Below are 57,671 nucleotides of genomic sequence, written 5' to 3'. Positions count from 1 at the left end.
CGCCTGCCAGCAGCGTCGCGCCTTCGTAAATTTGATAAAACGGATTGGGTACGGCGACTTTCGCTGGGCGGGTGCGATCCAGTGCTGCCTGTACAAAGGCAAAAATGGCTTCCCGAGTACCGTTTACTGGAACGACATGCTGCTCGCTGTCGAGCTCGCGCAGCTGAAAGCGTTGTGCTGCCCAGGTGGCGATTGTTTGGCGCAGCGCAGGCAGGCCGTTGGTCGCCGGGTAGCGGGCCATTTCCAGTTGGTGTGCCACCAGCGCTTCAAGCGCTGCAGGAAAGGGCGCGTGCTGGGGCTCGCCAATGGTCAGCGGAATATGCGCCAAGTCAGCCGGGGGCGTTAATTCGGCTTTCAGCGCGGCCAGCTTTTCGAACGGGTAGGGATGCAGGGCGTCGAGGTCGGCGTTCATGAGGTGTCCGTTGATGGCTGGCGGCGTAAACCGTCGATTATAGGCAAGCACCGGTGCAGGCTCAAACCCCCAGCACCTCAATCAGACGTTCGCGCAGCTGCTGCTGGCGCTCGGGGTCGGTCAGTGGTTCGCCTGCCTTGGTGGTGATGAAAAAGACGTCTTCTACCCGCTCGCCAAGGGTGGCGATTTTGGCCGCGGAAAGCGAGATATCCTGCTCCATAAAGATACGCCCGACCCGGGCCAGCAGGCCGGGGCGGTCGGGGGCGGTGAGTTCCAGCAGGGTGCGCTCATTGGCCGGGTCCTGCTCAATCAGCACTTCGGTGGAGACCTTGAAGTGTTTGAGCTGACGTGGCGTATGGCGCGTGACGATATTGGGATAATCGTCCGGGTCATCGAGCTCCTCGACCAGGTGCTGGCGCATCTCTTCAATATGCGCTGGATCCCGGATTGGCTGACCGTGGCTGTCGAGAACGATAAACGTATTCAGCGTCCAATCGTTATGGGAGGTGGCGATCCGCGCATCGTGGATCGACAGCCCCAACTGCTCCATGGCAGCGGCGGTGGCGGCGAAAAGGTCATCCACCGAGCGGGTGTGGATAAATACCTTGGTGCCGCCTTCGGCCATATCGGCAGTAGGCGCGCTGATCAGTACCAGCGGCAGCGGCGACTGGTTGTGATTGAGAATGCCCTGGGTCTGCCAAACGATTTCGCTGGGCGCGTACTGCAGAAAGTAGTCTTCCCCCAGCGATTCCCAAAGATGATCAATTTGCTCACGATTAACGCCGATGGTTTGTAGCAGCGAGCGCGCTTCCGTGCGCGTTTCTCGCACCCAGTCGTCGCGGTCGGGCGGATTGTTCAGGCCGCGGCGAAGGGCGCGCTTGGTCTCGGCATAAAGTTGGCGCAGCAGCGACGCCCGCCAGCCGTTCCACAGCGTCGGGTTGGTGGCGTTGATGTCGGCAACGGTGAGCACGTACAGGTAGTCCAGGCGCGTTTCGTTACGCACGATCAAGGCAAAATCACGAATCACGTCGGGGTCGCTGATATCGCGTTTTTGCGCGGTCATCGACATTAACAGGTGGTGCTCCACCAGCCAGCTAACCAAGTTGGTATCGTGCAACGAGACGTTATGACGCTGGCAGAACTGCTCAACGTCCCTGGCGCCAATCTCCGAGTGATCGCCGCCGCGACCCTTGCCGATGTCGTGAAACAGACCGGCAATCCACAGTAGATCCAGCTTGGGCAGTTGATGCATGAGGGCTGCAGCTACCGGGAAGTCGTCTTTGGCCTCCGGTTTGCGAAAGCCGTGCAGAAACTTAAGCAGCCGAAGGGTGTGGGCGTCGACGGTGTAAATATGAAACAGGTCGTGCTGCATGAGCCCCACGGCGCGGCCAAACTCGGGCAGGTATTTGCCCAGAATGCCGTAGCGGTTCATGCGGCGTAGCTGGCGCGGTACGTTGCCGGGGGCGCGCATAATGGCCATAAATAGCCGCTGGTGGCGCGGGTCTTCCCGGTAGTGGTCGTCGATCTGGTGGCGATGATCGCGAATTAGTCGGATGGTGTCGGCGCGAACCCCTTCGATTTCGGGGTGCTTGGCCATCAGCAGAAACAGCTCCAGCATCGCCGCTGGCCGTTCGCGGAATAGGTTGCGCGAACGTACTTGGATATAGCCGCCCTTGGTCTCGAAGCGCTCGTTCAACTTGACCGTTTCCAGCGCCTCTCTGCCGCGCAGGATCACTTCGTCGAAATGTTGCAGCAGCATATCGTTGAGGCCCGCCAGCGCGGTGACATGGCGGTAGTAGCGCTTCATAAACTGCTCGACCGCCAGGCGCTCTGGCGTATCGCGGAAGCCAAACATCTCGGCGATAGTGCGCTGGTGGTCAAACAGCAGGCGGTCTTCGGCCCGGTCGGTGAGCATGTGCAGGGCGTAGCGCACCTGCCACAAGAACGCTTGCCCCTGGCTTAAAATGCGCAGCTCGGCGTCGTTCATAAAGCCGTTGGCGACAATGTCGGTGTACTGCTCGGTGCCGAAGTGGCGCTTGGCCACCCAGCCGATCATCTGGATATCGCGTAGCCCGCCGGGGGAGCTTTTGAGATTGGGCTCTAAGTGATACTCGGAGTTGTTGTAGCGGTAGTGACGGGATATCTGCTCCTGCCACTTGGCTTCAAAGAAGCGGTCGGCGGGCCAAATATGCTCAGCGCTGAGGCGTTCGCGCATCGCTTCGCGCAGGCTTTCGGGCCCGGCGATCAAACGCGATTCGAGCAGGTTGGTAATTACCGTGACATCCGCTTCGGCTTCACGCTCGCAGTCGCTGAGCGAGCGCACGCTATGGCCAATCTCAAGGCCAATATCCCATAAAAAGGTGATAAAGGCGGTCAGCGGTTCGCGGTAGGCGGTGTCGTCGTCCTGCTCCAGCAGCAGCAGCAGGTCGATGTCGGAATGGGGGTGCAACTCGCCACGGCCATAGCCACCCACCGCCACCAGGGCAATGCCCTCATCGGGCCACTCATGCTGGGCCCAGGCAATGGCCAGCAGTTGATCCAGGTACCAGGCGCGGCCACGCACCAGGTCGCGAATGTCGGCACCGGCACGAAACTGCTCGTCCAGGCGCGCCTGTAGCTCGCGCAGGGCGGCTTTAAAGGGCGCGACCGGGGAGCGCGAACCGGCAAGCTCGGTGCGAAAAAGATCCAGGTCGTAAAGCGTGGTGTCCGGCTCAAACCGGTGGTGGTGTAAAAGCATCAGTTGGTTAGAAAACTGAAGTCTTCATCACCGCGCGCAGTCAGCACTTCAACACCGCCCTCGGTGACCAGCAGCGTATGTTCCCACTGGGCGGAAAGGCTGCGGTCTTTGGTCACGGCAGTCCAGCCATCGCGCAGCACTTTGGTTTTATAGCCGCCGACGTTAATCATCGGCTCGATGGTAAAGCACATCCCGGCGGCGAGTGTGATGTCAGCATCCGGTGCATAGCCGTCATAGTGCAAGAACTGCGGCTCTTCGTGAAACTCGGCGCCGATGCCATGACCGCAGAAGTCGCGTACCACAGAGTAGCCGTGCTCTTCGGCGTGTTTTTGAATCACCCTAGCCAGTTCAGATAGGCGCACGCCGGGCTTGACCAGCTCAATGCTTTTATACAGGCACTCCTGGGTGATGCGGCACAGCCGTTCGCCCTGGATCGTTTCACCTACCACGAACATCACGCTGGAATCACCGTGGTAGCCATCTTGGGTCTTAACGGTGATATCCAAATTCATGATATCGCCTTTCTTGAGCTTCTTGCCGTCGTCGGGGATGCCATGGCACACCACATGGTTGAGCGAGGTGCAGGTCGCTTTGGGGAAACCATGGTAGTTCAACGGGGCCGGGGTCGAGCCCAGCTCGTTAACAATATAGTCGTGACAAAGACGGTCGATCTCCCCCGTACTAATGCCCGCCTGGATGTGCGGGGTAATCATTTCAATCACGCTAGCCGCTTGGCGCCCGGCTTCGCGCATATGTTCGATTTCAGAAGGCGTCTTGATAGGAACGTTCATGAATGCTCGATATGAATGCAGAGTGGAAAATTGAATGGCGCAATTTAAGACCGTCAAACGGGGTGCGACTTCATCTTGGCAATGATCTATGGTATAAAGCCGCGCGCTTTCCTGCAATCGTGATTCCGAGCTTCTTTGTTGGCTGGGTAGCACGCTGAAGGGCGAGGCGATGAATCTGTAGTGTGCCACTAAGGGGCGTACTACTTAACGACCAAGCCTTAAAAACACACATGCACCGGCACATGGTCCCGGGTGCCGCTGGCAGCGTCTAACGTCGTCAACGGTCGGATCCATGGGGTGCGTGGAGGCCTAACCCGAGTTTTAGGAGTTTTACCATGTCTCACGTTAATATGCGTGACCTGCTTAAAGCAGGCGCTCACTTCGGCCACCAGACCAAGTACTGGAACCCGAAGATGAGCAAATTTATCTTCGGTGCGCGTAACAAGATTCACATCATCAACCTTGAGCACACCCTTCCGGCGCTGAACGAAGCGATCGATGTGGTCGAGAAGATGGCGGCATCCAACAACAAAATATTGTTTGTTGGCACCAAGCGCAGCGCTAGCAAGGTAATTAAAGAAGAAGCGAACCGTGCCGGTCAGCATTTCGTCAACCACCGCTGGTTGGGCGGCATGTTGACTAACTTCAAGACCATCCGTCAGTCCATTAAGCGTCTGCGTGATCTTGAAACCATGCGCGAAGACGGTACGTTCGAGAAGCTGACCAAGAAAGAAGTCTTGATGGCGACTCGTGAGCAGGACAAGCTTGAGCGTTCTATCGGCGGTATCAAGAACATGGGCGGCCTACCGGACGCACTGTTCGTGATCGACGTTGACCATGAGCGCATCGCGATCAACGAAGCCAACAAGCTGGGTATCCCGGTTATCGGCGTGGTGGATACTAACTCCAACCCCGATGGCGTTGACTACGTAATCCCCGGCAACGATGACTCTATCCGCGCCATCCAGATCTACGTAAAAGCGATTGCGGATGCCTGTGGCCGTGCCAAAGCAGGTAACGCTGAAGAGTTCGTTGAAGTGACCGAAGAGGCCGCTGCAGCTGAAGACAACACTGCCGCCGAGTAATCGCAGCAGTGGGTGCGGTGAGCAGGTGTGCCGCATCATGATAAAAGAGAGGGGGCTATGCCCCCTTTTTCCCGCTACAGGCTTTCCGCTGTAGGTTTTTGTACTGCAGGTGAAGCGTTTAGGCGGGACGAATTTGCCGGCTGCTCAATGCCGGCCCCGCAATGCAGAGAGACATAGGGCAGCGTGATACATGATGGTCATTTATCATGCCTATACTCTGTGTTGCGTTTAACTCTCATAGAACCATTTCAGAGGTGAATTCTCATGGCAGCTATCAGCGCCTCTCAGGTCAAGGAACTTCGCGAACGTACCGGTCTCGGCATGATGGAGTGTAAAAAAGCACTCACCGAAACCGACGGTGATATCGAAGTTGCGATTGAAAACCTGCGTAAAAGCTCCGGCCTAAAAGCGGCGAAGAAAGCCGATCGTATCGCCGCAGAAGGTGTAGTAGTAACGCGCGTAGCGGAAGACGGCAGCTACGGCGTAATGGTTGAAATCAACTCCGAGACCGACTTTGTGGCTCGTGATGACAACTTCATCGCCTTTGCCGACAAAATCGCCGGTGCTTTCTTCACCGCGAAAAGCGAAGACGTTGCCGCCGTGATGGCGGGCGAGCTTGAGACTGCTCGCGAGCAGCTCGTTCAGAAAATCGGTGAAAACATCGGTGTGCGTCGCGCCATCGTCGTTAACGCTGCTGACGGCGGTCTAGTCGGCGAATACGTTCACGGTGGCCGCATTGGCGTTCTTACCGTGTTGACCGGCGGCACTTCGCAAGTTGCAAAAGACGTTGCGATGCACGTGGCGGCGATCAACCCTGCGGTTGCGCATCCTGCCGATATGCCCCAAGAGCAGTTGGATCAGGAAAAAGCGATTATTCTGGCACAGCCGGATATGGCCGGTAAGCCAGAGCAAATCGCTGAGAAAATGGTGCAAGGCCGCTTGAAAAAATATTTGGCAGAAAACAGCCTGACCGAGCAGCCGTTTGTGAAAGACCCGAACCAGACCGTTGCTGAGTTCGTCAAAGCAGCGGGCGGCGAAGTGGTTGGCTTTACGCGCTTTGAAGTTGGCGAAGGCATCGAGAAAGAAGAAGTCGACTTTGCTAAAGAAGTTATGGAACAGGCTGGCCGTCGCTGAGGTCAGAGGTTTCAGAAAGAAGATGGCGTGCGCGCGAGCGCACGCCTTCGCGTATCCGGCCCCTGTATAAATAATGCTGTATCCGGCCCCTGTATAAATAATGCTAGTATAATCGGCCCCGATGTAGCGGGTTTATACACTGGTTTTATACCAAGGGGCTGCCCCGCCTGCCTGTTTACAGGTTTGCCTCAGGAGAGATGCCATGTCGAGTGATGTTCAAGAGCCTACCCCCCATGTAGCACCCAGCAAAGCCGCGGGTACCAAGTCAAAATACAAACGTATTTTGCTCAAGCTTTCTGGCGAAGCGTTAATGGGGGAGCACGATTTTGGTATTGATCCTAAGGTACTTGACCGCATGGCGCTGGAAATCGGCCAGCTTGTCGGTATTGGGGTGCAGGTAGGTATCGTGATCGGTGGTGGTAACTTGTTCCGCGGTGCGGCACTCAACGAGGCTGGTATGGACCGTGTCACCGGTGACCATATGGGCATGCTGGCCACCGTAATGAATGCGCTGGCGATGCGTGATGCGTTAGAGCGCTCCAATATTCGCTCGCGAGTGATGTCGGCTATCCCGATGAGCGGCGTGGTAGAACATTATGACCGGCGTACCGCCATTCGTTACTTAACCTCAGGAGACGTCGTGCTGTTCTCTGCGGGCACAGGTAACCCCTTCTTCACCACTGATTCTGCCGCCTGTTTACGCGGTATTGAAGTGGACGCCGACGTGGTGATTAAAGCGACCAAAGTCGATGGCGTCTACAATAAAGACCCGGTAAAACATCCGGATGCGGTGAAGTACGAGCAGCTCTCTTACGACGACGCCCTGGATCAAAAACTGGGCGTTATGGATTTGACCGCTATCTGCCTGGTACGTGACCATAATATGCCGGTGCGGGTATTTGATATGAATAAGCCTGGTGCCCTGCTGAATATGGTCGTAGGGGGCAAGGAAGGCACGCTGATATACAGAGGGTAATGACGTGATCAACGATATTAAGAAAGATGCCGATTCGCGCATGCAAAAAAGCGTTGAGGCGCTGAACAGTAATTTTAATAAAATTCGCACCGGCCGTGCTCACCCGAGCATTCTGGATGCAGTGACGGTGGATTATTACGGCAGCCAGGTGCCGCTGAGCCAAGTGGCGTCGGTCAACGTTGAAGATGCTCGCACGCTAACGATTGCACCTTGGGAGCAAGGCATGGTGCAAAAGATCGAAAAGGCCATTATGACCTCTGATCTGGGGCTTAATCCCGCCAGTGCAGGTAACGTGATCCGTGTGCCGATGCCGATGCTTACCGAAGAGACCCGCAAAGGTTACATCAAGCAGGCGCGTAGCGAAGCTGAAAACGCCCGCGTGGCCGTGCGTAACGTCCGTCGCGATGCTAACGGCGATTTCAAGTCATTATTAAAAGATAAAGACATTACCGAAGACGATCAGCGTGAAGGCGAAGATGCGATTCAAAAGCTGACCGATAAGTACATCGCTGAGATTGATAAAGCGCTGACTGCAAAAGAGCAGGATCTCATGCAGGTATAACCCTGTGCTTTATTCGGCCGCGGGCAGCTTAGGCTGCCCGTTTTGCCACACTCTGGCTGGTTTTTTTATGATTGATCTTTGGTGCAAGAATCCATGACGTCTCCGCAGCTTCCTGAACAACAGCCGGACGACGCCTGTGCGCCTTCTCTGGCCGGGGAAGCCCCGCCGTCTCATGTTGCCATTATTATGGATGGCAATAACCGCTGGGCGCGCGCGCGTGGGCTTTCAGGGGTGCGCGGACACCGGGCCGGAGTGGAAACTGTGCGTGCGGTGATTCAGCGGGCCGCCGAGCGCGAGGTGCAAACTCTCAGCCTGTTCGCCTTCTCCAGCGAAAACTGGAAACGTCCGGCCGCAGAGGTCAATGCGCTGATGGAGCTGTTTTTGATGGCGCTCAAGCGTGAAGTCAAAAAGCTCAATGAGCGTAATGTCCGCCTTTCGATCATCGGCGAGCAGCGCGGTTTTTCCCATGCCATCCAAAAACATATTCAGCGCGCTGAAGCGTTAACGGCGGACAACACGGGCATGCACTTGGTGATTGCCGCCAACTATGGCGGCCAGTGGGATATCGCACGGGCGGCACGCAGCTTAGCCGAGCAAGTAGCAGCGGGGGAGTTGGCCCCTGATGCCATCGATGAAGCCTGCTTCGATCAAGCGATGGGGATTGATAGCGTGCCTCCGGTAGATCTGTGTATACGTACCAGCGGTGAGCAGCGGTTATCCAACTTTATGCTTTGGCAGCTGGCCTATGCCGAACTGCACTTTTCCCCGCTGCTATGGCCCGATTTTGGTGCGGAAGCCTTTGACGCGGCATTAAACGACTTTTGTCAGCGCCGTCGACGCTTTGGCATGACGGACGAACAAATAGAGGCGCAGGGTGCTTAAACAGCGGATTATCACCGCAGCCTGGCTAGCACCCCTGGTGTTGGTTGGCCTGTTTGGTCTAGACGGCAGCGCTTTTGCGCTATTTACGGCGCTGATGGTGCTGCTTGCCACCTGGGAGTGGGCTAATCTGGCGGGTGTTATCCGCACGGTGCGGCGTGCCCAGCTAGTGGCCGTGATGGCAGCACTGATGCTAGCGATGTGGCTGACCGGTGCCGCCACAGCGATATGGCCGCTTTGGCTGGCCGCCGCTGGCTGGCTGGTGAATCTCTACTGGGTAACCCGCTACCCTGCTGCCGGGGAGCAATGGCAGGCTACCGCCCGACGCTTAGCGATGGGCCTGTGGGTGCTGTTGCCCTGCTGGGTGGGGTTTAACGTTCTGCGTGATATTGGTATGGCTTGGCTGCTGTTTGTGCTGTTGCTGGTGTGGTGCGCGGATATTGGCGCCTACTTTGTAGGGCGTAACTGGGGTAAACGCAAATTGGCCCCCCACGTGAGCCCTGGTAAATCATGGGAGGGCGTGTTCGGTGGCTTAGCGGCGACCGCGATCCTGGCCATCCTCTTCGCGCTGTGGCTGCAGTTGGGCCTAGTTGGCGGCATTACTCTGATGCTTATCACCGCCGTGGTCACCTTGGCTTCTGTGCTAGGAGATCTGCTGGAGAGCATGCTCAAGCGCTACCGTAATATCAAAGACTCAAGCCAACTGCTGCCTGGCCACGGTGGTGTGATGGATCGCATTGATAGTCTTACCGCGGCGATCCCGCTATTTGCGCTTTTCTATGTGGAAGTCCTTGTTGGGGTATTTGCCAAGGTGCCGCCGGTATGAGCCAATCATCGCTACAACGCGTGACAGTGCTGGGGTCGACAGGCTCTGTCGGCACTAGCACGCTGGATGTGATTGGTCGCCATCCTGATCGCTATAGCGTCCATGCCCTGACCGCGCACACCTCGAAAGAGGCCCTGTTGGCGCAGTGCCTAGCGCACCGGCCTGCGGTCGCCGTGCTCAATGATGAAGCCGATGCCGCTTGGCTACGTCAAGCGCTTGAGCGTGCTGGCCAGGCAACCGAAGTGAGCGCAGGCCCCCAGGCGCTGTGTGAGGTTGCCCGGGACGCGAGTGTCGACTGCGTGATGGCGGCCATTGTCGGCGCAGCGGGCTTGCTGCCTGCGCTAGCGGCTGCTGAAGCGGGTAAGCGCGTGCTGCTGGCCAATAAAGAAGCGCTGGTGATGAGCGGCGCACTGTTTATGGAGGCCATTTCCCGCTCGGGGGCGACACTGCTGCCGATTGATTCCGAACATAATGCCATTTACCAGTGTCTACCTGCGGAGCATCGCGGCGGACTGGCCAGACACGGCGTCCGTCAGCTGCTGCTAACGGCCTCGGGAGGGCCGTTTCGAACCTGGAGTCAGGCTGATATTAACAATGTCACCCCCGAGCAGGCCTGTGCTCACCCGAACTGGTCAATGGGGCGTAAAATCTCGGTGGATAGCGCCACGCTGATGAATAAAGGGCTAGAGCTTATCGAGGCCTGCTGGCTATTTGATGCCACGCCCGAACAGATCCAGGTAGTGGTGCACCCGCAAAGCGTGATTCACTCCATGGCGGCGTATCATGATGGCTCGGTGATTGCACAGTTAGGTAATCCCGATATGCGCACCCCCATTGCCTACGGGCTAGCATGGCCAGAGCGCATTGACGCCGGCGTCGAAACACTGGATCTTTTTCAGGTAGCCCGGCTCGATTTTGAAGCGCCCGATGAAGTCCGCTTTCCCTGCTTGGGACTTGCTCGTCAAGCGATGCAGCAAGGCGGTATGGCGCCGGTTGTGCTCAACGCGGCCAATGAAGTCGCGGTAGACGCCTTTTTGCAGCGTCGACTCGGCTTTACCGCGATTGGGCAGCTGGTGGCCGACGTCCTATCGGGCCCCTATCAGGGCCGGGTCGACAGCCTTGACAGCGTATTGGCAACCGATCAATGGGCGCGGCAGCAGGCGTTTAAACTGATAACAAGGTGGTCCGCTTAAGCATTCGCTGAGCTGGTCGTTAGTGCGGGGCGTTAAGGAGAGAATGTGGGCCTAATACAGAATATTTTAGCGGTCATTGTGGTGCTGGGCCTGTTAGTAACCTTTCACGAGTTTGGCCACTTTTGGGTGGCAAGACGGTGTGGGGTGAAAGTGCTGCGTTTTTCGGTAGGGTTTGGCAAGCCGCTATGGTCACGGGTTGACCGCCAAGGCACCGAGTATGCGATAGCCGCGATTCCGCTGGGTGGCTATGTCAAAATGCTTGATGAGCGCGAGGCACCGGTACCGGAAGATCAGCTCGACCAGGCGTTTAACCGCAAGACCGTGTGGCAGCGCATTGCGATTGTGGCGGCAGGCCCCATCGCCAATTTTTTGCTGGCCATTGTGGCCTACTGGGCGCTGTTTGTGGCGGGCACTACGGTGGTGTCGCCGATGGTGGGCAGCGTTGCGCCTGACTCGCCAGCCGCCGAGGCCGGGCTCGCTAATGGCGATGAAATTGTCGCCATCCAGGGCGATGAGATGCGTTCTTGGGAAGATGTTAACCTCAAGTTGGTGTCGATGATTGGTTTTAGCGGTGAGTTGGATATTGACGCCCGTCCCGAAGGTGCGAGCAACTCCCGGCGTTTTGGCTTATCGGTCACTGATTATTTGGTTCGCCAAGACCCGCCGCAGCCGTTGCAAACGCTGGGTATTACCCCTTGGCAGCCAGAATTTCCGGCTGTCTTGAGTCAGGTCGTCAGTGGCGAGGCCGCCGAACAAGCGGGCCTCAAACCGGGCGATAGGATGGTGGCGATTAATGGCGAGCCGGTGGATGATTGGATGCACTTCGTTAACATGGTGCGCAGTAGTCCAGGTGAAACGCTGCGGCTCACTTATGAGCGAAATGGCGAGCAGTCGAGTGTTGACTTAACCCCAGGGCGCAACCGCTTGGAAAACGGGGGGGAAATTGGTTATATCGGCGCCGGTGCCGAACCAGTTGAGTGGCCGGCAGCGTTTCAGCGTGAAATCCGTTACGGGCCTATTGAAGCGGTAGGTCAGGCTGTTTCGCGCACTGGAGCGATGACGCTCTTGACCTTAGATGCCATACGCAAAATGTTTGTGGGGCTGATCTCGCCTTCCAATTTGTCCGGGCCAATCACCATTGCGCAAATCTCTGGTGACTCGGCCCGAGCAGGGGTAGAAGCGTTCGTTGGCTTTCTAGCGTATCTTTCTATCAGCCTTGGGGTACTAAACTTATTGCCCATCCCTGTGCTCGATGGTGGTCACTTGCTTTATTATTTTATGGAGGTCGTGCGTGGACGGCCAGTATCTGAAAAGACTCAAGCCGTAGGATTGCGCATCGGGCTTGCCATGGTCGGCACCCTGATGTTGATGGCCCTCTATTTTGATCTGATGCGCCTGTGGTAATGACGCGTGTAGCGCGCAGGATGCCTTGTCATCTGCCTGCACAAATGTATATGGTGCCTTTCTGGAATGATCGGCAGACCAACGCGAGCGAATTGACTGCATGAAAATCAAGACCCTTGGAATGGCGGTACTCTTGCTGGCAGGCGCCAGCGGCGCCCAAGCACAATCCTTTGATGTTTCAGACATTCGAGTGGAGGGACTGCAGCGGGTATCCGCCGCCTCGGTCTTCAATGCATTTCCGGTGAGTGCCAACGAGCGCGTCAGCGAACAACAGTTGGCCGACGCTGCCCGTGAATTATTTGCCACAGGGCTATTTGACGATGTCTCGTTAGCGCGCGAAGGCGATGTGCTGGTTATTCAGGTCGTCGAACGGCCAACCATTGCGCGGCTACAGATCAGTGGCAACGATCAGATATCCGAAGAGGACCTGCGCAACGGCTTGCGTGAGTCGGGGCTCTCTGAAGGCCAGGTACTAGAGCTCTCCACGTTGGAAGAAATTCAGCGCGAGCTGGAAGGTGTTTATCAGTCGCAAGGCCGTTACAGCGCCAGCATCGATACCGAAGTTGAAGAGATTGATGAGGGCCGCGTTCAGGTCAATATCAATATCAACGAAGGTGAAGTGGCCAAGATTCGACAGATTAACATTGTCGGCAACGAAGCCTTTGATGATGAAACGCTCCGCGAAGTGTTCGAGCTAAATGACCGGCCAGGGCGTATTTTCGGCTGGTTCTCTAGCGACGAATACTCCCGTGAAGCGCTTTCAGGTGATATTGAGCGACTGCGCTCATTCTACTTGGATCGCGGCTACGTCAACTTTGATGTGACCTCGACTCAGGTATCGATCGGTCCGGAAAAATCCGAGATCTTTATTACCCTCAACATCGATGAAGGTACTCAGTATCGGGTTGGCAATATTCGGTTTGCGGGTGATTTACAGATCAGCGAAAACGAAGCGCGCCAACTGCTCACTGTCAAGGAAGGTGAGATTTTCTCCCGCGGCGATGTGAATGCCTCTACCGAAGCGCTGCGTCAGCGTTTAGGTGCCGAGGGCTTCGCCTTTGCTGACATTCAGGGCGTACCTGAAATGGCAGATGACGGTGAAACGGTCGATCTGGTGATTGCCGTCAATCCTGGTGAGCGCGCCTACGTGCGACGTATCGAGTTCTACGGTAATACGACAACTCAGGATGAAGTGCTGCGCCGTGAAATGATTCAGCTAGAGGGCGCACCCGCCTCAACTGAAGCCATTACGCAATCGCGCCAGCGTCTTGAACGCCTCGGCTTCTTTAGCCAAGTAGAGGTAGATACCCAACCGGTACCTGGCGAGCCGGATTTACTCGACGTTACTTATAACGTCGAAGAGCAGCCCTCCGGCTCGGTCTCTGCAAGCGTAGGTTTCTCCCAGAGTGCCGGGGTTATTTACGGTGTTGGGCTATCGCAGAATAACTTCCTGGGTACGGGTAACCGTGTCAATGTGGGCGCGCAGCGCAGCGATACGTTTACCAGCGTGAACTTTGGCTTTACCGACCCCTACTGGACGCTGGATGGCATTTCCCGCGGCTATAACCTGTTCTACCGCGAAACCGACTACGCCGATTCAGATATTTCGACGTTCTCAACCGATGCTTACGGCGCCGGTATTAATTTCGGCTACCCCATTAGCGAGCTGTCGCGGCTTAACTTTGGTGCCAGCGTTGAAGATCTAACGGTGAAAACCTACTTTGACACGGCCTCTGAAATTCGTCGTTATGTGCAAGATCAGGGGGAAGATGCGCAAAGCCTGAAGTTAACGGCCAGTTGGACGCGTAATAACCTTAATCGGGGTATTATGCCGACCGATGGCAGCTATCAGCGCCTGTCGCTGGAAACCGGCGCGCCGGGCAGTGATTCGGAGTACTACAAGCTGCGTGCGCGGGCTCAACAGCTATTCCCGATTAACGATGACGAGTCCTGGGCATTCAAGTTTACCGGCAACGTTGGCTATGCCGATACCCTGGGTGGCAACGATCCCTTCCCCTTCTATGAAAACTTCTACGCCGGTGGTCTTGGCTCGGTGCGTGGCTTTACGTCGAATACGCTGGGGCAGCGCACCACGCCAGCTACCGAAGGTGGCCGTGACCGCACCCTGGGCGGTAACGTGTCCATAGAAGGCAGTGCCGAGATCATTTTCCCGCTGCCGTTTGTTGAAGATCAGCGCGCGCTGCAGACATCGCTATTCTTGGATGGCGGTAATACTTTCTTGAGCTCTTGCTACGATGTGCTCGCGGAAGATGCTGGCCGCCAGCAGTGTAACTCTGGCGTTGATCTAGGCGATTTGCGCTACAGCGCCGGTATCGGCCTCTCGTGGCTGACGCCAGTGGGGCCGCTGACCTTTAGTATTGCTGAACCCTTGAATGATGAGAGCGGTGACGATACTCAGTTCTTCCAGTTCTCGTTAGGACAAACGTTCTAAGCGACCGTTGTTCTAAATCGCAACCGTGCTAATTTTGCTAGATCGCGTGCCATGGCGGTGTGCGCTAGCGTGACCTAAGGAGATAATATAATGCGTAGGCTAACAGCGATGGTATGCCTGTTGGGCGCGATGATTTTGCCCGCTCACGCTGCAGAAGTAGCGGTGTTGGACTGGCGAGCAGCACTGATGAACACCCAGTCCGCACAAGCGTCTATGAGCAGCCTGGAAGGGCAGATTGGCAATCAGCAGCGTGAAGCGCAGAACCTGGGTAATGAGCTCCAGCAGTTACAGCAGCGTTTGCAGAACGAAGGCGAAACCATGGCCCAGTCTCAGCGTGAGTCGCTAATTAGCGAGCTACAAGAGAAGGGCAGCCGTTTTGAGCAGCTCCGTCAGGAAGTGATGCAGGCGCAACAGCGCTCTGAGCAGCAGTTTTTACAAGGCGCTGAACCGAAGCTGCAGCAAGCCGTTGAACAGGTGTTAGAACGTCGCGGTATTGATGTGTTGGTTGAACCCCAGGGCGTACTGCACTCAGGGGTGGATCTGCCTAATGTGACCGACGAAGTCACGCAGATTTTTGATACCTTGAACTAAACTTAATTGAAGAATGGCGTGGCCTGGCCACACCAATGCTTCCCTGGGTTCCCATGACGCACGCTTCTCATCACCTTACCCTCGCAGACATTGCGCGCCAATTGGGTATTGCCGTTAGTGGCAATGCCCAACAGCCGATACGTGGCTTGGCAACGCTAAAAGAAGCGCAGCCGGATCAAGTGGCTTTTCTGGCCAACCGCGCCTATCTCAAAGATTTGGCGACGACCCAGGCAGCAGCGGTGTTGCTGCACCCTGAACATGGCAAACACTGCCCGGTAGCGCGTTTGGAAATCGAGAACCCTTACCTGGGCTATGCCAGGCTATCGCAGCTGTTTGACCCGCTGCCTGCCCGCGATGTCGTTGGTATTCATCCCACGGCGGTTGTGGCGGAAGGTGCTCAGCTAGGCGCCGATGTCTGTATTCAAGCGCACGCCGTGATTGAAGCGGGCGTAGTGCTGGGTGATCGGGTAGTGATTGGGGCAGGCAGCGTGGTGGGGGCCGACAGCATTATCGGTGAAGCAACGCGTCTGCATGCCAATGTCACTGTGTGTCACGGTGTGGTGGTAGGCAAACGAGTCATCCTGCAAAGCGGCTGTGTGATTGGCGGTGACGGCTTTGGTTTTGCTCACGACGGTGCCGGCTGGCATAAAATCGCCCAGTTGGGAGGCGTTGTCTTGGGCGATGATGTTGAGGTGGGCAGTTGCTCAAGCATTGATCGTGGTGCGCTGGGTGATACGGTGATTGGTGATGACGTCAAAATCGATAGTCAGGTACAAATTGCCCATAACGTCATCATTGGCGATCACAGCGCGATAGCAGGCTGTGTGGGGATTGCTGGCTCTACCAAGGTAGGCAAGCACTGTATGTTAGGTGGCGGCGTGGGTTTATCCGGCCACCTGACCATCTGCGATGGCGTTCAGGTGACGGGTATGAGTTTAGTCACTAACTCAATCCATGAGCCGGGGGTCTACTCATCAGGTACCGGTGCCATGGCTAACGCCCAGTGGCGGAAAAATGCGGTGCGTTTTAAACAGCTTGATGATATCGCTAAGCGCTTGGCGAGATTGGAAAAAAAGCAGCGCAATTAGTGAGTGCTGAATGAATTTTACCTGCTGCCGGTTTGAGGCTAGATAGTCGCGGGGTATAATCCACAGCCTTTTAGCCAGCGGAGTGCTGGTCTTTGCCTGACTCATTTCAAGAGTTCCAGGTGCTTTGTTATTTTAGAGGTCGCTACGATGGTTATGGATATCAATGAGATTCGTGAGTACTTGCCCCACCGCTACCCGTTTTTGCTGGTGGATCGAGTAACGCAATTAACCATCGGCGAATCTATCGTTGCATATAAGAATGTCAGCATTAATGAGCCGTTTTTTAACGGCCATTTCCCGCACCACCCGATTATGCCCGGCGTGCTGGTGATTGAAGCCCTGGCCCAGGTATGCGGCATTCTCGGTTTTAAAACGGTCAATAAGCTACCTGCCGATGGTTATGTTTACTATTTGGTAGGCACTGACAAAGTACGCTTTAAGCGCCCGGTAATGCCGGGTGACAAGCTCACTTTAGAGGCCGATGTGATTAAAGGTAAACGGGGTATCTGGAAATTTGCATGCCGCGCTTCGGTTGACGGCGAGCTGGCCTGCGAAGCGGAAATTATTTGTGCCGAGAGGAAGGTGGCTTGATACATCCTACTGCCCTGGTCGACCCAACGGCGCGCCTTGCCGACGACGTTGAGGTAGGCCCTTTTAGCATTATTGGCCCCGATGTCACGATCGGCGCGGGTTCAGTGATTGGCCCCCATGTGGTGGTTAAAGGCCCCACCACGCTGGGTGAGCGCACGCGTATCTTTCAGTTTGCCTCGGTAGGTGAAGACTGCCAGGACAAAAAATACGCAGGCGAGCCTACACGGCTAGTCATGGGCGACGATAACGTCATCCGCGAAGGCGCCACGATTCACCGTGGCACCGTCCAGGATCGTAGCGAAACCACCATTGGTTCGCGCAACCTTTTGATGGCCTACGTGCATGTCGGCCATGACTGTGTGATTGGTAACGACTGCATCTTGGCCAATCAGGTCACCCTGGCTGGCCACGTCACCGTCGGCGACCATGCTATTTTGGGTGGTTTGGCGGCGGTGCATCAGTTCTGCCATTTTGGTGATCACGCCATGGCCGGTGGGGGCTCGATTATTACCAAAGACACCCCCGCCTATATCATGATTAATGGCAACCCGGCGGAAGCGCGTGGCCTTAACCTGGTGGGTTTAAAGCGCCGAGGCTTTAGCCGCGATGCAATCAGTGCCTTAACCGCTGCCTATAAAATGGTCTACCGCCAAGGGCTAACCACCGAGCAGGCACTGGTCGAAATGCGTAGCCGTTTTGATCTGCCTGAAATCGAGCATTTTGCCGCCTCTATTGAGCGTTCGACCCGCGGCATTACCCGCTAACCCATGCTGATCTGTCTATGACCCTGCAACGCGTCTACCTCGTGGCCGGAGAGCTATCCGGCGATATTCTTGGCGCTGGGCTGATGCGCGAGCTTAAAGCACGCCATCCCGACGTCGAGTTCCGTGGCATCGGCGGCCCACGCATGCAGGCAGAGGGCATGGAGAGCCGCTTTCCTTTAGAGACACTCGCGGTGATGGGGTTGGTTGAGGTGCTTAAGCATCTCCCCGAATTGATCCGTGTACGGCGTACTTTGAAAGCCGAGGCGTTAGCCTGGCAGCCTGATATTATGCTGGGTATCGATGCACCAGACTTCAATCTAGGCCTGGAACGCCAGCTTCGCGAAGCGGGGATCATCACCGCCCACTACGTGAGTCCTTCCGTATGGGCGTGGCGCCAGGGGCGGGTAAAAGGCATCGCCAAGTCGGTAGACGGTATGCTGACGCTGCTGCCTTTTGAGGCTGCTTTCTATCGTGAGCATCGGGTGCCCGTCGCTTTTGTGGGCCACCCTCTGGCAGACGAAATGCCGCTGGAAAATGACCGTGTTGCCACCCGCCATACGCTGGGCCTGCCGCCCGATAGCCAGGTGTTGGCGCTGCTGCCTGGCTCCCGAGCCAACGAAATTCGTTTTCTGGGCGATACCTTTCTTGCCGCCGCCGCACAGCTTTGCCAGCGCCACCCTGCGCTGCAGGTGGTGATTCCCGCAGCTACCGCTGATCGCCGCCATGAAATTAGCGCGCTGCTGGCCAACTACCCGCAGCTGGCCGCGTGCACGACTCTGCTGGATGGTCATGCCCGCGAAGCGATGGTAGCCAGCGATATCGTGCTGCTGGCCTCGGGGACCGCCGCGCTGGAAGCCATGCTGTGTCACCGCAGCATGTTAGTGGCTTACAAGATGGCCCCGGCCACCCACTGGCTGGCCAAGCGAATGGTCAAAACCCAGTGGGTATCATTGCCGAACTTGATTGCCCAGGAAACGCTGGTGCCCGAACTGATCCAAGACGCCGCCTCGTCGGAGGCCATTGCTGACCAGCTCAGCGCCATGCTGGCGGACGCAGACAGTCGCCGTGCCTTGGAAGCGCGCTTTGCCGAGATGCACGCCACGCTTCAGCGCAACGCCAGCCGCCGGTCCGCCGAGGCGATTAGCCTGTTGGCCGCGGGCCAGCCGTTGGGAGATGTGTATGCCGATTGAGCGCTGGGCGAGTAAGCAATGGTCTCTTGAGCATAAGGATTTTCCAATCCTTGAGATTGCCTATAGCGGCGAGCGACTGGCAGGGATTGATGAGGTAGGGCGTGGGCCGTTGATCGGCAGCGTAGTGGCGGCTGCCGTGATTCTGGATCCCGCTCAGCCGATCGACGGTCTGACCGACTCTAAAAAATTGACGGCGCGAAAACGTGAGGCGCTGGATAGTCAGATTCGTGAGCGGGCGTTAGCCTTTGCCGTAGCAGAAGCCAGTGCTGCTGAAGTAGATACACTGAATATTTACCACGCCACCCACTTGGCCATGCGTCGCGCCATTGATGCGCTGGCGCCCGCGGCGGAATATCTACTCGTTGATGGTAATAAATTACCGGGGCATCCGTTGCCCGGCCAGGCCGTGGTGAAGGGCGATTCACGCCACTGTGCCATTGCTGCGGCGTCGATTTTAGCTAAGGTCGCTCGCGACGCGCAGATGGTCGCCTTGGATGAGTGCTATCCTGAGTATGGATTTGCGCGCCATAAAGGCTACCCGACCAAAGAGCATCTGGCGGCGCTTGCCGCTCACGGGCCACTGGCCGACCATCGTCGTAGCTTTGCGCCTGTGCAGCGTCAGTTGGCGCTGCTTTAACGTATTTTTTCTTCACCTAGCGTTTTGCTGAGAGTCCCATGACGGTTCCGTTCGTTCATTTACGTTTGCACAGTGAATACTCCCTGGTCGATGGCTTAGTGAAGCTAAAATCGCTGGTCAGCACCACGGCTGAACGGGCGATGCCAGCGCTGGCCTTGACCGACGAAGCCAACCTGTTCGGCCTGGTGAAGTTCTACAAAGCCGCCCAGGGTGCGGGGTTGAAGCCGATTATTGGCAGCGATTTATGGCTGCACAATCACCATGACGAGTCGCACCCCTATCGGCTAACGCTGCTGGCGATGAACGACGTGGGCTATCGCAACCTGACCGAGCTGATTTCCAAGGGCTGGACCCACGGTCAGCGCCAGGGGCGCGCGATTCTTGATAAACAGTGGGTGCTGGAACAGAGCGAGGGCTTGATTGCGCTTTCCGGCGCACGGGAGGGTGAGATTGGCCGCCACCTGTTGTCTGACCATGAAGAGGACGCACGGTTGCTGCTGCAAGAGTGGCAGGCGGCGTTTCCCGAGCGCTTTTATCTGGAGCTGATTCGCACCGGACGACCACTGGAAGAAGCCTGCGTTCACGCCAGCGTCAAGCTGGCCATTGAAACAGGCACCCCTGTGGTGGCGACCAATGACGTGCGCTTTCTTGAGCGGGACGATTACTGGGCCCACGAAACCCGCGTGGCTATCGGCGAAGGCAAAGCGCTGGACGACCCTCGCCGTGAGCGTCGCTACACCGAAGAGCAGTATCTAAAAAGCCCTGACGAGATGGCGGCGCTGTTCTCGGATATTCCCGAAGCGCTGGAAAACAGCGTGATGATCGCCGAACGCTGCAGCGTTAACGTTCGCTTGGGCGAGATTTTCCTGCCCGAGTTCGGCATTCCCGAAGGTATGACCCAGGACGAGTTCTTCCGTAAGGTTTCCCACGACGGTTTAACCGAGCGGTTGGATTTTCTGTTTCCCGCCGAGCGCTACCCCCGCGACAGCGAAGAGTATCAGGCAATCGATCAGCGTTACCGCGACCGGCTGGAGTTCGAGCTCAACGTTATTATCCAGATGGGCTTCCCTGGTTACTTTCTGATCGTGATGGACTTTATCCAGTGGGCCAAGGACAACCGCGTGCCGGTAGGCCCAGGGCGGGGCTCCGGTGCCGGTTCGCTGGTAGCCTACGCGCAGAAGATCACTGACTTAGACCCGATTGGTTACGACCTGCTGTTCGAGCGCTTTTTGAACCCTGAACGTGTCTCAATGCCTGACTTTGACGTCGATTTCTGCATGGAGAAACGCGATAAAGTCATTGAGTACGTGGCCGAGCGCTACGGGCGTAACGCGGTTTCTCAGATTGTCACTTTTGGCACCATGGCGGCCAAGGCCGTGGTGCGTGACGTGGCTCGCGCCCAGGGGCGCCCTTACTCGTTGGGTGACAAGCTCTCCAAGCTGATTCCCTTTGAAGTGGGCATGACCCTGGCCAAGGCGATTGAGCAGGAGCCAGCGCTTAAAGAGTTTATCGGCAACGACGACGAAGCCGAAGAGATTTGGGAGATGGCGCTTAAGCTAGAGGGCACCACTCGCGGTACCGGTAAGCACGCCGGTGGCGTAGTGATTGCCCCCACCAAACTGACCGACTTTTCGCCACTGCTCTGCGATGAAGATGGCTCCGGTCTGGTGGTTCAGTTCGACAAAAACGATATTGAAGAGGCGGGGCTGGTCAAGTTTGACTTTTTGGGCCTGCGGACGCTGACGATTATCGACTGGGCTTTGGAGATGGTCGATAAAGTGCGCAGCGTCAATGGTCAGGGGCCGCTCAAAATCGAGAGTATCCCGCTGGACGACGCGCCCACCTTTGAGATGCTCAAGCGCGCCGAAACCACCGCGGTATTCCAGCTCGAATCCCGCGGCATGAAGGAGCTGATCAAGCGTCTGCTACCCGACTCCCTGGACGATATGATCGCCCTGGTGGCACTGTTCCGCCCCGGCCCGCTGCAGTCGGGCATGGTAGACGACTTTATCAACCGTAAGCACGGCCGGGCCGAAGTCTCTTATCCTCACCCGGATTACCAGCATGAGCTGTTGAAGCCGGTCTTGGCGCCCACCTACGGTATTATTCTCTACCAAGAGCAGGTCATGCAGATCGCTCAGGTCATGGCGGGCTACAGCCTTGGTCAGGCCGATATGCTACGCCGGGCCATGGGTAAGAAAAAGCCCGAAGAGATGGCCAAGCAGCGCGACGGCTTTATGGAGGGCTGTGCCGCCAACGGCATCGATAAAGACCTGGCCGGTAACATCTTCGACTTGGTGGAAAAATTCGCCGGTTATGGCTTTAACAAGTCGCACTCGGCCGCCTACGCACTGGTTTCTTACCAAACTGCGTGGCTAAAAGCCCACTATCCGGGGCCTTTTATGGCTGCCGTTATGTCCACGGAAATGGACAATCTGGATAAAGTGGTACCGCTGATTGAGGAGTGTCGCAACCTCAAACTCACCGTGACGCCGCCGGATGTCAACGTGGGTGGCTACAAGTTCACCGTGGATACCGATGCCCGTGTGGTCTACGGCCTGGGCGCAATTCGTGGCGTGGGTGAAGGGCCCATTGGCGCCATTGTGGAAGCCCGCGAGTCAGACGGCCCGTTTAAGGATATCTTCGACTTCTGCCGCCGTATGGATCCCAAACGGATGAATAAGCGCACCCTGGAAGCGCTGATTCGCTCCGGCGCGCTGGATACCATAGGCCCCAATCGGGCGGTGCTGTTTGCCGCCATGGAAGACGCGCTAAAAGCCGCCGCGCAGAACCACACCAATCAGAATCTCGGCATGCTGGATATGTTTGGGGATGCGTTCGCCGAGGCCGAAGAGGGCGACAGCGACGTTTACGCCGAGTATATCAACGCCCGTGAATGGACCGACCGCGAACGGCTCTCAGGAGAGAAAGATACCCTGGGACTCTATCTCACCGGTCATCCGATCGATGAGTACGAGCGTGAGTTAAAGCGCTTTGTGTCGACCCGAATCAGTGATTTAAAACCTTCTCGTGACCCTCAGCGGGTGGCGGGGTTGGTGGTTGGTGTGCGCACCATGAAGTCAAAGCGCGGCGATACCATGGCGTTTATCACCCTGGATGATCGCACCGGACGTATTGAAGCCTCACTGTTTGGGGAGCTATTTGAGCAACTGCGCGGTCAGATAGAGGCCGATCAGGTATTGATCGTTGAGGGCGAAGTCTCCAGCGATGAATTTTCCGGTGGCCTGCGCCTGCGCGGTAAAGACGTCACGCCGATGGTGACGGCGCGTATTCGCTATGGCCAGGCGGTGGAGCTGGCGCTGGATGCAGGGCAGATCAATGGTCGCTTAATTGAAACCCTGCGCGACAGCCTGACGCCCTATCGCGATCAAGAGGGCTTGCCCGTTCGCTTGCAGTACCGCCACCCAGCGGCGGTGGCGTGGCTGGAGCTGGATGATGAGTGGAAGGTCGCCCCCAGCGACGATTTACTGCTGGCGCTGCGGGATGTCCAGGGCCAGACAGGGGTGCAACTCCGTTATCGTTAAAAGACGCTAGGTTAGGTAGTCAACTTGCGTGGCTGGGTCAGGGTGCGATAATGCGCTTATTCTTTTATTACTTATCAATGCTTACTTTGATCAGGCTACTTTTTATAGGCAGCGCCGATGAATCCTAATTATCTCGATTTTGAACAGCCGATTGCCGAACTTCAGGCAAAAATTGAGGAGCTACGCTTAGTCAGCTCCGATAGCCAAGTTAACCTGTCCGACGAGATTGCTCGGCTGGAAGAGAAAAGTCGCAAGCTGACGGCATCGATCTTCAAAGATTTGACTCCTTGGCAGGTTTCGCAGATTTCACGGCATCCCCAGCGCCCCTACACGCTGGACTATCTCGAACACATCTTTACCGACTTTGACGAGCTGCACGGTGATCGCAACTTTGCCGATGATGCAGCGCTGGTAGGCGGAATCGCGCGGTTGAATGATGCCCCTGTGATGGTCATCGGCCATCAAAAAGGCCGCGATGTAAAAGAGAAAGTACGCCGCAACTTCGGCATGCCACGCCCAGAGGGCTACCGCAAAGCTTGCCGTCTGATGGAAATGGCCGAGCGCTTTAAAATGCCGGTGCTGACCTTTATCGATACCCCAGGCGCCTACCCTGGCATCGACGCCGAAGAGCGCGGCCAGTCAGAGGCCATCGCCTACAACCTGGCCGTTATGTCGCGACTGAAAACGCCGATTATCTCCACTGTGGTCGGTGAAGGTGGCTCCGGCGGCGCGCTGGCCATTGGCGTCTGCGACGAGCTGCAAATGCTGCAGTACTCCACCTACTCGGTTATTTCGCCGGAAGGCTGCGCCTCAATTTTGTGGAAGAGTGCCGATAAGGCTTCTGACGCCGCCCAAGCCATGGGCATTACTGCCGAGCGTCTGAAAGAGCTGGGCTTTGTCGACTCGCTCATTCAAGAGCCGCTCGGTGGATCCCACCGCCACCCGCTGACCACCGCTGAACGGGTCAAGGAGGCGCTAACCGCCAGTCTGGAACGTCTGCAGGCGATGGACACCGACGCGCTGCTAGAGCGTCGCTACAAGCGTTTAATGAGCTATGGCGCCCCAGCCGCGTAATTTACTGCAAAGCGTGCTTGAAAACGCCCTGGCGGAAACCCCGCCGGGGCGCTCTATTTGGGTGGCTCTCTCCGGTGGGCTCGATTCTAGCCTGTTGCTTACGTTAGCCGCGACGGTTTGCCAACAAGCAGACCGCCCCCTGCGCGCCATTCATATTAACCACGGCCTGCAGGCGGCGGCAGGGGCATTCGAAGAGCAGTGTAAAACCCTCTGCGCGCGATTGAACGTGCCGCTCACGGTGGTTAATGTGGCGGTGGATGCCCAAGGCGAAGGCGTTGAAGGCGCGGCCCGCAACGCCCGCTATGGCGCATTTCAGGCAACGCTTCCCGCTGGTGACACGCTGTGGCTGGCCCAGCACCAGGACGATCAAGCAGAAACCTTTCTGCTTGCTGCCCTGCGCGGCAGCGGACTGCGTGGCCTGGCGGGCATGCCATTTCTGCGCGAGACCCAAGGCATTACCGTGGTGCGCCCATGGCTCTCCGTGCGTCGAGCGGAACTTGAAGCTGCGGCGGGTCTGCTTGAGTTAAATTGGTGCGAAGATCCCACCAATCAGGATATTCGCTTTGATCGTAATCGCCTGCGTCACCGGATATTACCTGCACTGCGCGAGCGCTGGCCCGCCGCCGACGTTGCTTTAGCGAATAGCGCAGCCCACGCCAGTGAAGCAGATGCTGTGCTTAGCGAATATTTAGCAGCCGAGTTAGTAGCGCTTACCACCGGTGAAGGGCAGGTAGATGCGAGCGCGCTTAGGCAGCGCTCCCGTGCGCGCCAGCGGCTGCTGGTGCGCACTCTCTGTCAGCAGCAGGGCTTACCTACGCCGCCGCAGAAGCGCTTAGAGAGCCTGTTGGATCAACTGACGGCGAAGGCCGATGCTGAAGTATGCGTTGAGTGGCCGGGCGCCCAGGCGCGCCTGTGGCGCCAGCGGCTCTATCTGATCGCACCGCTTGAACCGCTGCCACCTTGGGAGGCTAGCTGGGATGGTCAAACGCCGCTGGAGACGCCCGCTGGGCCGTTAGGCTGGCTGCTGGCGTCGTCTCAACCGCACTCTCACGTGCTGAGGGTAACCTGGCGCCAGGGAGGCGAGGTTATTCAACTGCCTAAACGAGGGCGGCGTGATCTTAAGCGGCTGTTGCAAGAGGCTGATATGCCGCCCTGGGAACGCGAGCGGCTGGTGGTGGTTATGCAGGCAGATACATGTATTGGCGTCATTTGCCCCCCCGCCAAGCTGCTTTGGCAGGCCGAGGGGGCCACCTTTACCCGCCTGACTTCGCTTGTTTAATCACCAGCTTAAACCCTGCCGCTTCCATAAACGCTTGCTCCTGCTCCAAGTCGGTGCTTAGCAGAGTGGGTTCATCGCTGGCAGGCAGGGTAATTGTCAGGCTATTGCTGTCAGCGCTGATCTCGGGTAACAGCGGGGCGGTTTCTGGGCGCGAATGGTTGAGCAGTACGGCTAAACGCAGCAGCCGGGCGAGCTTCTGGGTAGACGCTTGCTGCGCCTCGGGCAGGGCCTGCCACTCCTTGAGCGGAAATTTGCGCCGGTGGGCACGCACTAAAAACGCCAGCTGGCGCTGTTCAGGGCGTGAAAAACCGGCCAGGTCAGAGTGCTCCAGCAGGTAGGCGCCGTGGCGATGGAACTGGCTGTGGGAGATCGCCAGGCCGATTTCATGCACCAGGCATGCCCACTGCAAGTAGCGGCCTTGCTCAGGGCTTAGCGACCACGCCTGGTGCACCTGGTCAAACAGGCGCTCGGCGGTGTCGGCAACGTTGAGCCCTTGGCGAGTATCCACATCGTAGGTGCGTTTGAGCGACTCCAGGCTCTTGGAGCGAGAATCTTCTGCTGTGTTACGCCCGGCCATGTCGTAGAGCACGCCTTCACGCAGGGCGCCATCCGCATAGCGCATTTGAGTCAAATCGAAGGCTTCAAAAATCGCCCCAAGGATGGCAATACCCGCTGGGAAAACTTTGGCCCGGTCGGCTTTGAGGCCATCCAGCGCGACTTTATCCAACTGTTTGCACTTCAGCAGCCGCTCGCGCAGCTTATTCAAGCCGCTACGGGTGATAACTCCTTCGTTAGGCGTATCGCCGTAAGCATTTAGCACGCTGGCAGCCGCTTTAATCGTACCGCTTGAACCCACCGGGTCATCCCAACCCAAGCGTTGATACGGGCGCTGAATATTGGCCAACTCCGAAAGGGCGGCTAATTCAGCGCGGCGCATACGTTTTTCGTTTAGTTCACCGTCGGGGAAGAAGCGTCGGGAAAAGGTCACGCAGCCCATGCGCAGGCTTTCCAGCGCTTTGGGCTCGAAGGCTTCGCCAATAATAAATTCGGTCGAACCGCCGCCAATATCGACGATTAAGCGACGGCCATTTTCGGCCAGGGCGTGGGCAGCACCTAAATAAATCAGCCGGGCTTCTTCGCGGCCGGCAATAATTTCGATGGCGTGACCTAGCTGCGCCTCGGCGCGCTCGATAAATGCCTGGCTATTATCGGCATCGCGCAGGGCGTTAGTGCCGACAATACGCAAATTGGCGTTGGTAATATCGCTTAAAAACGGCGCAAAGCGGCCCAGGCAGTCCAGCGCGCGCTGTATTGCCTCTTCGCTGAGCAGGCCGTCATCGTCTAAACCCGCGGCGAGCTGCACCTTTTCACCCAAGCGGGCCACCACCTGAAGACGTTCATGCTGGTAGTTGGCCACCAGTAGGTGAAAGCTGTTGGAGCCCAGGTCTATAGCGGCGAAGCGCTGCGGTGCACCGCTGTCTGCCTTAGTGGCAGAGGTGGCAATGGGGGGCGAAATATCCGTGGGCATGAGCATTCCTTGGTGTTGGCTGTGCCAAGGTTGCGGTGACCTTTATCTATTGTCAATTGCCAAAGGCTTGCGTTTATCGCGGCGCTTGACTACCATCGAGCTACTGGCCTGATCTGACCTGGTTAGTTAGTGTGTCCATAAGCGCTTCGCTGTTGAGATGACTGCCGTTTAGATAACTGCCGTTCAGATAAAAAATCTTGCATGCGTTGCTCAAGTACGGCACCTTGGTCGCCCCAGACGTTACTTATTTTTGTCCCGTTAGCGTCAGCCAGAATTCCAAGTCGTCAGATAGCCCACTGGTTCACCCACTCTCCTGTGGGAACCAGATTAAACAACTGTTAGCACCCTCGAGTTGAGTCTTAATGATGACAAGTACTCATGTTGTAAGTACTAAGGTTGTTAGTTAAGTCCAACACCGTTCCTTTCACCTTCGAGCGCGTGTCTTTACCGGGGTCTGAACGCATCACACGGCGTCACTTTCACGCCTCCTGTCTTACTCCCGGCGCCTGGCGCCCAGCTTCCATGAGCAACTTTCTAACACACCGATGAATCTCACTGAACTCAAGCAAAAAACCGTTCCCGAGCTCCTCGATATCGCCCGTGAAATGGGTATTGATAACTTGGCCCGTTCGCGCAAGCAGGACATCATTTTCGCCATCCTCAAGAAACACGCCAAAAGTGGCGAGGATATCTATGGCGACGGTGTGCTGGAAATTCTTCAGGATGGCTTCGGCTTCCTGCGCAGCGCTGACAGCTCGTATCTCGCCGGTCCCGACGATATCTATATATCGCCTTCGCAGATCCGTCGTTTCAATCTGCGCAAGGGTGACTCCATTTCCGGCAAAATCCGTCCGCCGAAGGAGGGTGAGCGCTACTTCGCCCTGCTGAAGGTCAGTCAAATCAACTTTGACCGCCCGGAAAATGCCAAGCACAAGATCCTGTTTGAGAACTTAACGCCGCTGTTCCCAGACGATCGTATGCGTATGGAGATCGGTAACGGCTCCACGGAAGACCTGACCGCCCGGATCATCGATCTGACCGCGCCGATTGGTAAAGGCCAACGTGGTCTGCTGGTATCGCCGCCCAAAGCGGGTAAAACGCTGATGTTGCAAAACATCGCGACTTCCATCACGCGTAACAACCCAGAGTGCCACCTGATCGTACTGCTGATCGATGAGCGCCCTGAGGAAGTGACGGAAATGTCGCGCACCGTGCGTGGCGAAGTCGTAGCGTCAACCTTCGATGAGCCGCCTGCGCGTCACGTGCAAGTGGCCGAAATGGTGATCGAGAAAGCCAAGCGTTTGGTTGAGCACAAGAAAGACGTGGTCATCCTACTCGACTCGATTACCCGCCTGGCGCGTGCCTACAACACCGTGGTACCTAGCTCCGGCAAAGTACTCACCGGTGGTGTCGATGCCCACGCTCTTGAGAAGCCGAAACGCTTCTTTGGTGCGGCGCGTAACATCGAAGAGGGGGGCAGCCTGACGATTATCGCCACGGCGCTGGTCGACACCGGTTCCAAGATGGACGAAGTGATCTTCGAAGAGTTCAAGGGTACCGGCAACATGGAAGCCCATCTGGACCGCAAGCTGGCTGAGCGGCGCGTGTTCCCGGCGATTAACATTCGCCGCAGTGGTACCCGGCGTGAAGACCTGCTGGCCTCCGAGGAGGAAATGCAGCGCATGTGGATTCTGCGTAAGCTGCTCAATCCGATGGAAGACACCGCTGCCACTGAATTCCTGATCGATCGCCTGAAAGATACCAAGACCAATCTTGAGTTCTTTGAAGCGATGAAGCGCCGCTAACGCGGCGCATTCGCCAGCCAGGGAGCGTGCCTTGAAGTATAAAGACTTGCGCGAGTTCATCGCAGCGCTTGAAGCGCAGGGTGAACTCAAGCGTATCCACGTCGAAGTCGATCCTTACCTGGAAATCACCGAGATTTGCGATCGCACTCTGCGTGCCGGTGGCCCGGCGTTGCTGTTTGAAAACGTCAAAGGCCACTCCATGCCGCTATTGGGCAATCTGTTTGGCACCCCCAAACGGGTGGCGCTCGGCATGGGTCAAGACTCGGTGGAAGCGCTACGAGAAGTGGGTAAGCTGTTGGCGTTTCTCAAAGAGCCTGACCCGCCCAAAGGCTTGAAAGACGCCTGGGACAAGCTACCGATCTTCAAGCAAGTGCTCAGCATGGGGCCGAAAAACGTCAAACATGCGCCTGTGCAAGAGGTGGTGTATGAGGACGATGAGGTCGACCTTGGCCTGCTGCCGATTCAGCACTGCTGGCCGGGCGATGCGGGGCCTCTGGTGACCTGGCCACTAGTGATTACCAAAGGGCCGAACAAGAAGCGCCAAAACTTGGGTATCTATCGCCAGCAGAAAATCGGCAAAAATCGCCTGATTATGCGCTGGCTCTCCCATCGTGGCGGAGCATTGGATTTTCTGGAGTTTCAAAAAGCCCACCCTGGCGAGCCTTTTCCCGTTGCGGTAGCGCTCGGCGCCGACCCGGCGACGATCTTAGGTGCCGTGACGCCCGTACCAGATTCGCTCTCCGAGTACGCCTTTGCAGGCTTGCTACGCGGCTCACGTACCGAGTTGGTCAAGTGCGGTCATGCGGATCTGGATGTACCCGCGTCCAGCGAGATTATCCTCGAAGGCTTTATCTACCCGGATGATATGGCGGCGGAAGGCCCCTTTGGCGATCACACCGGTTACTACAACGAGGTCGACCACTTTCCGGTATTTACCATCACGCGGATGACCATGCGCCGTGATGCGATTTATCACTCGACCTATACCGGGCGTCCGCCGGATGAACCGGCGATTTTGGGCGTGGCGCTCAACGAAGTATTTGTGCCTATTCTGTGCAAGCAGTTCCCCGAAATTGTCGACTTCTACCTGCCGCCGGAAGGCTGTTCTTACCGCATGGCGGTGGTCACCATGAAGAAGCAATACCCCGGACACGCCAAGCGCGTGATGATGGGGGTGTGGAGCTTCCTGCGCCAGTTTATGTACACCAAGTTTGTGATTGTGCTGGATGACGACGTGGACGCGCGCAATTGGGAAGACGTGATCTGGGCGATTACCACCCGGATGGATCCCGCGCGGGATACCGTGATGGTCGAAAATACCCCGATTGATTATCTCGATTTCGCTTCGCCGGTCTCAGGGCTAGGCTCGAAAATGGGCCTAGATGCCACCAATAAGTGGCCAGGCGAAACCGACCGCGAATGGGGCACCCCAATTGTGATGGACGATGCCGTTAAAGCGCGGGTGGATGAGCGTTGGGAAGCGCTGGGAATTGGCCTTGAGCTACCGCCTTCTCGCCTTTGATCCGGTTAATTCAGTAGTGGATCATGCAGCGTATCGCTGACCAAATTTGTTAAAAGAGGCTTTCATGAGTGCAAGGACGTTGACGTGCCAAGTCACCGAGGTTGAGAACTTAAACCCCGACGTGTTTGGTGTGACGCTAGCCGGGCGCCCCGAAGCCATGCAGCATGCGCCGGGGCAATATTTAGAGCTTAAGCTGGACGATACAACCTGGGTGCCGTTTTCGATCGCCAGTGTAGATCGCAGCAATGGCGTTATCGAGCTGCATATTCAGCACTGGCCGGAGCGTGATAACTCAGCGCGGCTGCGTGAACTGTTACAGGTCGCCAACCAGCTTACACTGCGTCTGCCCGGCGGTGAGTGTGTGCTTGATAGCGAGAGTGAAAGGCCGCTACTGCTGATTGCTGCAGGTACGGGGTTTTCGCAGATGAAAGCCATCATTGAAGCGGTGCTGCACGAACAGCCAGAGCGAGAGATTTCGCTCTGGTGGGCGGCCCGTGAGCACCGCGATCTCTATTTAGAGCAACTGGCCAGCCACTGGGCGCAAACCCATGCTAACGTCTGCTTTCATGCGGTGACCGAATCACCTTTAGAAGAGCCGTTGGCGGCCGGAGAGCGGATCACCCATCACCTGGGGCGTGTTGACCAAGTATTAAAAAGCGCCGATATCACGCCAGACACCCACGATGTGTATATCTCGGGGTCGCCCAACATGGTCTATGCCTGCCTGGATGCGCTGGATGCAAAAGGCACTAAACTAGAGCGAGTGTTTTCGGATGTGTTTGCCTACGCACCGCGATCTACTTAATATGGCCTCAGAGTTTGGCTACTTCCCCCTGATATAGTGTTGATAAAAAAGGAGGCTAACATGGCCCATCACGACGAAAACTTTAAAGACGATTCTGGTTTCCTGGCCATCTTTCTAGGCGTGGTTGTATTGGTTAGCATGAGTGCGCTGCCCGCGACCATTGGTTGGGTACAAGCTTTTAGTGGTTGAGTGTTGCCATTTGCAGCACTTGCAGGCAGGATAAAACACAACGCCATGGCGGCTGCCGTATCAGACGATTTACTTGGGCTAGCGATTGCCAGCGAAACTAACAGAATCTAACGGAATATGGGCATGCATCGACTAACCAACCTACATAAAGTGATCCCGCAGCCAGAATTGGCTGGCGGCTTTGCGTTTTATGGGTATTGGTTTAGCCACGGTGTGCCCCTGGCCGACGCCTAACGTCGCGCCAACAGGCACACCATCCGGTTGCCTGCCGTAAGCACAGAAGCCCCGGTCGGTAACCCCGCCGGGGCTTTTGGCGTTTTTGGGCCCCCGCGATTTATAGACTGAGTGATTTTCGACCGTTATTCATTATTATTTCATCAAGGAGCAGCATCATGATTTATCGCGCACTGACTAACGTTTTCGCTACCTATTTTGTGGGTTATGGCTATAGCTGGCGATTTAGCGACGCGCGGTCGGTGCTAGCTGCCACCTCCGACCGTGTGCAATTGGGTGGTCACCTAATTAAACGATGTCATACGCTTACGGAGAGTTAATCATGAATGCGCCTATCAGCCCTGTTGCAAGTAGCCCTGCTGTCAACACTGCCCACGTCAACTTGCCGCATACCACGGCAGCCGTCTCTACCTCACAGAAACTGCCTACGCCCGCTGAACTTCGTCAGCGTGTGTCGCTTAGCGACTCACTGAGCGCGCAAATTGCCCGCCAGCGCCACGCCGTACAGCAAATTTTGAGTGGTCAGGATGACCGTCTCCTTGTGGTGGTCGGCCCCTGTTCCGTGCATGACCCCGATGCAGCGCTGGAGTACGCCGACCGCCTGGCTGCGCTAAGTGAAGAGGTCAGTGAACGTATTTTACCGGTCATGCGCGTCTACGTTGAAAAGCCGCGCACCACAGTGGGCTGGAAAGGGCTGGCCTATGACCCAGGCTTGGATGGCAGTGGTGATATGCCCCGCGGTTTGGCGCTCTCTCGTGAACTCATGCATGCGGTAGCCGCCCGCGGCCTGCCGGTGGCCACCGAGCTTTTACAACCAATGTTAGCGTCCTATGTAGACGACTTACTAAGCTGGGTGGCGATTGGCGCACGTACCACCGAGTCGCAGTTGCACCGTGAGCTGGCCAGTGATTTGTCGGCGGCAGTAGGCTTCAAGAATGCCACCAGCGGCGATGTACAAGTGGCTATCGATGCCATGAGTGCGGCGGCCCATCCGCACCAGCGTTTTGCAGTGGATGCTCACGGTCATCCGGTCGTTCAGCAAACCGCGGGTAATCCGCACACCCACGTGGTGCTACGCGGTGGTCACGGCGAGCCTAACTATCAGGCCCAACACGTACGCGCGGCAACCACTGCGCTGCGTAATGCCGGGCAAAACCCACGGCTAATGGTGGATTGCAGCCATGCCAATGCGCGCAAAGATCACCGCCGCCAGAGTGAAGTGATGCTAGATGTGTTGGCGCAGCGTCAGGCGGGCGAAGCCAATCTGGTCGCGCTGATGCTGGAAAGCCATCTGTTTGAAGGCAAGCAGCCGCTCAAACCGAATGCCCTGCGCTATGGCGTATCGGTTACCGATGCCTGCGTCGGCTGGGAAACCACCGAACATCTGCTCAAAACAGCGGCAGAGCGCTTGGCTTAAGTGACTTACTAACGCTATTACTTGTTTGCTATGGACAGCCCCGTATCATAGGGCGTTTGCAGCGATAATGAGGCTGGCCATGGTATTTACCCTAGAACATCACGATCCCGAGACCTACCGCCGCAAAGCCCGAATGATCAGCTTTGCCATGGCGGGGCAACTGATTATTTTTGGCCTCCTCTTCTCAATGCTCCTTACCTCCACCTTTGGCAGTAGCCTATGGCTCAACGCCCTCGGCGTGCTGCTTGGGTTATTGGCCACCAGTGCGTTATTTGCCGTGCTGCGCGAGCGCCCATGGATGACGGAGGTTCGCTATGTCTGGCAGCTCAAACATCACCTGTCGCAGGTCAGCGGCTACCTTTCGCAACTGCGTAAAGCGGTGGAAGAGAACAACCGCACGGCGCTCGATCTACTCACTTTTTATCACCAGGGCATGGCACAGTTGGCGGAGCTTAACGGGCGCACCACCGACGACGACGCCGAACGGCTAGCGGAAAAAATGCAGGTTAAAATCAAACGCGAAGAGCTGGCGTTACCCCCGCAGGTCGAGAGTATTGATACGCATGACCTGCAGGCGTTCAAACGTGGGTAAGTTGCTCAGTAGGCAATAGCAGCATTTTTACAGGGAGCACGATGTATGAATACGTTAAAAATATGGGGTGGTGCCATCGCCGCTGCCGGTGTGATGGTGGTGCTCGGGGGCTGTGCCGCAACCCCCTCTGCAGAAACGATAGCCTCTAAAGAAACTGACGCCGCTAACCAAGCAGCGCTGGATAACCGGGCGCCTTTTCTGCCCTCAGCGCTATTTCCCGGCTCAGCCTCACAATTTACCGCTTGGCAATGTGAGCCTGCACAACAGAACTTAGTGACCGCGACCAATGCCAACGACCTACGCCTATGGTCGCTGCACGGCGCATGGCGGCTCCCTCAGGCGATCGTGGCCAGCGGCGCGCGCTATCAAGACGGTGAGATTAGCTTCTGGAACCGGGGTGACAAGGCGCTAGTGGAAACGCCGCGGGGGCAGCTGAAGTGTTTGCAGGCTGAGCAGCGTGATGCCTTAACTCGAACCGAGAAGCCCGGTGTGATGTTTTTTGGCCAGGGTAATGAGCCTGGCTGGACGGTTGCGTTAGCGAATGATACGCCCACGCTGACGATGGAGACGAACTATGGGGAAGAGCGTCTACAACTGCCCTATATGGTTAGCGTGATGGACAATGAGGCAGGTCGGGTTGTGATTGAAAACGCTGACGTGGAGCCTTTTTTCCGCGTGCGCATTGAAGCCGGTGCCTGCTTTGACAACATGAGCGGCAAGCCTTTCCCCGCCCGCGTTACGCTAACCTATGGCGGCGAGCAATATAGTGGCTGCGGCCAGGGTATTGCCCCCTAGCCGAATCTCATAAAGCGCTAGCTCAGCAACGATAGACAATACGCTCGGCCCGCCACTCTGGCGGCACAAAGTCGCTGGCGCAAAGGGCTGAGGTGTTGCCAGTGGCGCGAGCGGCAAGTCGTGATAGTGTTTCCAACTGAATACCGCGGGTACTCTCCACTTGTTCGCTCACCGCCAGCGGGTGCCAGCGATCACTTTCAAGCGTTGCCAGGGTAAAGCTAAACGGATGGAAACCAGGGAAGCCGAGCCGAATATCGGTGGCGATCAGCGTCTCTTTTCCGTCCAGAAGCCGTGTCTCATAGCGCAGGAAAGGCCCTGTGAACCACGCTAAACGCTGCCCTTGCTGGCTGGCCAGGGCATACTCCGCTAGTTCAGGGTTACTCACCAGCGGCTCAAGACGCGGTTGCTGGTCGCTGTCAAACACACTCACCAGACTTTCATAATAACGATCCTCACCCATGACCGTGGCACGCCATAGCACAATGTTAAACGGCGTTGGCTGTAGCAGCAGAGGAGCTTCCTCCAGCCCCTGCTCCGCCAGAGCCGGGACAAGACGCTGTTCCACCGTTAACTTAGCCCCAGCGGCCATCACGAGGTAAACACAAGTAACCGCTAATCCCCAAGCGCACGCCTTCATTACTCGCTGTGATACCAGTGCAACCCCAATCGCAATCAGTAACGGAAGGGTGTAGAGCGGGTCGATTATAAAAATAATCGGCCATGCCGCTGGGGACAGATCAAGCGGCCAAAGCAGTTGAGTGCCGTACGTGGTGAGCGCGTCGAGCAGTGGATGGGTGATCAGTATTAGCGTAAAGAAGCTCCACCAGCGGGGCAGGCTGATATCTTTTGCGGGAGCAAATCGCGTGCACAGCAGCGCCAATAGGGTAGCTAACCCGGTGAGTACAAAAAGCGAATGGCTAAAGCCGCGATGCTCGGTGACATTGGCTACAGCATCGCCATAGTCCAACGCTACATCAAGATCGGGCAGGGTGCCCAGTACGGCGCCGATTAGGATGGCCTTGCGCCCTAAGCGCTTGCCCAATACGGCACCGCCAATGGCTGCGCCAAGCGCGGCTTGAGTGACTGAATCCACAGGTTTCTCCGACGGGTAAACCCAGCTAAGATAAAGGGTATGATTTAATTATACAGCGTTGCAGCGATTTATTTCCGCTGTCACGTTTTTGTAAAGTATGACTAGGGTGTTTTTTTCTCAGGAGTCGATATGCAATATCTACATACCATGGTGCGTGTCAGTGACCTAGATGCTTCGCTGCGTTTTTACTGCGATTTGCTGGGGCTTAAAGAAGTGCGCCGTAAAGAGAATGAGAAAGGGCGCTTTACGCTGGTATTCCTGGCCGCGCCAGCAGATGAGCCGCGCTCGGAGCGGCTGACCGCACCAGAATTAGAACTGACCTATAACTGGGATCCTGAAGAGTACACTGGCGGGCGTAATTTTGGCCACCTAGCTTACCGGGTGGACGACATTTATGCGCTTTGCCAGCATCTTCAAGACAACGGCGTAACAATTAATCGCCCGCCCCGTGATGGCCATATGGCGTTTGTGAAATCGCCGGATGGCATCTCTGTTGAACTGCTGCAGAAGGGCGACGCCCTGGCATCGCAAGAGCCCTGGGCCTCAATGGAAAACAGCGGTAGCTGGTAAGCGCTTGTTGTTAAAACTTTTTTTAAAAACTATTGTTAAGAACCGTTGTTAAGAACTGTTGTGAAGAACTTTTTGCTAAGAACTAGCCGGTAATCGTTAAACAAGGGAAAGATCACCATGACCATGAAAGGTTGGCGTTTACTGCCACTGCTAGCCTCGGCTGCACTGCTGTTAAGTGCGTGTAGCAGTGCGCCTGGACCAAGTTCGGTACCGCAAGACGGCTCAAGTGGCTCCTCGCTTTCTGGGGCTATCGTCGATCAGCGTTGGAACCTGCTGTTGATGGGTACCGATGAGCGGCTCTCCATGCCGGAAACACCTTTTTTCCAGATTTCCAAGGACGGCAAGGTTAGCGGTCATGACGGCTGTAACCGCTTTACCGGGCAAGTCACTCTGGGCGAGAACCAGCGTATTGAGTTTGGCGAGCTGGCGACCACGCGGATGGCGTGCCCGCAATTGGCTGATGCCCAACGGGTTACGGATATGCTGGAGAGCGCCTATCGTTACTTGATTGACCATGACCGGTTGGTCTTTTTTGGCCCAGACAGTCGGGTATTAGGCGGTTGGCGCGAAGGAAACTAACGGTCAGTCAGTCCTCAAAAGGCGGATTGAAGCGGGCAATAAAGCGCGCATCAATGCGCTTTTTCCATTCCCATACCCACTTGCCTGAAAGGCCAAGGGCGCCGCGGCTGGCAATGGCGCGGCCGTCGCCGGTGCCAATCAGTGCCAATACGCGCTTGGGTGGCTGCCAGGGGGCTAGTGGCTCACCTAGGCAGGCGCGGCGTAGGTTGTTTGCCAAGTGTGGCCCCATACGGACCGCGTAAACCCCCGCGTTGGGCAGCGCAGGGGTAAACCCTGCACAGTCGCCAACGGCAAAAACACTCGGCTGGCCCGTGACTTCCAGCGTGTTTTCTACGCGGATAAAACCATGTTTATCCAACGGCAGCGCGGTGTCCTCAAGCCAAGAATGGCCAACCGCGCCGGTGGCCCACAGCACGATATCCGCATCAAGGCGTTTATCATCCTGGGTTGCGACGCCGCCTTCAATCAGTGTGTCTCCGCGTTGCTCAAAGTGAACAGAAATACCTGCTTTGGAAAGCGCACGCTTTATTAGCCAGCGGGGTAAGCGCCCGGCATCCGGCAGCAGTTCGTTAGCAGCGCTGAGCAAATGCCCCTGCCACTCAATATCCGGGCGCTGTTGGCGCAACTGGGCCAGTACGCTCATTAGCGTTTCACAGCCTGCGGCGCCTCCGCCAACGCCCATCACCCGTTGGGTGCCGCCGTCAGGTAAATGGCTAATCTCGTTTTGCAGTGCCTGCCAGCGCTGGTGCAAGCTGCTTAATGGGCGCATGGCGAGTAGCTTGGGGAGTTGTTCTCCGTGCTGCTGGGGGAGCGTCAGGGTCGAGCCGATATTGAAGGAGACCACATCAAAATCAACCTGCTCGCCATTCTCCAGCGCCACATGACGTAGTAGCGTGTTAATAGTTTTAGCTGGGGAAAGAATCAATCGAGCGTTGGCCCGTTGGCATAACGCAGCCACGTCGATTTGCGTCTCGCGCAGCGTGCACTCTCCCGCCAGCCATGCGGGCACGCTGCCTGAGTAAGCCGCTAACGGACTATCGCTCACCACGGTAATCGCGATGTTGGGTTCCGGCTGGAGGGCAAAGGCTTCGAGTACAAAGGCGTGGGCATGGCCCGCACCAATCAGTAATAATTGCTGCATGGGCATCGCCTCTAAAGAACTAAGGTGTTACTGGATTTTTAGCAGACAAAGACTTGGTTTTTACCCGCCATTTTGGCCAGATACATGCCTTGATCTGCCCGCTCAAATAGCTGACGAGGCTGGTCGCCGGGCTGTAAAAGGGTTAGACCGATACTCACCGTTAGCTGGTCGGCGATGGGGAAGGTGTGTTGCTCCACGCTGCGGCAGAGCCGGTTAGCCAGCTTCAAGCTGGCGTCTTGGTCCTGCTCCTTGGATATGATGACGAACTCTTCGCCTCCCCAGCGGCCAAGGAGGTCATCAGCTCTCAGCGTCTCCTGCACTAACTGCGCGATATCACACAAGATATCATCACCGATTGCATGGCCATAGGTATCGTTAATTTTTTTAAAATCATCGATATCAAACATCAACATGGCGAAACTGACAGACGAATGGATCAAATCCTCAATCACCAGCTCGGTGTAGTAGCGGTTCCAGCATTTTGTTAAGGGATCGGTGTGTGCCAGACCCTCAAGGCGTTGATTTGTCTTGGTTAACTGACGGTTGAGGTGAACGACCTCCTGGGCCGTTATAGCCACTGCTATATCGTCAGCCAGCTCGATGATCATGGAGGCTTCAAGAGGCATCCAATAGCTTAAGGCGTCTTGGAACGTTGTATCGGCCTCTAGCGCAGGGAGGGGCGGCTGCTGGCGAAACAGCAGCAACCAGCCAAGGGAAGCCTTCGCGACACTAAGAGGGGCAGCCAGGCCGCCTTGGCAACTGCCATTCAGCTCACGGATGTCGTCATGGGGGTTCTGCTGATTCAACTGCTGTAGCTGATGAAAGAGCTGGTGCTTGGAGGGGCATTCGCCAAAACAATGGAGATCACCCTGGTAAGCCAGTGCTATGCCTTCGGCCTGGAAAATATCGCACCAGCTGGCGCCATGATGCTGCAAAATATCATCAATCGATGCGATTCGTTTAATATCCCTGGAAAGCAGTCTGCGGCGAGACTTTAAACCTGATTGGCGAGCGGCCATACGCTCTGCTTTTAACAGGCGTAAGCGTTGGGATGCAATGTCGACGAGTAGCTGGATCCACTTGCCAGGTCCAGCGTGAACCGCAGGTGGGTGCCCAATATATCCCCACACCTCATGCTCGCCCTTTAGCTCATAAAGTTGCAGGTCTGAGGTCACCAGGTCGTCGTAACAACGAATAGCGAGCAGCGCGTGATGAGAGGCCAGAGTACTTTCCAACGGGTAGCAGTAGGCCAAACGAAGGTTGCCTTTGTTTAAGCGATGATACAGTGCCACTGGTTGACCCTGGGTAAGCGCGTTGAGCGTTTTAGTCAGCAGTTCAAAAAGCTCAAGGGGCGTTGCCGAGCTGCAGAGTAGCGTCAGCTTATGACACAGGTGATCAATATTTTGCACCGATGGAGATAGTGTGCCACTCATCCTGAATGACTCCTCAAGCGCCGCGCTTCAGCGTTTAGCATAGCCACTCACCCGCAACGGCTAAGCGAAAGCTCGAAATTGAATTAATGATTCAATCAAAAGGTGAACCGTTATTCAACTGTTATTGAACAATCGCTTCACATTGGCGGCATGAATGAAAAAATCATGTTCGCCGAGCGTCTGAAAGCGGCGCTAGAAGCAGCCGGTTACGAACCGCGACCGTCAGTGCTTGAGCGGGAATTTAACCTGCGTTACTGGGGAAAGCCAATCACGTTCCAGGCCGTTAGGCGCTGGCTGCGCGGTGACTCAATCCCCAATCAGGATAAGCTCCAGGTGTTGGCCCGCTGGCTGTTAGTCGATCCGCACCACTTGCGCTACGGCGACAGCAGTGCCTATACCGTCAGCGAGCCTCCCGCAAGCTGGGACATTTCTTCGACCAATGAAGAGCGCCAGCTGTTGTCACTCTATCGGGGGCTCCCTGCTGCCCAGCGTAAGGTGGTGCGCGACATCCTTGAAACGTTCGCCAAAGCACACCCGTCGGCGAATAACCGCAACGATTAGCCGCGCTCGCTGTTCCTAATAATAATTCAATATAGTTTGCTAAGTGTCAATTTTTAGCCGAGGTGTCCCCGCGCCGCCAATTGAAGTAGCGCTTCAATAGCTTGAGAACCCGTTCGGGTTTATGGGCGTTTTTCCATACGCCTGCAGTGGCTTTGGCGGCCTCACCCAGCGTGGGGTAGGGGTGAATGGTGCCGAGTAGCTTATTGAGCCCCAGGCCGTGTTTCATGGCGAGGGTAAACTCACCCAGCCACTCGCCCGCGTTTTCTGCCACGATCGTTGCGCCAAGGATTTTGTCTTTGCCCGGCACCGTGAGCACCTTGATAAACCCCTCAGTGGCGCCTTCGGCAATGGCGCGGTCGCTTTCTGCCATGGCGTAGCGGGTAACTTCATACTCAATGCCTTTTGCCTTGGCCTCCTTTTCATTCAGCCCGACTCTGGCGACTTCCGGTTGTACATAGGTGACTGCGGGCATATAGCGATAGTCCACCGCAAAGCTTTTCAGTTCACCAAACAGCGCATTGACCGCTGCGTGCCACGCTTGATGAGCCGCCGCGTGGGTAAGTTGGTACGGCCCGGCCAAATCGCCGCAGGCCCAGATGTTGGGTAGGCGGGTTTGCAGCCGCTCGTTCAGTTCTAAAGTGCCCGCTTGGGTGGTTGTAATACCCAGCACATCAAGCCCTAGGCCTTCCACATTGGCTTGGCGACCGGCGCTAACCAGCAGGTAGTCAAAGGGCAGTAGCTTGCGCTCACCGTGATGTTCCACGACCAGTTGGTAGCCTGCTTCGTCGTTGAGTACTTCCAGCGCCTTGGCGTCGGTCATCACCGTTACACCCTCGCTCGCCAGAGTGTTTTCGACGGCTTCGCCGACTTCTGGGTCTTCGCGGCCCAGCAACTGGGGCATGCCTTCCACCAGCGTGGCCTGACTACCCAGACGGGCAAAGCTCTGGCTTAGCTCGCAGCCAATCGCACCGCCGCCGAGCACTACCAGGCGTTTGGGCAGTTCTATCAGTGACCATAGGTTTTCAGAGGTGAGCACGGGAGCATGCTCAATACCCGGTAGCGACGGCACCTTGGGGCGGGCTCCGGTGGCCAGCACGATATGGCGGGCGGTGAGGGTTTTTTCGCCCACCTGGACGTGCCAAGGCGAGGTTAGCTTGGCGTGATCTTGGTACACCTCAACGCCTAAGCCGTTATAGCGTTCTATGCTGTCGTGGGGTTCGATAGCGCTAATCGCCTGTTTTACATGCGCCATCACCTTGGCAAAATCGACCTGAGGTTCGCTAGATGTCACGCCAAAGCGTGGCGCGGTACGAATCTCGTGGGCAGCGCGGGCGGCGCGTATCAGCGCTTTGGAAGGTACGCAGCCGGTATTCAGGCAGTCTCCGCCCATTTTATGTTTTTCCACCAGCGCGACTTTGGCCTTAACGGCGCTGGCGATATAGCTGGTTACCAGCCCCGCCGAGCCGCCGCCGATCACCACAATGTCGTAATCAAAGCGTTGTGGGCGGGTAAAACCCTGGTAGGCCTTGCGCTTCTGCACCAGCAGCACAATCCGCCGCGCGATCCAGGGGAAGATAGCGAGCAGTAAAAACGACGCGATAAGCGTTGGCGAAAGGATGCCACCCAGGCTCTCCAAATCACCTAGCTGGCCGCCCGCGTTCACATAAATAGCAGTGCCGGGCAGCATAGCGACCTGGCTCACCCAGTAAAACGTGAGGGTTTTGATCCGCGTTAGCCCCATGACCAGATTGATCATAAAGAACGGAAATACCGGCACTAAACGCAGCGTGAATAGGTACAGGGCACCGTCGCGCTCGACACCACGATTCACAGAAGAAAACTGGCGCGGAAAGCGTCTCTCAATCGGCTTTTGAAACAGAAAACGCGAGAGTAAAAACGCCAGTGTGGCGCCCATTGTGCTGGCGAAAGAGATAATCAGCAGCCCCCAACCTAAGCCAAATAGTGCACCGCCCAGTAGGGTTAGCAGCGTGGCACCGGGCAGCGAAAGCGCGGTCATTGAGACATATGCGGCGAAAAACAGGCCCGCCACCTGCCAAGGGTGTTGATTAAACGCCGCTTGAAAGTCGCTTTGGTATGCCTTGAGGGTCTCTAGCGTGAACCATTGATGGGCACCGCTAAGGAAAAACACGCCAATGGCTGTTATCAGTAGCGCGGCAATAATCAGACGTTGTCGGGTCACAATAAAAAACTCCAGCGCTAAGAAGGTAAGTATCTGCTGTTACTGAGTGAGAAGGGCGCCTGATTCCTTACACTGAAACGGCTAATCAGAGGTTGGCTAGCGCTTTCCAGCGCTGCCAGTCTTCGGGGCGGTCCACGTCCCAGATAGTCGCCGGGTAAGCGGCGCGCAGCCCCAGCTCTTTAATGCGCTGCTGAGTGGTGGTCAGCACGCTTTGGGTGCCCCATGGGATATCTGCAAACAACGTAGGGTAGTCTTGCCGGGTGCCTACAAAGCCATAGCCGCCATCTTCGGCGGGTAGAATCACCACATCGTAGCTGGCCAGCTGCTGCGCGCAGGTAGTCATCAGCGTGCTGGTGATGCTCGGGCAGTCGCTGCCCATCAGCATGGCAGGGCCAGACGTGCTGTTCAGGGCGTGGCGAACCCGTGTGCCTAAATCGCCGTCTGGTTGGGGGGTTAACGTTAAACCAAACTGCTCACGAAGCTCTATAAACAGCGGATGTGCGTGATCCAGCGCTGTCCATAGCGTGACTTTTTCTGCCGTCAATGCTTTGCAAGCATTGGCGACGCAGTGGCGTACCAGCTCCGCGTGGGCGTTGGCGGCGCCCTCTGCTCCCAGTAAAGGCGACAGGCGCGTTTTGGCTTGCCCCGCCAGCGGCGCTTTGGCCAGCAAGTGCAGATGGGGCGTTTCAGCGGGCATCGCGATACTCCTTGGCGAGTTGGGTTGCGCTAACGCCGCGCCAGTAGCGGTAGCGTAGCCGCCACATCAGACGGATCGTTTTCCAAGCGCCGTATTGATCCCAGCGCCTGCCCGAGCTTATCACTTTCGCCGTTAGGCAGGCGGGGCGCGATACCTGTTTAAGCCGTTTAGACAGTTCAATATCTTCCATCAGTGGCTGTTCGGGAAAACCACCGACGGCCCTGAAGGCGCTGGCGCGGACAAAGATTCCCTGGTCGCCGGTGGCCATCCCGGTCAGCCGCGAGCGCTGATTCATCATCCAGCTCACCACGGGCAGCCAGCGGCTGCGGCCTGAAAGCTGAATAGCAAAGCGCCCCCAGACGTGGCGGTTAAGCCCCCGCGTTATCTGTTCAACGGCACCGTCGGGCAGTTGCGTATCGGCATGCAGAAACAGCAGCGCGGGCGCACTGGCGTGCTGTGCACCCAGGTTCATTTGCAGTGCACGCCCCGGTGGGCTGCTGAGCACCCGGTCAGCCAGCGGTGTGGCGATGCGAACGCTGCTGTCGCTACTGCCGCCATCGACCACAATGACTTCGACCAGTATCGAAAGGCGCTGAGCGCGTAGTAACTGTAGCGGCACCAGCGTTGCCTCAATACCGGCAGCCTCGTTAAGTACCGGTATCACAATGCTGAGTTGAGGCGAGTTTTCAACCGAGTTCAAGCACAGGCCCTCCCGCTGCCTTGGCATCCGCGTGGTCGTGGGTGACCAGCAGTGCAGGTAAGCCTGCGTCGCGCAGTTGGTTAAACACGAGCGTGCGCATTTCCTGGCGCAGTGCCGTATCCAGCTTGGAAAACGGCTCGTCCAGTAGCACGGCGCGTGGCTTGGAGAGCAGCAGGCGCATCAATGCCACGCGAGCCTGCTGGCCGCCAGAAAGGGTGGCGGGGTCGCGCGCTTCAAAGCCTGCCAGCCCCACTTGTTTAAGCGCTTGGGTGACCTGTTGGTGTTTATCTTGAATATGGCGAGGTAGCCCAAAACGCAAATTGCCGCCCACGCTTAGGTGCGGAAACAGCAGCGGATCCTGAAACAAAAGCCCGATGCCGCGCTTTTCAGCGGGGAGGTTTAGCAGGTCTTGCTCGCCCAGCCATACGCCGCCGCTGGCACTAAAATCTCGAGTAATAAAGCCCGCAATATACGCCAGCAGGGTCGATTTTCCTGAGCCCGATGGACCCATTACGGTGAGCACCTCGCCTGGGGCTATGGTGGCATCCACTGCCAGTAACTCACGGCCCGCAAGGGCGATGCTAATCTGCTCAAGGCGCAGCGACGCGCTGAAATAAACTGTCACAATGTCCCTCTTAGGTAGCCAGTTCACGGCGGTGGGCGCCCAATAAACGGGGCAGCCCCAGAGCAAGCATAAAGCCGATCAGTGGCAGGCCCGCCTGCACTAATGCCCAAACGCCGATTAAGCGTCGGTTACTGCCTGCGGCAAGCGCCACCGCCTCGGTCGTTACCGTAGTGACCCGCCCGGCTCCCAGCAGTTGGGTGGGTAAGTATTGGCCAATACTCACCGCCAGGCCCACCGCAAAGGCTGTTAATAGCGGCGCTAATAGTAGCGGGAGGCGCACTTTCCAAAATGCAGCACTGCGTGACACACCCAAGGAGCGCGCTACCTGTAGCCAGCGTGGATCCAGGCGACGATACGCCTCGGCTAATGATAGATAGACATAAGGCAACACAAACAGCAGGTGACCTGCGATCACCAAGCCTAGTTGGGGGCGAACGCCCAAACTCTCCGCTGCCACAATCAGCCCAAACAGAAAGGCAATTTGCGGCACCAGTAGCGGTAGATAGAGCAGCCATAGTGCGCGCTTCGGTTGAATATGTTGGCGGTGCTCGTTTTCAAGCGTCGTTAATACCAGCGCCGTGGCCAGCGTCGTTGAAATCAGCCCAATCAGCGCAGTGTTGACGAGCGGTGTGACCAACATAGGGCCGCTGCGTAGCCAGTGATCCAGCGTTAGCATCTGCGGTAGCAGCTCAGGAAAGCGCCAAAAACCAGCCAGCGAAAACAGCCCCAACCCGACCAAGGCCGCCAGCGCCGTGATACTTGCAAACAGTAACGCCGAGCGGCCCACTACGCGCAGGGCGATTTCACCTCGCTGGCGGCTGCCATTGGTCAGCCAGTGTCGCGCCAGCAGGCGGGTCAGTTGTTCCAGCAGCCACCAGCAGAGCAGTGCGGCGATGGTGACCCCCAGTTGTAGCACTGCCGCCGCCGAGGCCATAAAGCGGTGGCTAATATCGGGGTCGTTGAACCAACGCAAGATAGACACGCTCAGCGTGGGAGGCAAGGTCGGGCCGAGAATCAGCGCCATATCGACTACCGAGGTGGCGTAGGCGATCACCGCATACGCGGGCAGGCGAATCAGTGGGTAGAGCGAAGGCAGCACGGTTTTTAACCACGCAATGGTAGGTGAATAGCCCAGTGATCGCGCCAGCATTAAGCGCTTTTCAGGCACTAGCTGCGGCAGCGCTGCCAGGCTCATTAGCAGTAGGAACGGCACTTCTTTTAGCACCAGCCCCGCGATCAGGGAAAGCCCCCAAGGATCGTTGATGATCAGCGCATCCGGCGGGCGCTCCCAGCCGGTTAGCGATGGCGATATGAGCCGCGCCAACAAGCCCGAAGGGGCAATCAAAAAGGCAAATCCAAACGCAATAGCGGCATGGGGGATGGCGAGTAGAGGCGAAACCAGCCGCCGAATGCTGCGGTCTAGCCATGTGCCCCGGCTGGCGGCCAAAAACAGCACCACAATAACCAGCGCTATGGCTGCGCTGACTAACCCGCTGGCAAAGCTCACCGCCACCGAACGCCACAGCCCCGGCTGGGCGAACAGCATCTGCCAGGGGGCTAAACTAATGCCATGTCCGCCTAGCGCGGGCAAGTAGCCAAAGGCTGGCAGCAGAACCATCAGTAGCCCTGCGGCTACCGGCAGTACTAGCAGGGCAATGATGAGCGCCGGGGCCAGTCGCAGCATGGTCTAGTTAACGCCGTAACGCTCAAGCCAGGCGTCTTGCAGGGCGGTCATCCAGCTGGGGTGCGGTTCGGGTAGGGTGTTAGACAGCGCGTCAGCCGGTAGCTCAGCAGGGTGGCGTTCTCCTTGCTCAAACAGCGCTTGGGCGTCAGCGTCTAATTGATCGATATCCAGCACGCTGCGGTCGCCCCACATCGCCAACGACTGCTTTTCGGCCTGGGCTTGTGGCGAAAGTAAAAAGTCGGCAAGCACCATGGCCCCGGCTTTATGGGGTGAGTTGTAGGGAATTGCCACAAAATGGACGTTACCCAGGGTGCCGCCCTCTAGCACATAGCTGCGCACGCTATCGGGCAGTTCATACTCCATGACCGCCACGGCAGCATCAGTGGGGTAGAAAGAAAACGCAAGACTTAACTCGCCGTCGCTCATCAAGGTGCGCAGGTTGGGGCCCGAGTCGGGAAAGGCGCGCCCGCTGCGCCACAGGTGCGGGTGCAACGCATCCAAATAGGCCCACAGTGGCTCTGTCACAGCCTCGAAATCGCTCTCTGAAACCGGCTGGTAAAGCGCCTCATCCTGCTCGGTAAGCTCGATCAGCGCCTGTTTCAAAAAGGTGCTGCCGGTGAAGTCGGGAATACGTGGATAACTAAACTGGCCCGGGTTGGCTCGAGCCCAGGCGAGTAGCGACTGCATATCCTTGGGGGGAGTCTCGGTTTGGGCGCTGTCGTAATAGAAGGTGATTTGCGCTTTTCCCCAGGGCGACTCGTAGCCTTCGGTAGGCAGTGTGAAGTCGGTGACAACCTCGGGGTTTTCGTCGGCGTTGGTGAGCGCAAAATGGGGCAGCGCCTCGGCGAAGGGGCCGAACAGCAGGTCGCTTTCGCGCATCGCAGCGAAGTTCTCACCGTTGATCCAAATCAGATCAATACTGCCCTCGTCGTGGTTACCCGCCTGCTTTTCGGCTAGCACCCGTGCCACCGCGCTGCCGGTATCGTCCAGCTTAACGTGCTCCACATCGACGCCGTACTGGGCCTGCATTTGCTCCGCCACCCAGTCAATATAACGGTTGGTGCGCGTATCACCCCCCCAGGCATTCCAGTAAACGGTTTGGCCTTCGGCTTGTGCCACGACGCTTTGCCAGTCGTCCGGATCAGGGGTGGCCATGGCAGGAAGCGCAAGGCCTAACAGCGTGGTGGCGATCGTGAAGCGTATAGGGTGACGGTTAATCGGCATCGCATATCTCTTGGGTAGGAAGCACAAACGTTATAGGGAAGCTTGCAAGCACTGCAGCTCGCTATGAACGTGATCAATAATCGGCAGCGAGAGGTAGTGCTCAACGCGGTCACGTACGTGGTCAATCACGGCAGGGTCGGTGAGTTCTGCCGACCAGTCTTCTCCCCGTTGCTGGGCATCTTTAGCGTTTAGGTGCTGGGCGCGCCATTTCGCGCACCAGGTCAATGACCACAGCCAGGTAGCGCGGCGGCAGGCGACCAGGGTGTCGGTATCGGGTGATTCACTCATGGCTGCTTGCCAGCGGCGGTAAAAGTTAATCACGTCATTCAGCGATAGCACCGCTTGGCTGTTTACATCCCAGGTAGTGGAGGTGTAGAGGCTGGTGTGGGCGAGATCAATGCCCGGCAGGCCGTAGCGACACTTCTCTAAATCTACCAACACCGCGCGGCCATCGTCGCGGATTAAGAAGTTGCCAGGGTGGGTGTCAAAGCTAATCAGCGTCGCGGTTTCATCGTTTAGGCGGGGCGGAAGTAAGTCCAGCTCCTGCTTAATTCGCCGGGTCACTTTACTCGAAAGCTGTGCATCGCCTAGCCAGTTAGCCTGCTGGCGCACTTCATCCACCATCGCCTGCCAAGGGTCTTCAGGGGCCAGCAGCGGCGCCTGCGCCGAGGCATTAGGTAGCGTTTGACGATGTAGGCTGGCCAGGGCATCCGCGATGGCGGGGAGGTCGTCGGGTAGTTGCGCCAAACGCCCACGGATAGCCTCTACCAGCAACCCGCCTCTGGGCAATGCCTCGCTGAGCGGCAGGGTGTCATAAAGTGTCGGCGTGTGCCCGCCAGGGCTAGAGCGCTGGTAACAGGCTCTCTGATAGGCAAGATTCTCTTCAGGCGGCAGGTTCATCTGGCTCTGCTTCGGCAGCCGCGCTACCCAGTCATCGCCATCGCTGCGATGCAGCCAGACATGATCGTGGGCCAGCCCAGTATCCGCCATCGGCGTAAGCGTTTGGTAGGCAATTCCGGCCCGCTTTAATTCGCTAGCCAGCGCCTGTAAACGTGCTTCAGTTGGTATTGGCATAGAGTCGTCCGTGTCGTTGCTGAATCAGCGATGCCACTTAGTGGCTATTATTGTACCAACCTTACACCTTTGGTAAGAAAATGTGGTTAGGACGCGATGCAATAGGGCGGAAGTGCTTAGATGGGTAAAGGTATCGCCACTGAGTGTCTGTAGCGTCAACAGACCCTAGTTTTGCATGGGGATGTCATCTTTCCACCGAAAACCCACACCGCCTGCTTGCCATACGCCATCGCGATTAAAGGGGTGTGGCCCGGATAAATTGATGTACTGCGGCAAGCCAAAGTGAGGTGCCAGGTTCTGCCTGGACTTGATAGTCACGCGATCCATTATCCTCAACCCTTGCTCCTCGGCCGACATATGCGCTTCAGGCGCGGCCCTGTGAGCCATTGCCCAGTTATCAACGTAAAGTAAATCCCCCGTCTGGTAGTGATAACGGATCCCGTAGCCCTTCTCGAAAGACGCATCAAGAAGATCGTTATAGTCATTGAAAAGCTGTTTCATTTCATCTTTGTTGAGTAAACGAAGATGATCGACAGCGGCGGGGGCTTGTTGCAGCTCATCGATTGCAACGCCTTCTTCGGGTAACCGCTCTATAACGGCGCCGGTCATCCCCAAATGAAGCCATACGCTCTTTCGCCCCGAAATAGGATGGGTATGGACGACGGGGTGACTGACCCCTGAATCAGAATTCACAGAGACAAGCCGTTCCCAAAACGCCTGCTTTTCCTTTGGCAGCACGTCGAAGGCTGCCCCCTGATGAGCAAAGTGCGTTCCGCCGCCCTGCTCAGGGGCGCGCGCCATGTAGTAGGCGGAGTGAGAAAACGTTGCTGCTTCGAAGCTGCCATCGTTATGCCACTGGGGGCCAACGCCGAGGATGCCATAGCGCTTGTCATTGGAGCAGCGGAAGATGTCCCGGTTCATGTCAGGCGTGGCGGGGTGGACACCATGAGTGGAATGAATTTCCCCAGCGCCCCACCATTTACTCGCACTGACCAGTGCATCTGCTGAGAGCTCCGTTTGGTGCTTAAAGACGATAAAGCCCCGGTTCGCCATTTCCACTGCTAACGCTTCGATGACTGGCTCTGAAAGTCGGGAACGAACGTCGGCGCCGTAGATCTCCACGCCAAGCGGTTCCAACTGCTTGACCGTCAATCCCGCCTTCTCAAACAGCGTGATACGGCCAGGGTCTAGCGGCGGTATGGTGGGTGGGATGCTGCTGAATTTATCAGTGGTTGCCATATTCGAGCGATCTCAATGAGTGAATTCGAAATGGCTCAGCTCCGTGATTGCGGCGAAAAGCAGCTGAGATCCAGAACCAAGCGATCTTTTAGTCATTGGTCAGGTTGTCATGGGCTTTGTTCCGGATTCAAGCAGTGCTTGGGCAGTAGGGCGAAACTAAAAACGGCACCTTTTGGGTGCCGTTTTGGTTTCTTAGCGTGCGATTACAACGCCTCAATCTTCGCCTTCTGCTCTTCCAGCAGCTGCTTGGTGGCTTGGAATTCGGCCAGCTTGCCGCGCTCTTTATCCACCACGGCGACGGGGGCTTTGGCGATAAAGCCGTCGTTGCCGAGCTTCTTCTCAATGCCGCCGATCAGTTTTTCCTGCTTGTCGATCTCTTTGCTGAGGCGGGCGATTTCAGCGTCTTTATCGATCAGATCGGCCATCGGCACCAGCACTTCCATATCGCCTACCAACTGTGTGGCCGAAAGCGGGGCATCATCCGGGTTTTCAAGCCAGGTAACGCTTTCCAGCTTGGCGAGTTTAGACAGGAAGCGGCGATTACTCTCGAGGCGCTCGGCGTCTTCGGGCTTGCCTTTGGTCAGCAGCACGTCGAGCGGTTTGCCAGGGGCGATGTTCATCTCGGCGCGAATGTTTCGCACGGCGATAATCACGCCTTTCAGCCACTCGATATCCAGGCTGGCCTGGTCATCGATTTTGCTCTCGTCGGTTTCCGGCCAGGCTTGCAGCATGATCGACGCGCCGTCGCCCATAAATACACCGGCCAGCGGCGAGACGCGCTGCCAAATCTCTTCGGTGATATAGGGCATCATCGGGTGAGCAAGGCGCAGAATCGCTTCGAGCACGCGTACTAGCGTTCGGCGTGTTCCCCGCTTGGCTTCTGCCGTGGCATTCTCATCCCACAAAACAGGCTTAGAAAGCTCCAGATACCAGTCGCAATACTCGTTCCAAACGAATTCGTACAGCGCCTGGGAGGCGTGGTCGAAGCGGTACTCGTCCAGCGCTTTGGTGACCTGGGCTTCAGTTTTCTGCAGCTGCGAGATAATCCAACGGTCGGCCAGAGAGAGTTCAACGTCGCTACCGTCTGTACCGCAGTCTTCACCTTCGGCGTTCATCAGCACGTAGCGCGAGGCGTTCCATAGCTTGTTGCAGAAGTTGCGGTAGCCATCCAGACGGTTCATATCAAATTTGATATCGCGCCCGGTGGTGGCCTGGGAGAGGAAGGTAAAGCGCAGCGCATCGGTGCCGTGGGCTTCAATGCCGTCTTTAAACTCGTCCTTGGTGGCTTTGGCAATCGCCTTGGCCTGTTTTGGCTGCATCATATTGCCGGTGCGCTTTTCGAGTAGCTCATCCAGCGTGATGCCGTCAATCAGGTCGATGGGGTCAAGCACGTTGCCCTTGGACTTGGACATCTTCTGACCCTGACCGTCACGCACCAGGCCGTGCACATATACCGTTTTAAACGGTACCTGCTTGGTGAACTTCAGCGTCATCATGATCATCCGGGCGACCCAGAAGAAGATGATATCAAAGCCGGTGACCAGCACGCTGGTGGGGTGGAAGGTTTCCAACTCCGGCGTCTGTTCCGGCCAGCCGAGGGTGCCGAATGTCCATAGGCCTGAGCTAAACCAGGTATCCAGTACGTCTTCGTCTTGGGTGAGCGCAATATCATCGCCTAGTCCGTGTTTCTCGCGGGCTTCGGCTTCCGTGCGGGCAACGTAGACATTGCCTTCGGCGTCGTACCAGGCCGGAATGCGGTGGCCCCACCACAGCTGGCGGGAGATGCACCAGTCCTGGAGGTCGCGCATCCAGGCGAAGTACATATTTTCGTAGTTCTTGGGCACAAACTGGATATCGCCGTTCTCAACCGCCTCAATGGCGGGTTTGGCGAGAGACTCCACCGCCACAAACCACTGGTCGGTGAGCAGCGGCTCGATCACATCGCCGGAGCGGTCGCCATAGGGCAGAGTATTGTTAACGGCTTCGACCTGCTCCAGCAGGCCCAGGGCATCCATATCGGCAACGATCTGCTTGCGCGCTTCAAAGCGGTCGAGACCTGCGTACTTGGCGGGCAGTGTGGCGTCTTCGTCCGGCTGGGGCTGGCCTTTAAGATCAAAAATTTCAGCTTGTTCAAGAATTGCCGCGTTTTTGGTGAAGACATTGATCAGCAGATGGTTCTGACGCTTGCCGACTTCGTAGTCGTTGAAGTCATGGGCGGGGGTGATCTTGACGCAACCGGAGCCTTTTTCCATATCGGCATGCTCGTCGGCGACCACCGGGATACGGCGACCGACCAGCGGCAGTTCGATAAATTTGCCGACCAGGGAGGCATAGCGCTCATCGTCTGGATTCACCGCCACGCCGGTATCGCCCAGCAGGGTTTCCGGGCGGGTGGTGGCAACCACGAGGTAATCCTTGCCATCGTCGGTTTTGACGCCGTCCGCCAGCGGGTAGCGGAAGTGCCAAAAGCTGCCCTGCTGCTCTTTGTTTTCCACTTCCAGATCGGAAATAGCGGTATGCAGCGTGGGATCCCAGTTGACCAAACGCTTGCCACGATAGATCAGCTTCTCTTCGTGCAGACGCACAAACACTTCCTGCACTGCTTTATAGAAGCCGTCGTCCATGGTGAAGCGTTCGCGAGACCAGTCGACGCTGGCGCCCATACGGCGCAACTGACGGGTAATATGGCCGCCGGACTCGTGCTTCCACTCCCACACCTTGTCGATAAACGCATCGCGGCCCAGGTCGTGGCGGGTCTTGCCCTCTTCCGCTGCAACCTTACGCTCCACCAGCATTTGGGTGGCGATGCCGGCGTGGTCGGTGCCTACCTGCCACAGGGTGTTATTACCCTGCATCCGTTTCCAGCGCGTCAGGGTATCCATAATGGTGTCCTGGAACGCATGGCCCATGTGCAGGCTGCCGGTCACATTGGGCGGTGGAATCATGATCGAAAAAGGCGTGCCCTGACCGGTGGGGGCGAAACGGTTGTCGGCTTCCCAGCGCTCGTACCAGCGGGTTTCGATCTGTTCGGGTTGGTAGGTCTTTTCCATGGAGAGTTGGCTCACGGCTGGCGAGAAATGTGCAAAGTTTGAAAATATATAGTGCAAGAGTATACCGCGATAGCGCCTTGATCGTCAGGGGCTACTCACCCTCGATTATTGATCGGGCAGAGAACCCGCGCATGGCGAGTAGCCCAAGAATAGGCCCCGGCAGCAGCCACCAGATCACCGCCAATGACTGGCTGGACCACAGCGCGGTAACCAGGGCGATGGAGGGGATGGTCAGCCCAAAGCCAATCGCGTTCATCATCGCCAGCGCCGCCCCTAGCCGCTCTGGCGGGGCGGTGGCGCTGGCCAGCGCAGAAAACTGCGCGGAGTCGGCAATCACGCTGACTCCCCATAAGCCGAGAAGCGCCAACAGCAGCCAGGGCGAGGCGCTGCCCAACAGGGGATAAACCAAACACAGCGCACCAGAGGTTGCCAAGGCGACGCAAGCGACTCGGTCGCTGCCGATTTGGCGGCTCCATTTGCCTGCGAGTACGCAGCCAGGTAGCCCCAGCGCAATCACCAGAAAGCTGAGCCATGGCTGGGCGCCGTTGCTAGCACCCAGACGTTCCAGCTCGCGGGCAACCAGAAATGGCACCAGTGCCCACAGCGCGTACAGCTCCCAGCAGTGGCCGAAATAGCCCAGCGCGGCAGCGCGAAAGCGCGCCTGCCTAAACGCGGCCAATCCTGCCCAGGGGCGGCCGCTTTTGGCAGTGGCAGGCAGGTGCGGGCCAACGCCTAGCTTGAAAATCATTAGCGCCGCAACCAGCGCCAACAGCGAGGCAAGCAGCAGTGGCCACTGCCAGGGTAAATGTAGCGTTAAACCGCGTAGCAGGTGCGGTGAGGCAATGCCCAGGGTCAGCATGCCCACCAGCCAACCCAGCGCGGCGCCTGCGTGGCTGGGTGTCCAGCTCACCACCAGCTTCATGCCCAGCGGGTAGATGCCTGCCAGGCAGAGCCCTGTGGCAAAGCGCGCCACAGCGGCGAGCGTCACGCTCTCGGCCACGCCAATAAAAGCGGCATTGATCAGCGCACCGAGAACAGCCGATACCGCAAACAGGTGGCTGGCGCGTACGCGGTCGGCCAAACCCGTGGTGGCAATCGCCAGGGTGCCGGTAATAAACCCGGCCTGAACGGCGATGGTGAGCAGGCCCAAATCGCTTTCGCTGAGGCCCACGGCCTCCTGCAGCGCCAAGCCAACGCCATTTACGCTAAACCATAGCGAGGTGCCAAACAGTTGGGCGATGACGATAACGGCCAGCGGGGTGCGGGCTAAAAAAGCGTGGGACAGCATTGGCGCTCTCGTCCTTTGAGTTATTTTTTGTTAAAAGGCGATTGTTCAACCGCCTATTGGATCACTTCAGCGTTTGGCTAGGTTTCGGCAAAGGTGCTGATCAAGTCTTTGTTTTATTATTTTTTACCCACTGCTTACCGGCAGTCGTTAAGCGGTATTTCTGCAGGCGGCTATTGGGCTTATCCGGAATCGTCTGCTCAATCAGTCCAGCGTTCAGTGCCGGCCGCCAATAGGCGTTTCGGAAATGAGGCAGATGTTTGAGACCCAAAATATCCTGTAGCTCGGCCCGTGTCATTTCGCCTTCTAAAGAGTTGAGCAGGCGGGCTACTTCCGGGCTGACTTGGTCGGTGAGTTGGTCGGTGACTGGTGGGGTAGCGCCCAGCCATTCTGCCTCCGGCCTCCAGACGATGACGCTGAATTGATTGCCCGAAGGATCATCCACCAAGTCGATTCGGGGCCATGCCTCAAGCGCTCGTGGAATACCACTGCCCATGCCGCGATAAGGTAAAATATGGGAGGCATGTTCAGTGAGTGTGGGGTTGCGGCGGATAGTCTTGCCCTGGCTAATATCCTCAGGGCTCAGGCTGTCTGGTAGATGGCCAGGGCTGACGATCTCCACGCGGTCAGCAAATACCATAATCCGAACCGCCGCGCCATCCAGTCCCGCAATCGAGCCGTCATCATTCACGCCCAGAAACAGCCACCCGCCGCCACTGTTGGCAAAGGCGGCCATCTCAGCGGCAAGGCTATCCGCGTTGGTGGCATCGCGTTTGAACTGGTGGCGGCTGTCTTCGCCGCGGGTGATAATATCGAGCAATTCAATGTGATTCATGATTGCAAAGCGTTTAGTCCCGTTTCCGTTGATCGTTCGACAAGCGTGCTCTGGCGCTTTCAATTGACTGATGTAGTTTGGCCTGCAAAGTCTCTCTGGACGGTAGTACGGTCAGATATTCCGCCACGTGAATACCGCTGTTATCCAATTCCAGCAGTTCAATTTGCTCCTGCTGCTTACCGGCGCAGAGAATTATTCCTAAAGGCGGCTCTTCACCGGCTTCTTGCTCATGTTTGGCTAGCCAGCGCAGATAAAGCTCCATCTGGCCCTTATACTCGGCCTTGAAACGCCCCAGCTTAAGATCAATCACGACTAGCCGCTTGAGCTTGCGGTTGTAAAAAAGCAGATCGATATAGAAATCTTCGTCGTCGATCTGGATGCGTTTTTGTCGCGCCACAAAAGTAAACCCTGCTCCCAGTTCCAGAAGAAACTGCTCGATCTCACGCAGAATAGCGTCTTCCATATCCCTTTCTAGATAACGGTCATTCAGACCGAGAAAATCCAATACATAAGGGTCTTTCAGTAATAGCTGTGGCGAGGGCTGACCGACATCGCGCAGGTTTTGTAACTCATGTCGAATGGTCTCTTCCGGTTTGCGGGAGATGGCGGTTCGTTCAAATAGCATTGATTGGATGCGTTCATGAAGTCGGCGTACCGGCCATCGCTCCAAGCAGGCCAACTCAGCGTAAAAGTCGCGCTGTAGTGTGTCTTTCAGTCCTATGAGTAGCACAAAATGGCTCCAGCTCAATTGTGCAGACAGCGTCTGCACAATCTGCTGGTCAGGATAACATTGAGCAAATAGGCACATATTGGCCAGATTGCGTTGCGACCAGCCACGCCCATAAGTCAGCGAAAGCCCTTTGGCCAACCGGGTCATAACTTGTTCACCATAGTTGGCCCGCTGATCCTGGAGAACTTCCGCATTGATGCGTTTACCGACTTGCCAATACAGCAGCGTTAGCTCTGAATTAACAGCTGCAGCAGCTCTTTGCCTTGCCGAGTCGATCAGTTGGCGAAGCTCAAATAGAAGTACCGGATCGGAGTGTGATGGCTGGCTCATATCAAATGTGTCCTCAGGCTCGCCTACCCCAACTTATGTGGCACGACCTCATGCCCCAGTTCTTTATAACGCTGCCAGCAGGCGCGCTTGGCGACGAGTACTTGTTGGTGCTGGTTAATGATCTCGGCGATCCGCGCGTAATTTTCTACGCCGTCAGGAATATCGGGATGCAGATTAAGCAGCGCGGTCTCTTCCGTGGGCACCGGTAGCTGCTGCCAGCCTAGCGTGATCGGCACGCTAGCAGCCATTTCGCTATCTTCCAGGGCGTGGGGCAGGTAGGCGTCCGGGCGGAAATTCCATAGCGCGTCATCGGCCTGCTCGGCGAGGGCTTTATCTTCGCAGTGCAGATGCAGGCGGTAGCCTTTGCGCCAGATGGTCTCGGCCAGTTTGCAGGCGAACTGCAAGCGCGCTTCCAAGGTGGTATCGGGCAGAATGTAGAAATCAATGCGCGCCATAGCGGTTCCAGGTAAAACGATTGCAGATATGTCGATTACAAACAGCACCGCCGCATGAGTGCGGCGGTACTGAAAAGATAAGCGTTGGTTTTAAAACCGCTTAAACCAGCTGGGTTAGCCAGCCGTACTTATCTTCGCTGCGGCCGTACTGCAGGTCGAGCAGCTTGGTGCGGATGCGCATGGCGATCTCATTGTTGCCACCGGCGGCTAGCTTGATACGCTCGTTTTCGGAAACCAGTTCGCCCACCGGAGTGATAACCGCAGCGGTGCCGCAGGCAAAGACCTCGGTGATCTCGCCAGAGGCCGCGCCTTCACGCCACTCGTCGATGCTGATTGGGCGCTCTTCAGGCGTTAGGCCTTCATCCTTGGCCAGGGTGAGTACCGAGTTGCGCGTCACGCCTTCCAGAATAGTGTCGGTCAGGCGTGGGGTGACCAAGCGGCCATCTTTGAAGACGAAGAACAGGTTCATGCCACCGAGCTCTTCCACCCATTTGTTTTCAGCGGCATCCAGGAATGCGACCTGACCACACTGATGGGCTTCGGCCTCTTTCTGCGCGGCCAATGAGGCGGCGTAGTTACCGCCGCACTTGGCAAAGCCGGTGCCGCCGGGGGCAGCGCGCTTGTAGTTAGACGAGAGCCAGATCGACACCGGGGCAATGCCGCCTTTAAAGTACGCCGCCGCGGGGGAGGCGATCACGTAGTAGTCGACTTCATGGGCGGGACGAACGCCTAAGAAGGCTTCTGAAGCGATCATAAACGGGCGCAGATAGAGGCTGCACTCATCAGAAGCGCTGGCGGGTGTCGGCACCCAGGCTTGGTCTTGCGCTAATAGCGCTTTCAGCGAGCCGATAAAGTCTTCGTCGGACAGCTCTGGCAGTGCTAATCGGCGGGCACTGCGGCGGAAGCGCTCGGCGTTTTTCTCGGGGCGGAATGTCCAGATCGAGCCGTCGGCGTGGCGATAGGCTTTGATGCCCTCAAAAATCTCCTGGCCGTAATGCAGTACAGAAGCAGCCGGGTCGAGGGTTAGCGGGCCGTAAGGGCGCACTTGGTGGCCGTGCCAGTCGGCGTCAACGGTCCAGCGCACATGGGCCATATGATCGGTAAAGTGTTTGCCAAAGCCGGGGTTTTTGAGAATGCTGTCACGGATCTCATCGGCTATGGGCTGGTTGGATGGCAAAATCTCAAAGTTAGTGGGCACGGCATATTCTCTCTACTTGATCCAAGCCCTGAAGGGCAAATATAGGCGTCGTAATATAAGCGTTAGAGTGGGCGTAGCGTGTGCCTTGAGATAAGGCACACGCTAATGTGTTTAGGTGTAACGGTTGCATCAAATAAAGGCAACCGTTGATTGCCTGATTGTGTTGTTAGACGTCGCTATTTTCTACCTGGGCGTCTGCTTCACGGTCAAGCAGGTACTGGGTTAACAGCCCAACGGGGCGACCCGTGGCGCCTTTCTGCTTGCCGGAGTGCCAGGCGGTGCCGGCGATATCCAGGTGCGCCCAGGGGAAGTGGTCGGCAAAGCGGGATAAGAAGCAGGCGGCGGTAATGGTGCCTGCCGGGCGGCCGCCAATATTGGCCAGATCGGCAAAGTTGGACTCAAGCTGCTCTTGGTACTCATCCCAAAGCGGCAGGTGCCAAGCGCGATCCCAGGCGGCTTCCCCCGCGTCCAGCAGATCCAGCGCGAGATCGTCGTCGTTGGAGAGCAGACCGGTGGCGTGGTGGCCCAAACCAACAATCACCGCGCCGGTGAGGGTAGCAATATCGACCACGCTTGCGGGGGTAAAGCGCTCGGCGTAGGTCAGCGCATCGCACAGTACCAGGCGGCCCTCTGCGTCGGTATTGAGTACTTCGACGGTCAGGCCTTTCAGGGTTTTGATGATATCGCCGGGCTTGGTGGCGTGGCCGTCGGGCATGTTTTCCGCGGCGGCAACGATAAATACCAGGTTGAGTTTGGGCTTGATCGCCAGCACGGCTTTGACAGTGCCAAACACGCTGGCTGCGCCGCACATGTCGAACTTCATTTCGTCCATACCTTCGCCGGGCTTAAGCGAAATACCGCCGGTATCGAA

Annotated in this window: 50 protein-coding genes (2 of these 50 cut by a window edge); 28 read left to right on the top strand and 22 right to left on the bottom strand. The window is 57.0% G+C overall.

Annotation, left to right across the window (positions count from 1 at the left end; translation table 11 throughout):
* The 3 genes from dapC to map all read right to left on the bottom strand — a co-directional run.
* A protein-coding gene (gene dapC / locus ACT3UM_RS18485) for a succinyldiaminopimelate transaminase (RefSeq protein WP_498901252.1) crosses the window boundary here: on the bottom strand, positions 1–412 show its 5' end (the start). It extends 785 nt beyond the left edge of the window; the window shows 412 of its 1,197 coding nt (coding positions 1–412); the start codon lies at positions 410–412; the stop codon falls past the left edge of the window.
* A gap of 61 nt (positions 413–473) precedes the next feature.
* Positions 474–3,149, bottom strand: a complete 2,676-nt coding sequence (locus ACT3UM_RS18480; protein WP_498901250.1) for a [protein-PII] uridylyltransferase — start codon at positions 3,147–3,149, stop codon at positions 474–476.
* The gene (gene map / locus ACT3UM_RS18475; protein ID WP_498901248.1) at positions 3,149–3,940 is read right to left on the bottom strand and encodes a type I methionyl aminopeptidase; all 792 of its coding nucleotides are present in this window, start codon (positions 3,938–3,940) and stop codon (positions 3,149–3,151) included. The genes ACT3UM_RS18480 and map overlap by 1 nt, the downstream gene beginning before the upstream one ends.
* Positions 3,941–4,275: 335 nt before the next feature.
* Here map and rpsB point away from each other — a divergent pair, with 335 nt between their 5' ends.
* The 18 genes from rpsB (at position 4,276) to tilS (ending at position 25,210) form a co-directional block, all read left to right on the top strand.
* Positions 4,276–5,025: a 30S ribosomal protein S2 gene (gene rpsB, locus ACT3UM_RS18470; RefSeq protein ID WP_035576553.1), complete on the top strand. Its 750-nt coding sequence runs from the start codon at positions 4,276–4,278 to the stop codon at positions 5,023–5,025.
* A 264-nt stretch (positions 5,026–5,289) separates the two neighbouring features.
* Positions 5,290–6,159, top strand: coding sequence for a translation elongation factor Ts (gene tsf / locus ACT3UM_RS18465; RefSeq protein WP_498901245.1), 870 nt, complete (start codon positions 5,290–5,292; stop codon positions 6,157–6,159).
* Between the two features lie 202 nt (positions 6,160–6,361).
* Positions 6,362–7,135 carry a UMP kinase gene (pyrH, locus tag ACT3UM_RS18460; RefSeq protein ID WP_498901243.1) on the top strand — a complete coding sequence of 258 codons (774 nt, stop codon included), beginning with the start codon at positions 6,362–6,364 and terminating at the stop codon, positions 7,133–7,135.
* Positions 7,136–7,139: 4 nt separating this feature from the next.
* On the top strand, positions 7,140–7,697 hold the full coding sequence (frr, locus tag ACT3UM_RS18455) for a ribosome recycling factor (RefSeq protein ID WP_498901241.1): 558 nt from the start codon (positions 7,140–7,142) through the stop codon (positions 7,695–7,697).
* A 93-nt stretch (positions 7,698–7,790) separates the two neighbouring features.
* Positions 7,791–8,579, top strand: coding sequence for a polyprenyl diphosphate synthase (gene uppS / locus ACT3UM_RS18450; RefSeq protein WP_498901239.1), 789 nt, complete (start codon positions 7,791–7,793; stop codon positions 8,577–8,579).
* Positions 8,572–9,402: a phosphatidate cytidylyltransferase gene (locus ACT3UM_RS18445; RefSeq protein ID WP_498901237.1), complete on the top strand. Its 831-nt coding sequence runs from the start codon at positions 8,572–8,574 to the stop codon at positions 9,400–9,402. The genes uppS and ACT3UM_RS18445 overlap by 8 nt, the downstream gene beginning before the upstream one ends.
* Positions 9,399–10,595, top strand: coding sequence for a 1-deoxy-D-xylulose-5-phosphate reductoisomerase (gene ispC / locus ACT3UM_RS18440; RefSeq protein ID WP_498901235.1), 1,197 nt, complete (start codon positions 9,399–9,401; stop codon positions 10,593–10,595). Before ACT3UM_RS18445 ends, ispC begins: the two co-directional genes overlap by 4 nt.
* A gap of 45 nt (positions 10,596–10,640) precedes the next feature.
* Complete coding sequence (gene rseP, locus ACT3UM_RS18435; protein WP_498901233.1) at positions 10,641–11,999, top strand: RIP metalloprotease RseP; 1,359 nt, start codon at positions 10,641–10,643, stop codon at positions 11,997–11,999.
* A 100-nt stretch (positions 12,000–12,099) separates the two neighbouring features.
* The gene (gene bamA, locus ACT3UM_RS18430) at positions 12,100–14,451 is read left to right on the top strand and encodes an outer membrane protein assembly factor BamA (protein ID WP_498901230.1); all 2,352 of its coding nucleotides are present in this window, start codon (positions 12,100–12,102) and stop codon (positions 14,449–14,451) included.
* Positions 14,452–14,541: 90 nt separating this feature from the next.
* Positions 14,542–15,042 carry an OmpH/Skp family outer membrane protein gene (locus ACT3UM_RS18425; protein WP_498901228.1) on the top strand — a complete coding sequence of 167 codons (501 nt, stop codon included), beginning with the start codon at positions 14,542–14,544 and terminating at the stop codon, positions 15,040–15,042.
* Between the two features lie 53 nt (positions 15,043–15,095).
* Positions 15,096–16,130 (top strand): UDP-3-O-(3-hydroxymyristoyl)glucosamine N-acyltransferase, encoded by a 1,035-nt coding sequence (gene lpxD / locus ACT3UM_RS18420; protein ID WP_498901226.1) that lies wholly within the window; start codon positions 15,096–15,098, stop codon positions 16,128–16,130.
* A gap of 147 nt (positions 16,131–16,277) precedes the next feature.
* Positions 16,278–16,721 carry a 3-hydroxyacyl-ACP dehydratase FabZ gene (gene fabZ / locus ACT3UM_RS18415; protein ID WP_498901223.1) on the top strand — a complete coding sequence of 148 codons (444 nt, stop codon included), beginning with the start codon at positions 16,278–16,280 and terminating at the stop codon, positions 16,719–16,721.
* Positions 16,718–17,485, top strand: a complete 768-nt coding sequence (lpxA, locus tag ACT3UM_RS18410; protein ID WP_498901221.1) for an acyl-ACP--UDP-N-acetylglucosamine O-acyltransferase — start codon at positions 16,718–16,720, stop codon at positions 17,483–17,485. Before fabZ ends, lpxA begins: the two co-directional genes overlap by 4 nt.
* Positions 17,486–17,502: 17 nt before the next feature.
* Positions 17,503–18,675 carry a lipid-A-disaccharide synthase gene (gene lpxB / locus ACT3UM_RS18405; protein ID WP_498901219.1) on the top strand — a complete coding sequence of 391 codons (1,173 nt, stop codon included), beginning with the start codon at positions 17,503–17,505 and terminating at the stop codon, positions 18,673–18,675.
* A complete protein-coding gene (gene rnhB / locus ACT3UM_RS18400) occupies positions 18,665–19,312 on the top strand; it encodes a ribonuclease HII (protein ID WP_498901218.1) in 648 nt (215 codons plus the stop codon). Before lpxB ends, rnhB begins: the two co-directional genes overlap by 11 nt.
* Before the next feature lie 38 nt (positions 19,313–19,350).
* A complete protein-coding gene (gene dnaE / locus ACT3UM_RS18395; RefSeq protein WP_498901216.1) occupies positions 19,351–22,857 on the top strand; it encodes a DNA polymerase III subunit alpha in 3,507 nt (1,168 codons plus the stop codon).
* A gap of 117 nt (positions 22,858–22,974) precedes the next feature.
* A complete protein-coding gene (gene accA, locus ACT3UM_RS18390; RefSeq protein WP_498901214.1) occupies positions 22,975–23,931 on the top strand; it encodes an acetyl-CoA carboxylase carboxyl transferase subunit alpha in 957 nt (318 codons plus the stop codon).
* Complete coding sequence (gene tilS / locus ACT3UM_RS18385) at positions 23,912–25,210, top strand: tRNA lysidine(34) synthetase TilS (protein ID WP_498901212.1); 1,299 nt, start codon at positions 23,912–23,914, stop codon at positions 25,208–25,210. The genes accA and tilS overlap by 20 nt, the downstream gene beginning before the upstream one ends.
* On the opposite strand, the gene ppx is transcribed toward tilS, so the two are convergent.
* A complete protein-coding gene (ppx, locus tag ACT3UM_RS18380; RefSeq protein WP_498901210.1) occupies positions 25,185–26,738 on the bottom strand; it encodes an exopolyphosphatase in 1,554 nt (517 codons plus the stop codon). The genes tilS and ppx overlap by 26 nt on opposite strands.
* Positions 26,739–27,283: 545 nt before the next feature.
* Between ppx and rho the strand changes: the two genes are divergently transcribed.
* From rho to ACT3UM_RS18345, 7 genes are all read left to right on the top strand, one after another.
* Positions 27,284–28,543 carry a transcription termination factor Rho gene (rho, locus tag ACT3UM_RS18375; RefSeq protein ID WP_008959860.1) on the top strand — a complete coding sequence of 420 codons (1,260 nt, stop codon included), beginning with the start codon at positions 27,284–27,286 and terminating at the stop codon, positions 28,541–28,543.
* A 31-nt stretch (positions 28,544–28,574) separates the two neighbouring features.
* Positions 28,575–30,065: a 4-hydroxy-3-polyprenylbenzoate decarboxylase gene (gene ubiD, locus ACT3UM_RS18370; RefSeq protein ID WP_498901208.1), complete on the top strand. Its 1,491-nt coding sequence runs from the start codon at positions 28,575–28,577 to the stop codon at positions 30,063–30,065.
* Positions 30,066–30,129: 64 nt separating this feature from the next.
* Positions 30,130–30,870, top strand: a complete 741-nt coding sequence (locus tag ACT3UM_RS18365) for an NAD(P)H-flavin reductase (protein WP_498901206.1) — start codon at positions 30,130–30,132, stop codon at positions 30,868–30,870.
* A gap of 60 nt (positions 30,871–30,930) precedes the next feature.
* Complete coding sequence (locus ACT3UM_RS18360; protein WP_386082077.1) at positions 30,931–31,059, top strand: hypothetical protein; 129 nt, start codon at positions 30,931–30,933, stop codon at positions 31,057–31,059.
* Between the two features lie 556 nt (positions 31,060–31,615).
* Complete coding sequence (locus ACT3UM_RS18355) at positions 31,616–32,710, top strand: 3-deoxy-7-phosphoheptulonate synthase (RefSeq protein WP_498901203.1); 1,095 nt, start codon at positions 31,616–31,618, stop codon at positions 32,708–32,710.
* Between the two features lie 79 nt (positions 32,711–32,789).
* Positions 32,790–33,302, top strand: a complete 513-nt coding sequence (locus ACT3UM_RS18350; RefSeq protein WP_498901201.1) for a DUF3087 family protein — start codon at positions 32,790–32,792, stop codon at positions 33,300–33,302.
* Positions 33,303–33,347: 45 nt separating this feature from the next.
* The gene (locus ACT3UM_RS18345) at positions 33,348–34,097 is read left to right on the top strand and encodes an MliC family protein (RefSeq protein ID WP_498901199.1); all 750 of its coding nucleotides are present in this window, start codon (positions 33,348–33,350) and stop codon (positions 34,095–34,097) included.
* 22 nt (positions 34,098–34,119) lie between these two features.
* Here ACT3UM_RS18345 and ACT3UM_RS18340 read toward each other — a convergent pair whose 3' ends face one another.
* Positions 34,120–35,190: a metal-dependent hydrolase gene (locus ACT3UM_RS18340; protein WP_498901197.1), complete on the bottom strand. Its 1,071-nt coding sequence runs from the start codon at positions 35,188–35,190 to the stop codon at positions 34,120–34,122.
* 129 nt (positions 35,191–35,319) lie between these two features.
* Here ACT3UM_RS18340 and gloA point away from each other — a divergent pair, with 129 nt between their 5' ends.
* Complete coding sequence (gene gloA, locus ACT3UM_RS18335) at positions 35,320–35,760, top strand: lactoylglutathione lyase (protein WP_498901195.1); 441 nt, start codon at positions 35,320–35,322, stop codon at positions 35,758–35,760.
* A 117-nt stretch (positions 35,761–35,877) separates the two neighbouring features.
* Complete coding sequence (locus tag ACT3UM_RS18330; RefSeq protein WP_498901193.1) at positions 35,878–36,339, top strand: META domain-containing protein; 462 nt, start codon at positions 35,878–35,880, stop codon at positions 36,337–36,339.
* Positions 36,340–36,346: 7 nt separating this feature from the next.
* Here the strand turns inward: ACT3UM_RS18330 and ACT3UM_RS18325 are convergent, their stop codons facing one another.
* Both ACT3UM_RS18325 and ACT3UM_RS18320 read right to left on the bottom strand, forming a co-directional pair.
* On the bottom strand, positions 36,347–37,486 hold the full coding sequence (locus ACT3UM_RS18325) for an FAD-dependent oxidoreductase (protein ID WP_498901191.1): 1,140 nt from the start codon (positions 37,484–37,486) through the stop codon (positions 36,347–36,349).
* A gap of 32 nt (positions 37,487–37,518) precedes the next feature.
* The gene (locus tag ACT3UM_RS18320; protein ID WP_498901189.1) at positions 37,519–38,913 is read right to left on the bottom strand and encodes a GGDEF domain-containing protein; all 1,395 of its coding nucleotides are present in this window, start codon (positions 38,911–38,913) and stop codon (positions 37,519–37,521) included.
* A 165-nt stretch (positions 38,914–39,078) separates the two neighbouring features.
* Here ACT3UM_RS18320 and ACT3UM_RS18315 point away from each other — a divergent pair, with 165 nt between their 5' ends.
* Positions 39,079–39,474 (top strand): transcriptional regulator, encoded by a 396-nt coding sequence (locus tag ACT3UM_RS18315; RefSeq protein WP_498901187.1) that lies wholly within the window; start codon positions 39,079–39,081, stop codon positions 39,472–39,474.
* A gap of 46 nt (positions 39,475–39,520) precedes the next feature.
* On the opposite strand, the gene ACT3UM_RS18310 is transcribed toward ACT3UM_RS18315, so the two are convergent.
* The 15 genes from ACT3UM_RS18310 to ACT3UM_RS18240 all read right to left on the bottom strand — a co-directional run.
* Positions 39,521–41,674 (bottom strand): dihydrolipoyl dehydrogenase family protein, encoded by a 2,154-nt coding sequence (locus ACT3UM_RS18310; protein ID WP_498901185.1) that lies wholly within the window; start codon positions 41,672–41,674, stop codon positions 39,521–39,523.
* Between the two features lie 85 nt (positions 41,675–41,759).
* Positions 41,760–42,371 (bottom strand): TIGR04282 family arsenosugar biosynthesis glycosyltransferase, encoded by a 612-nt coding sequence (locus ACT3UM_RS18305; RefSeq protein WP_498901183.1) that lies wholly within the window; start codon positions 42,369–42,371, stop codon positions 41,760–41,762.
* A complete protein-coding gene (locus ACT3UM_RS18300) occupies positions 42,361–43,071 on the bottom strand; it encodes a TIGR04283 family arsenosugar biosynthesis glycosyltransferase (RefSeq protein ID WP_498901181.1) in 711 nt (236 codons plus the stop codon). The genes ACT3UM_RS18305 and ACT3UM_RS18300 overlap by 11 nt, the downstream gene beginning before the upstream one ends.
* A complete protein-coding gene (locus ACT3UM_RS18295) occupies positions 43,058–43,696 on the bottom strand; it encodes an ATP-binding cassette domain-containing protein (protein ID WP_498901179.1) in 639 nt (212 codons plus the stop codon). Before ACT3UM_RS18295 ends, ACT3UM_RS18300 begins: the two co-directional genes overlap by 14 nt.
* 10 nt (positions 43,697–43,706) lie before the next feature.
* The gene (locus ACT3UM_RS18290; RefSeq protein ID WP_498901177.1) at positions 43,707–45,380 is read right to left on the bottom strand and encodes an ABC transporter permease; all 1,674 of its coding nucleotides are present in this window, start codon (positions 45,378–45,380) and stop codon (positions 43,707–43,709) included.
* A 3-nt stretch (positions 45,381–45,383) separates the two neighbouring features.
* The gene (locus tag ACT3UM_RS18285) at positions 45,384–46,604 is read right to left on the bottom strand and encodes an ABC transporter substrate-binding protein (protein ID WP_498901175.1); all 1,221 of its coding nucleotides are present in this window, start codon (positions 46,602–46,604) and stop codon (positions 45,384–45,386) included.
* A gap of 30 nt (positions 46,605–46,634) precedes the next feature.
* Positions 46,635–47,678, bottom strand: coding sequence for an aminoglycoside phosphotransferase family protein (locus tag ACT3UM_RS18280; protein ID WP_498901173.1), 1,044 nt, complete (start codon positions 47,676–47,678; stop codon positions 46,635–46,637).
* A gap of 165 nt (positions 47,679–47,843) precedes the next feature.
* Positions 47,844–48,917 carry a TauD/TfdA dioxygenase family protein gene (locus ACT3UM_RS18275; RefSeq protein WP_498901171.1) on the bottom strand — a complete coding sequence of 358 codons (1,074 nt, stop codon included), beginning with the start codon at positions 48,915–48,917 and terminating at the stop codon, positions 47,844–47,846.
* Between the two features lie 203 nt (positions 48,918–49,120).
* A complete protein-coding gene (locus ACT3UM_RS18270; protein WP_498901169.1) occupies positions 49,121–51,967 on the bottom strand; it encodes a valine--tRNA ligase in 2,847 nt (948 codons plus the stop codon).
* A 91-nt stretch (positions 51,968–52,058) separates the two neighbouring features.
* Positions 52,059–53,255 carry an MFS transporter gene (locus ACT3UM_RS18265; protein WP_498901167.1) on the bottom strand — a complete coding sequence of 399 codons (1,197 nt, stop codon included), beginning with the start codon at positions 53,253–53,255 and terminating at the stop codon, positions 52,059–52,061.
* Between the two features lie 100 nt (positions 53,256–53,355).
* Positions 53,356–54,087, bottom strand: coding sequence for an RNA/DNA-binding domain-containing protein (locus ACT3UM_RS18260; RefSeq protein WP_498901165.1), 732 nt, complete (start codon positions 54,085–54,087; stop codon positions 53,356–53,358).
* 13 nt (positions 54,088–54,100) lie between these two features.
* Complete coding sequence (locus tag ACT3UM_RS18255) at positions 54,101–55,147, bottom strand: PDDEXK nuclease domain-containing protein (RefSeq protein WP_498901163.1); 1,047 nt, start codon at positions 55,145–55,147, stop codon at positions 54,101–54,103.
* Between the two features lie 23 nt (positions 55,148–55,170).
* On the bottom strand, positions 55,171–55,602 hold the full coding sequence (locus ACT3UM_RS18250; protein WP_498901161.1) for a DNA polymerase III subunit chi: 432 nt from the start codon (positions 55,600–55,602) through the stop codon (positions 55,171–55,173).
* 100 nt (positions 55,603–55,702) lie between these two features.
* On the bottom strand, positions 55,703–56,800 hold the full coding sequence (locus ACT3UM_RS18245; RefSeq protein WP_498901159.1) for a branched-chain amino acid aminotransferase: 1,098 nt from the start codon (positions 56,798–56,800) through the stop codon (positions 55,703–55,705).
* Between the two features lie 166 nt (positions 56,801–56,966).
* Positions 56,967–57,671 carry the final stretch of a leucyl aminopeptidase gene (locus ACT3UM_RS18240; RefSeq protein ID WP_498901157.1) on the bottom strand. Its footprint extends 816 nt past the window's final position, so the window shows 705 of its 1,521 coding nt (coding positions 817–1,521); the start codon falls outside the window, past its right edge; its stop codon occupies positions 56,967–56,969.

Origin of the sequence: Halomonas sp. AOP13-D3-9 (assembly GCF_052379125.1) — a bacterium.
Lineage (GTDB): Bacteria > Pseudomonadota > Gammaproteobacteria > Pseudomonadales > Halomonadaceae > Vreelandella.
The sequence above is the reverse complement of the archived record's forward strand: the minus strand, read 5'-3'. Positions and strand labels throughout refer to the sequence as shown.

Bases quoted from the DNA above. Each gene is read 5' to 3' on its own strand.
- tilS (WP_498901212.1), top strand. From the start codon at position 23,912: ATGGCGCCCCAGCCGCGTAATTTACTGCAAAGCGTGCTTGAAAACGCC.
- ACT3UM_RS18255 (WP_498901163.1), bottom strand. From the start codon at position 55,147: ATGAGCCAGCCATCACACTCCGATCCGGTACTTCTATTTGAGCTTCGC.
- ppx (WP_498901210.1), bottom strand. From the start codon at position 26,738: ATGCCCACGGATATTTCGCCCCCCATTGCCACCTCTGCCACTAAGGCA.
- uppS (WP_498901239.1), top strand. From the start codon at position 7,791: ATGACGTCTCCGCAGCTTCCTGAACAACAGCCGGACGACGCCTGTGCG.
- ACT3UM_RS18265 (WP_498901167.1), bottom strand. From the start codon at position 53,255: ATGCTGTCCCACGCTTTTTTAGCCCGCACCCCGCTGGCCGTTATCGTC.
- ispC (WP_498901235.1), top strand. From the start codon at position 9,399: ATGAGCCAATCATCGCTACAACGCGTGACAGTGCTGGGGTCGACAGGC.
- rnhB (WP_498901218.1), top strand. From the start codon at position 18,665: ATGCCGATTGAGCGCTGGGCGAGTAAGCAATGGTCTCTTGAGCATAAG.
- ACT3UM_RS18350 (WP_498901201.1), top strand. From the start codon at position 32,790: ATGGTATTTACCCTAGAACATCACGATCCCGAGACCTACCGCCGCAAA.
- ACT3UM_RS18285 (WP_498901175.1), bottom strand. From the start codon at position 46,604: ATGCCGATTAACCGTCACCCTATACGCTTCACGATCGCCACCACGCTG.
- ACT3UM_RS18305 (WP_498901183.1), bottom strand. From the start codon at position 42,371: ATGCCCGCTGAAACGCCCCATCTGCACTTGCTGGCCAAAGCGCCGCTG.
- ACT3UM_RS18270 (WP_498901169.1), bottom strand. From the start codon at position 51,967: ATGGAAAAGACCTACCAACCCGAACAGATCGAAACCCGCTGGTACGAG.
- ACT3UM_RS18425 (WP_498901228.1), top strand. From the start codon at position 14,542: ATGCGTAGGCTAACAGCGATGGTATGCCTGTTGGGCGCGATGATTTTG.
- lpxD (WP_498901226.1), top strand. From the start codon at position 15,096: ATGACGCACGCTTCTCATCACCTTACCCTCGCAGACATTGCGCGCCAA.
- ACT3UM_RS18345 (WP_498901199.1), top strand. From the start codon at position 33,348: ATGAATACGTTAAAAATATGGGGTGGTGCCATCGCCGCTGCCGGTGTG.
- tsf (WP_498901245.1), top strand. From the start codon at position 5,290: ATGGCAGCTATCAGCGCCTCTCAGGTCAAGGAACTTCGCGAACGTACC.
- bamA (WP_498901230.1), top strand. From the start codon at position 12,100: ATGAAAATCAAGACCCTTGGAATGGCGGTACTCTTGCTGGCAGGCGCC.
- ACT3UM_RS18480 (WP_498901250.1), bottom strand. From the start codon at position 3,149: ATGCTTTTACACCACCACCGGTTTGAGCCGGACACCACGCTTTACGAC.
- ACT3UM_RS18365 (WP_498901206.1), top strand. From the start codon at position 30,130: ATGAGTGCAAGGACGTTGACGTGCCAAGTCACCGAGGTTGAGAACTTA.
- ACT3UM_RS18290 (WP_498901177.1), bottom strand. From the start codon at position 45,380: ATGCTGCGACTGGCCCCGGCGCTCATCATTGCCCTGCTAGTACTGCCG.
- ACT3UM_RS18275 (WP_498901171.1), bottom strand. From the start codon at position 48,917: ATGGCAACCACTGATAAATTCAGCAGCATCCCACCCACCATACCGCCG.
- map (WP_498901248.1), bottom strand. From the start codon at position 3,940: ATGAACGTTCCTATCAAGACGCCTTCTGAAATCGAACATATGCGCGAA.
- ACT3UM_RS18280 (WP_498901173.1), bottom strand. From the start codon at position 47,678: ATGCCAATACCAACTGAAGCACGTTTACAGGCGCTGGCTAGCGAATTA.
- accA (WP_498901214.1), top strand. From the start codon at position 22,975: ATGAATCCTAATTATCTCGATTTTGAACAGCCGATTGCCGAACTTCAG.
- ACT3UM_RS18360 (WP_386082077.1), top strand. From the start codon at position 30,931: ATGGCCCATCACGACGAAAACTTTAAAGACGATTCTGGTTTCCTGGCC.
- ACT3UM_RS18260 (WP_498901165.1), bottom strand. From the start codon at position 54,087: ATGAATCACATTGAATTGCTCGATATTATCACCCGCGGCGAAGACAGC.
- ACT3UM_RS18315 (WP_498901187.1), top strand. From the start codon at position 39,079: ATGTTCGCCGAGCGTCTGAAAGCGGCGCTAGAAGCAGCCGGTTACGAA.
- ACT3UM_RS18325 (WP_498901191.1), bottom strand. From the start codon at position 37,486: ATGCCCATGCAGCAATTATTACTGATTGGTGCGGGCCATGCCCACGCC.
- rpsB (WP_035576553.1), top strand. From the start codon at position 4,276: ATGTCTCACGTTAATATGCGTGACCTGCTTAAAGCAGGCGCTCACTTC.
- ACT3UM_RS18330 (WP_498901193.1), top strand. From the start codon at position 35,878: ATGACCATGAAAGGTTGGCGTTTACTGCCACTGCTAGCCTCGGCTGCA.
- ACT3UM_RS18320 (WP_498901189.1), bottom strand. From the start codon at position 38,913: ATGAGTGGCACACTATCTCCATCGGTGCAAAATATTGATCACCTGTGT.
- ACT3UM_RS18250 (WP_498901161.1), bottom strand. From the start codon at position 55,602: ATGGCGCGCATTGATTTCTACATTCTGCCCGATACCACCTTGGAAGCG.
- fabZ (WP_498901223.1), top strand. From the start codon at position 16,278: ATGGTTATGGATATCAATGAGATTCGTGAGTACTTGCCCCACCGCTAC.
- ACT3UM_RS18355 (WP_498901203.1), top strand. From the start codon at position 31,616: ATGAATGCGCCTATCAGCCCTGTTGCAAGTAGCCCTGCTGTCAACACT.
- gloA (WP_498901195.1), top strand. From the start codon at position 35,320: ATGCAATATCTACATACCATGGTGCGTGTCAGTGACCTAGATGCTTCG.
- dnaE (WP_498901216.1), top strand. From the start codon at position 19,351: ATGACGGTTCCGTTCGTTCATTTACGTTTGCACAGTGAATACTCCCTG.
- rho (WP_008959860.1), top strand. From the start codon at position 27,284: ATGAATCTCACTGAACTCAAGCAAAAAACCGTTCCCGAGCTCCTCGAT.
- lpxB (WP_498901219.1), top strand. From the start codon at position 17,503: ATGACCCTGCAACGCGTCTACCTCGTGGCCGGAGAGCTATCCGGCGAT.
- pyrH (WP_498901243.1), top strand. From the start codon at position 6,362: ATGTCGAGTGATGTTCAAGAGCCTACCCCCCATGTAGCACCCAGCAAA.